Here is a 50977-nt window from a genome sequence, read left to right on the forward strand (position 1 = left end):
TGCCCTGCGCTGGAAACCAGAACGACTGGTGACCTTTCTGGAGGCGATCATCAGCCCTTTTTCAGCGTCAGGAGCAGTAAAAAATGAAGTTGTCATCTACTAAGAACGCAGATCACTGCGCCTGGCTGGAAGTCACCCCGCCCTGGCTGCGTGATGAGGGGCAGGGCGGATTCATTGCCCGTTTCGAGGCGGCTTACACGACGCTGACCGCCCTGGTCCAGCCCTCTCTGCCGCTTCTGCCTGTGCTGGGGGCTTCAGGTGGTGCTGGGGAACAGGTCAGGGACGACACACCGGAGCGATTGAGCGTGCAAGACGCGGCGAAGGCGTTCCAGGACTGGGCGCGAGCGCACGCGGCGGCCGAGCAGGTGGCGGGGCTGAGCGAGGAGACGCCGGCGGCGGTGCGGCTGGCAGTCCAGGAGGCCTATGAAGAGGCGGCGCAGGTAATGGACGGGTACTCGGCGGGGAGGTTGCGGGGGTTGGTGAGGGTGGTGGAAGGGTTGGGGTGAGGACTAACTCGTCTTAGTCACCCACAAGAGAAGGCCCCCCGGCACATGCCGGGGGGCCTCTCACTTCACCTCTTAGGCAACGCGGCGCTGTGCCATTCCGACCACCTGGCGCACGCTGCCCGCGAGCACGAGCGGCCGCCCGTTGCTCAGCGTCAGCCCCGGCACCCGCACCGCGTACACGTCCTGTGCGGTCTGGGTGGCCTCGAAGCCCTCGAAGCCCAGGCTTGACAGCTCGCGTGTGATCTGCTCGATGTCCGCCCGGATCGGCGCGTCACGCAGCTCGCGCGCCGTCTCCAGTTCGGCATAGACGATCTCCTGCGCCACCACGTCGGCGCGGGGCGCGTCCGGGTACGCCGTGCCTTCACGCAGCGCCTGCTGGGCGATGCTGTACGCGCTCCAGGGGTCATACTGCTGCGCCTCGGTGCTCACGATGTAGGCGTAGCTGCCGTCGCTGGCGTGCCGGATGCTCAGCTTGTCGGGGTCGGCGTCCACATGGTTTGCGGCGCGGGCGGCAGCGATGGCGCGCTCACAGGCTGCCGCGCTGTAGTCGCGGTCCACGCTCACGCTGCACCCGGCCCGGACCAGCTCGCCCCGGTACAGGGCAGCCTCAGCGGTCCAGCGCAGGTCCTGCGAGCTGTCGAAACGCGAGAAGCTCAGGGCGCCCGTGATGTGCTCGACCTGCTGCACGCTGGGGCCGTCCACCCAACGCACCGACACCGAGCTGCCCATGCTGTAGCGGCTGATGCGCACCGAGAACTTCGTGCCGGGGAAGGCCTTTTTCAGGTCCTCGCGGTAGTAGGCGGCGACTTCTTTCGTGTCCATGCTGCGGTAGTCGGGCATGTTCGGCTCCTTCGGTAGATCGGGGATTTCAGGAGCGCCCTCTTTCGACGGGGAAGCGCTCTCTGATGCCCTTATAGTATCAGACTCCTGATATATGTCAATAGGTTGATACTACAGCGTGGATACAGTGAGGTCACGCGGATCGCTCCAACCGGATCTCGGCCACCTGGTAGCCGAGCCTACCGATGGCCTCTTCGATAGCTTCCGGCGCGGCCGTGCGGTCGCCGCTCTTGAGCTGGTGTAGACGTTGGCGGCTGTAGCCCAGATCGCGGGCCGTCTGGGCGAGGGGCTGGCCCCGCTCGTCGAGAAGCCGTGCAAGCTGTTCAGCGAGCTGCCGCTTGAGCGGGCCGGGCGTCGCTTCTGGCTTCTGGCGCGTGGGCGGATGAGCGGCCTTTTCCCTGACCAGGGTGCCAAGGTCCTGAAGCTGTTTGGGGTCCAGGCTGAACCATTCCCCATGCCGGCGATGCTCTAGCAGAGCCAGGTGCACGGCCTGTTCGGAGGCGTAAGCATCGGCGGACGGCTCGGCGATAAGCAGCTGCAGCTCTGCCCCAGTCTGGTTCCTTAGGGTCTGTACGCGGCCCTGCACGTCAATGGAATGGCCGATTTTCACGCGGCCGTTGTCGGGGTTCAGGATCACGTAAACGAAACCGGTCATTCCCCAATTTCCAGCGTCAGCACATCCGTAAGCGTGATCGGCTGGCCGGTCATCCGCCGGAGTGCGCCAATGATGCTGCCCAGCACGTCGAGGTCTGGACGCCGGGTGGTGCCGTCGTACATGCCGCGCAGGGTATTCATGGCGATCTTGGCTTCTTTCTGGACGGCGTACCGCGTCACGCCGTGCGCGTCCATCGTTTCCTTCAGTTTCCAGACCACTGTCACCGTCTCAGGTATGTCCATAGGTTGATAGTAGCAGACACTTGACATGTGTCAATACTCTGATACTATAGAGGCATCAGAGAAGGCGCTTCCCCGTCGAAAGAGAGCGCCTTAACTGAAATCCCCCGATCTACCGAAGGAGTCGAGATGAATCTTACCACCACCCGCACCTGGAACCTGACGCTCCTCGTCCGCGAGTGCGGCGTGGTGACCGGCACCGCCGAGTACACCGTCACCCTGTACCGCGTGGGCGCCGACCTGGCCGGCATCGTGAACGGCGAGCCCGACACGGCCACCCGCGTGATCCTGCTGCTGGAAGCGGCTGAGCACCTGGAACCCGTCGCCGAGGAACAGGTCGAGGTCATCGGCAACGCGGTCGCCTGCGAGCTGCACAAGACATTGGGCCGCCTGAAGTTCAAGGACCACTACGCGACCGCCGCCGAGGCTCTGGGCCGCAGCGTGCGCTCGCTGGCCCGCCTGACCGCCGATGAGGCCGCCACCGTGCGCAGCTACGCCTACGGGCAGTGGGGGATGGTCGGCTGACCCGACCGGGGGCAACGTGCCCCCACCGCCCCCGGCCTCTCGCCTCTCGCCCCCTGGAGTGACCCCATGCTGACCCTGAACCCCCTGCCCGATGATTTCTCCTACATCACCCTCACCCTGAAACGCCACCTGACGTTTCTCGAAAGCATCTCGGCGGCGGCCGCGTTGGGGTATGCCCTGCGCCGTATGAACGGCGAGAGCCTGGGCGATCCGCAGACCATCGTCCGCCCTGACGGGATTACGGTGATCACGTTCTTTTTCGACTCGACGAAATGCTTTAGGAACAGCTACAGCTTTGAGGAAGCCTTCCAGGATGCGGCGACCTTCATTCAGGACGGGTCGCCCATCCGGAGCAGCAACCGGGCAGGGCCGAACACGCGGGGCACCCGGCTCGTCTCGGGAATTGGGCCGGTAGACATAGAGATCACGGTGAGTGACCAGGAACCCCTGCCGGAGCCCCAGCCGGAGCCGGACAACGCCTACAGCCGGTGGTTTGGTGGGGCACTGTAGGCCGGAGCGGGGCGGGCAGCGGGGCTAGGGGGTGACCTCTGGCCCCTATCCTTGCGCTATGTCCCGGATCTACGCCACGGCCACCCACCTCCCCAGCGGCGAGGTGACGCGCACCCTCGGCCCCTTCGAGACCCTGCACGCTGCCCGTGCGGCCGTGATCGAGTCGGTCGGTCAGGTCCTGATCTGGGAACGGCAGAGTACGGGCGCGTTCGTCGCCGAGAAGTATCCGCTGCTGTGGGTGGTCGAGGCGCGGTCGGAGTCGGGGCCGCCGGGTGGGTGCGCGATCTGCTGAAACGACGAAAGGCCCCACCCTGCCCAGGCGCGAAGCCGAAGCAGGGTGGGGCTCTTTAGGAGGTTAGAAGGTGACGCGCCCGGCCAGCGCGGCCGACTTGCTCAGGCGCGGCTTCACCCACATCGTGTACGCGAACTCCAGCCCCTTGACGAGACTGCGCAGCGTCTCGGCCGTGAGCCACCCGCGCAGCGGCAGCGGCAGGCGCGGCGCGAGGTACTGCTGCAGCAGCTGGGCCAGCACCAGGATCACCAGCTCGCGGGCCGAGGTGCCCTTGATCTCCGGCAGGAGCTTGCCTACCACCTCAGAGACGATGTTGCGGATCTCCGGCGCCAGCGTCAGCGCCTCGACCATCGTCAGACCGCCGTCGCTCCGGGCCGCCACAAGCAGTTTCCCGATCAGGCGGTCGCACTCCCGGAGCACGTTGGCGAGCGGCTCGACGAGCTCGCTATTGCTCAGCGGGACCGTCGTGGTGGCCGGCGTATCCAGGGCGGGCACCTGGGGCAGCGGCGCCGTGCCGAATGTGCCGCCGGACGTGCCGGCGCTCTGGCCAGTGGGCAGCGGTACAGGGCGCGTGGTCGGCACCGGGCCGGTCGGCAGGGGCACCGGACGAGTCTGCACCTGGACCGTCTTCTCGATCACGACCCCTTTGGCGGCGCGGTCGCGGAGGATGGCGGCGATCCGCGGGTCGATGTTCTGGGGCAGTGCGGGGATGTTCGTCATGGTCAGCTCCTGAAACGGGCGCGGCCCCGCCACGTGGGCAGGGCCGGGAGAGGGCGGATTGTCAGCACCCGGAGGTGCGGCGGGCCTATTTGCTGCGCTTAAGCACGAGGTCGCCCGAGCGCCGGCGCCACACCGTCAGCCCCTGGTACGTCCACGGTCCACCGGGCTCCGGGTACACCAGGCGCAGCTGCTCAACGAGCGCCGCATCAAGCAGCACGCCGTCGTATTTCGCCGGCTTACCGTCCCAGGCCACCGGCTCCGGGTCGCCCTCCCCCTTCGGTACCAGGAGCACCTGCGGAGGCGTGGCGCTCAGGACGGCCCAGGCCTGCCGGAAGCGCGCCAGCCGGTCGGGCAGGCCGTTGGGCTTGTTCGTGAAGCGGTTGCGCCCATTGATCGCCGCGCTGATGGTCTCGACCTGCGAGTCGCCCCCCAGATCCGCCCGGCTGTTCAGGCCGTGCGAGGCCCAGTAGTCGCCGGCGATCAGGGCGCCGATGGTCGGCTGCTCGGCGAGCTGCGGGTTCCCTTCCAGGTCGTAGCCCAGGCGGCGGCCGTAGGTGCGGTAGTTGGCCCGGCCCGTCACCTGAATGGGTCCTCTGCCCATGTAGCGCTTGCCGTCGCCGGGCTGCGTGTTGCCGAGGTTGGCGCGGCCCTCGTAGCCCAACTGGGCGGGCGTGGGTCCCCAGATCTCGCGCGTGAACTTCAGGCCCACGCTCTCGTGCATGAGTTGCGAGAGCCAGTGCGCCAGGCGCAGCGGGGTGTCGATCTCGAAGCGCACGGCCGCCGCGTTCAGGGCTGCAGCCCACTCCTGGGCGACGGCGAGCGGCATTCCGGGATAGCCCAACTTCTGGAGGAGTTGCGGCGTGATCTTCATAGGGCTCCTTTCAGGCGCAGGATCTCGACGTGCGCCTGGGCGAGGGCGGTGCGGGTGGTGTCCAGTTCGGCGTCACGCTGGGCGATCTGCTGCCCCTGGTCGGTGAGCTGGTGGCCCTGCTCCGTGAGCTGCAGGTCCTGTTGGGCGATCAGGGTGCGGGCCTCGACCAGCTCCTTGCTGAGCTTGACCTCGCGGCGGGTCGCGGCCATCAGGCGCCACGTGATGCCGACCAGGCCGAGATTCAGCAACAGGAACGAGAGGGTCAGGGGCGTGGCGCTGAAGTGGCCACGCGCGAGGTTGAAGGCGACCCCAACGGCCACGGCTGCCCAGAGGCAGCGCTGAGGGACGTTGAACTCATCCCAGCGCTGCCAGAGCGCCCGCCCGATGTGGACGGCCACGAATGCCCGCAAGGCCTCCTGGACCACGGGGGGGCCGATCACGGTATCGCCGAGGTCCGCGAGGAAGGAGCTGTACCCGTAGGCGCAGACGATCAGGCCGTAAATGGCCAGGACCACGAGCGGGCGCATGATCGGCGCGAGGAACGTCCAGACCTTACGCATGGTCGTCACCTCCGGGCGACGTGGGCGGGGGCGGTGGTGCGGGTGGATCGGTTGGATCGGTTGGAGGAGGGGTGCTTGACGAGCCGCCGCCGTCGAAGCTGACCTTCATGCCCTTCAGCCGCCCCACGAACTCGCCGGCCGACTTGACCATGCTCCAGGCCCACTGGAGCGCGTCTCGGCCGATGTACGCCCCGAGAATGCTGAGGCCCACGCTGGCCCGCCAGTCGGTGGTGGTTTTAGTCAGATGCTCGAAGGCCCAGGTGATGAGCAGCGGGATGCACATGCCGGCCATCACGCCCAGGCCCACGTCGCCCAGGAAGCGCATGAGCACGAACGTCTCGCCCTCGCGGCGCTTGGAGGCCTCGTTGCTGAGGCTGGTGAACAGGGCGGCCAGGAACACGAACAGCAGCTGCCACAGCTCGCTGTTGGACAGGGGGAAGTCTCCGGTGACAGCGGCCTCCTTGGCCGTGAAGGTCAGGGCCAACATGATGAATAGGCTCTTGGTCATGGCACCCTCCGGGGCTCAATGAAGCGGACCCAGCGCAGGCCCTTGTCCCGCCACTCGACCCACCAGTCGGCGGGGACGCGGCGGGTCACGCGCTCGCCGGGCCGCAGGGTGAAGAGGCCGGGAGGGGCGTCGGGTTGGGTGCCGGTGCGGCTGGCGAAGCGCACGTAGGCCGCGCCCTGGCAGCCCTCGGCCGGCTGGACGGTAACGAGGCGGCCGGGGACGTAGCGGCTCGTGCTGCTGCTGACGCGAATGGTGCAGGTGGGGGTGAAGGTCGGGGCCGGGGCAGCCGCCAGGGCGGCGCTGGCCAGCAGCAGGGTGAGCGTCAGGCGCACATGGGTCCTCGTCGGCCCGGCAGGAATGAGGACCGCCCCAGGCCGGGCGCTGGGGCGGAAGGGAAGCTGTCTCTTTGGTGGCTTAGATGTACGGGTAGGCGCTCAGGTCCCAGGTCTGGTATCGCAACTCGCGCAGGGCCTGGCGCTTCTCGTCCGGCGTCCGGGCACTCAGGGCCGCCGCGTAGGCCGCATGAGCTTCTTGCGGGATCTCGTCATACTCCGTGATCTCACAAGCCTCGTTGTACCGGCGCAGGGCGCGGTCTAAACGGGCGTCCAGCGAGAACCAGTTCAACATCCAGTCATCATGTCTTGAGACATGTGACATAGATGTCACGTCATCCGTTCCCATTCCAGGCCCGGCGCTGGGTCGGGAAGAGGGGAGCGAGCTTGTCTCTTTGGGGAGGTCAGAACGTCCGGGACTGCTCCAACCAATTAAAGCCGTCGAACGCAAAACTGATCCGTGCGCCGGCCGGCGGCGTCACGTCTTGGTAGCCCGCCAATCTCCAGTTCCCCACTGGGTACGTCCCGCCCAACTCCTGTGCCAGGGTCGCCAGATTGTTCTCGAAGAACAGCGTCACCACATCATCCGGCGCGCCCTTCGTCATCCCCCGGAAGGTTGTCGCCTCCTCCGGGTTGATCTTGACCAGCGTCGCCGTCACCGGGATATGCGCCGCATACCCCGCTGTCGTCACCGCCGCTTTCACAGTCGGCACGAAGCTGTTCTGCGCCATCGACGTGTAGCCCACGTTGTGCAGGCTGGCCGGCACCGACGTGTTGTAGCTCCCGATCTCCCCCTTCGCATTGCCTCCGAAATAGCACCCCCGGATGTCCAGATTCCCGACCATCAGTGCTGCTGTGGTCGGGTTTCCTGCCGCGTCCGGCACGCTGATGCCCAGGCCGTACTGCTGCGTCTTCCCACTTCCCCGCGTGTCCGTGCTCCGCACCTCACGCAGCTTGATCCCCGTTGCCCCTCCCGACGTGGCCAGCGTCAGCCCGTTCACCTGCCGCGTGGGACTGACGTTGCCGTAGTTGTTGTCCTCCAGCACCGCCTTATCCACGGTCACTCCCGCCACGTAGTCCAGTTGCAGCCCCGACGACCTGTTCCGCCGCGCCTGAATGTTCTCGAACAGCACATCGCGGATGTACTCGGCCAGATTTGGCCCGGTATCGAACCCGTTCGCGGCATTGTCCTCGGCGATGGCGTTGCGCACAGTCAGGTTGTGCGCCAGTCGGTAGAAGTAGAAGCCCGCTGCCCCCACACCGTCCTCGTCGAACCCATTGCGCCGGGTGCGGATGCCGTCCACCAGGGCATTCGGGGTGCCGATGGCCGCCCCGTCCAGGCCGCAGTCCTCAAAGAATCCGCCGATGAGGCGCCCGTCGCGCCCGTCCCAGCCCGCCGCGATCTGCGCGGCGCTCAAGCCCAGGTCGGTCGTCGCCTCGAAGCCGGGGAACCCCCCGGACTCCCCAGGCTTCTTGCGGCCACAGCGAGAGATTCGGGCATTCTCGACCTGCCAGGCCAAACAGCCCGAGAGGTAAGCGCCCATGTCACCGAAGTCCTGGATGGTGGCGTCATGGAGCCCGAAGCGCGCAGCCCGGACGGCGGCCACTGCCTTGAACCGGCGGGTCTGATTCGTGTAGTCCCCGGAGATATTCAGGCCGTACAGGGCCACGTCTGCTGCGCCCTGGGCGCAGAAAATGGCGTCTTGAGCGGGAATGGTGGTCGAGGGGTCGATGATGATGCGGGCGCGTCCGTTGCTGAAATCGTGCACCGATCCGGCTGGGATGTTCATCTGATACTGCGGGGCGAGCCTGAAGAGGGCGTCCGGCCACAGCGCCCGTCGCGCCGCCGCGATTTCGAGCATGAAGCGGTAGTAGGCGTTGTTGTCCTCCAGCTGCCCGTTGCCGCGCAGGTAGTTCAGGACGTTCACCACAATCCGGGTCTGAATGTTGATGCTGCCGATGCGCTCGCGTTCCGTAATGTCGGCGGCGCGCAGCATCGCGTCCTCCAGTGCCGAGGCTCGCGCACCCGAGGCCAGGGCCACGGTGCGCCCTGTCTCGGCCGTGCCGGACCACGCGATGTCCAGCACGTCTCCTTGCGGCGACACCCAGCGGTAGAGCCCAGCCGGGTCGCCCGCGTGCGGCTCCCGGCCTAGGCTGCGCAGCGCCGCGCTCGTGCGGGCCTGCTCGGTCACGTCGGCCGCCTGAACCACAGCCGCCGCCACCTGCTCCTGCTGCACCTGGGTCTGCGCCAGGGCCTCGACGACATTCAGGCGCTGCTCCTCGGAGATCAGCGTCTCGCCTGGCACCAAGCCGAATGCCGACAGGTCCCAGCCGCCCCCACCCGTATCGCGCGGGTGGCCCTTGATCACGATGGGCAGCGCCCGCACGCCCGGTCCTTCCGGCGTGACCGTCACTGTGACCAGGCTGGTCAGCGGGTCGCCCAGCTCCGGCGCGAAGGCCTTCAGAAAGGGCGTATCGGCGGTCTTGCCCTCGTGGATCTCGGCCCACTGACCGTCCACCCGCACGGCCCAGCCGTCGTAGCGTCCCCCGGCCATCTGGGCGGCCACGCGGTAGGGCGCTGCGTGTTCGAGTTTGACTGGACCACCCGTGCTGCCCGGCGGCAGCAGCACGCGGCCCGTGATCGGAATGAGTTTCGCCATGAAGCTCCTAAAAGTCGTGCCCATCCTCGCTGTCGGGGTCGGGCACCTCGGCGAGGATCAGGGTGAGGGTGAGATTCGCCATCCAGCTGAAGCGCTCCTCGGTGGGCACGCCCACGAGGTCGGCGCCCAGCAGCGGGGTCTCGCGGCGGCCGTCGCGGTCGTAAGAGGTCGCCCGACGCAGATCCTGCCGCAGCTCCCGCAACCACAGGCTCAGGGCCGCCTCGCTCTCGGCATAGACCTTCCCGGTCAGGGTCATGGCTTCTGGATCGGGCAGGCCGTCCGAAAGGTCGAAGGTCTGCCGGAACCCGTGTGCGCGCACGAGGTTGCGGGTGGTCGTAAAGGGCGCGAGCTTCTCGGGCTTGAGGGTACCCGGCAGTGCCCGGCGCTTCTCGGGGGTGGTGATCCAATACTGCTCGTCGCTCACGCCGCCCCCCGTTTCTGCCCTGCATAGGGCAGCGCGGCGGTCAGGATCTTCGTGCTGGCCTCCCCCCGGCTCCAGGTCACCACTGCGCCCGCCGCGTGCTGAGTGACCCCGCCGACGATGCCGCACAGTGCCTCGGGAACCGTGATCAGGAAGGGCGGGACATGCACGCCCGGCAGGCTGAACTCGTAGGTCGGCCCGATGGCGAAAGGCGCAGCCCAGCCGTAGGGCATGACGATGCCCGCGACGTTCTCAATCCCCAGGGTGGAGGTCGCCGCGAAACGCTGAAGGGTGAAGTACCCGCTCGTGCCCAGGGCCTGGATGCTGGCCGAGAGCTGCGGGGTCATCGCCACTTCCAGCGGCACCTGCCAGCGCTGCTGGTACACGCCGCTGGCCTTGTAGGTGACCGGCGCCGAGATCATAGGCATCCCAGGTGCTGAGAGCAGCAGCGTGACCTCGATGGGGGCGCTGTCCACCTCGACGTTCATCGTGATCTCAACGAACACCTCCTGCACCCGTCCCTGCTGGGTGAGGATGTCGAACTGCGGGTTAATAATCCAGCGCCGCCCAGCGCCGGTCATCGGGTAGCGGAGGTCCAGACCTGACTCGTAGGGCGGCGGCATGAAGACGTGCGGCACGCTCAGCGTGCGCGGCTCCACGGTCGCCTCCCCCAGTCGCCGGGGCGCGAAGGGCGGTACGTCGCTCCGCGAGAAGGTGCGCGCGGGCCAGCCGTCGTCAGCGGACAGCCGAGCGTCCGACACGTAATCGGTCACTGACCATCCGAGATTCCGGAACCCGTAGGCCCGGTGGTCTACGGTGTAGAGCGCTGGGGTGGCCCCCTCGGGCCGCCCGATGATGCCTGCGAGGTCCGCACTCACGCCGGCCTCGCTGTTGGGGTAGGGCTCCAGCGCCGTGTTCACGGCCTCCTCGCGGGTCTGCTCGGCCGTTGCGGTAGGCATAGCCACCCCGAAGGCCCGCGTGCCGCCAGGGGTCAGGCCTGCTCCGTCGAGCGCGGCCCCAGCGCCGGTCCCCGGGCGGCCCAGGAAGGCGCTCTCGATTCCGGTGAGGGGCACGCCACTCAGTTCGCCGCGCTGCCGAATAGCGGCCTCGGCGATGGCCCCAGCGATATACCCGGTGCCGTGCTCACTCTCCAACCGTGCGCGGATCATGCGTGGCCAGGCCCGCGTCTCCCACACGGCAGGAAGGGTGGCAAGCCCCAAGTTGCCCGAGCGCAGGGTACCCAGCGGCCCGAACGACAGGCTCACCTCGATGGCGGTCGCATCGAACTTCTCGTCAGGCACCCCGAAGGAAGGCGCGTCATGGGCCTCGAAGTACAGGCGACGCGGCCGCCACGCCGAGCCGCCCTGTCCGGCAGTGATATTCACGTCAGCTCCTCAGTTGAGTCCAGTCGGTGTTGCCGCCCCGCTGGTCCGTCCAGCGCATGAAGCGGTCGAGAATCGCGCCGAAGAGCCCCACACCCTGGGTGAAGGCGTTGGCCGCCGTCAGGAACTGCGGCGCGCTGGTCTGTACGGCGCTGGCCAGGGTGCTCAGCACGTCGAAGTTGATGGTGCTCGTCAGGGTCGGGGCTTCCACCTTGATCTGGGTGGTCCCGCTGTCGAGCGTGGTGCTGCCGCTGGCCACGTCCTTCGCGTCCACCCCGAAGACGCCCAGCTCCTGCGCGGCCGGCACGAGCACGTTCTGGTAGAGGTCGCTCAGGCCGCTGCTCAGGTCGGAGATGGCCCCCTGGATCTCTTTGGCGATGCCCACCCGGTCGGTCGCGCTGGCCGCCATGTACTTGTCGATCAGCGGCTGGAGCCGCGCCTTGAAGGCTTCCCCGTTCACGAACGCGGTGATGATGCCCTGGAGGATCTGGTCGGCGAGGATGGCCTTCACGTCCACGCCGAGGTCCGCGAACCCCTTCTTGCCGGCGCGCAGCCCGGAGATCATGCCACTGCTGATGCCGGAGGTGATGCTGTCGCGCAGGGTCGCGGTCAGTTCATCGGCCGCCGACCGTGCCGCGTCCGGGTCGATCAGGCGGTCGGTGATCGGCTTGATGCCCTGTGCGAACTGTTCGACCTGAGACTCGAAGGCCCCCATCGAAGCATCCAGCCCGGCCAGGGCGTCGGCCATGCCCTGCCGGTTCCCGTCCTTGAAGGCCTTCAGGTAGGCATCCAGGAAGGGCTGGAGGATGGTCTGAATCCCGGCCGACTGGAGGAACCCGTCAATGAGGCCCTGCACCACGTACTCGGTGAGGCTCGTCTTCAGGGCCTGCGACACGTCCTTGACGCCCAGCTTCCCGGCCTTGAAGCCGTTCATCAGGGCGCCGCTGACGCTGCCGTAGATGGCGTCGCCCAGGCTCGTGGCGATGTCCAGAGCGGCCTGGTCGATCTCGGTGGTCTTGAACCCGAAGAAGCCGAGGATGCCGCCGCGCGAGACGACCTTCGCGTACTGGGACGTGTCGAAGATCTTGACGCCCTTTGTCGCGTCGGCCACAGCCTGTGCGGCCTTCTTCGCGCTGTTCGCGCCGCCCCGGAACAGGTCCACGATGGTGCTGATCAGGGTGGTGATCCCAGCGATCAGGGCGCCCACCCAGTCCCCCTTGGCGAGCGACCCGAGGACCGCCTGCACGCCGGAGACGAAGGTCGAGAGGGCCTGGTCAATGTCCTCGTCTCCAGTCTTGAAGACCTCGCCCAGCGCGCCGATCAGGGCCGAGGCCCCAGCGATGATCGAGCCCTTCCCGCCCTTGCTGCCGCCCTTCTGGAAGTAGGCGGTCAGGCCGTCCAGTCCGGCGCTGATGATCCCCTGAAGTGCCCCGCCCTTGCCCACAGCCTTCGCCACGGTCTGGAGGCGGTCCACGATGGGGCTGGTGCTGGTGTTCCGGATCTTGTTGTCGAGGTCAGCGACAGTCCTGGCGATCTTCGCGTACTCGTCGGTTTCCTCCTTTCCACCATCCTTCAGGCCCTGGAGCCGCCCGCGCCAGTAGGCCAGCGCCGACTTCAGACCCGCGATGTAGGCCGGGCTGCCGTCCTTGCCCTCGCTCTCGGCGATCTGGTAGTTCAGTTCGGTCAGGGCGAGCTTGCTTTCCTGCGCCTGGTCTCGCTGCCCCAGCGTGAAGGCTGCGGCGGCCGCGTCCCCTGCCCCACCGGCCGCGATGATGACGCGGTCGATAAAGTCCTGAAACAGCTGCATGTTGGCTTCCAGACCATCGCGGGTCTGGCGCTCGTCGGGGGCGAGCTCGTCGTCGGTCTTGTTCTCGAAGTCGGCGTAGGCGAGTTTTGCCTTGTCGAGAAAGCCCTGATAGGTATCGAGCAGCCCCTTGTATTTCGCCTCTGCACTGGCGCGCGCGCTCCCCTCGTCATCGGGCTTGCCGATGGCGTCGAGGTCACGCTCGAAGCTCGTGGTCAGCCCATCGGTGTTCTGCATGACGACCTTGCTGGCCGCCGCGCGGGCCGCCTCCCCGGCCAGCTTGATCTTGCGAATGCCCTCGTTGACGGCTGCCAGAGCCGCCTCTCCAGCCTTGCCCATTCCGGCGTAGACCCCCTGCCAGAACTCCAGCGCAGAGAGGGCGAGCTGCCGCTGACGTTCCTCCATGTTCCCCAGACCGTCGAGCTGCTGGTCTATCCGGGTCCGGGCCGCGTCGAGCAGCTCGTCGGATGTCGCCTTCGCGGCGGCGGCCAGGGCCTTGTCCGATGCGAGGATGGCCTGCCCCACTGCCCGCTTGGTGCTGAGCTGGTAGTCCCGCACGCTGTCCGCGCCCCGGCGCTCGATGGCCCCCATGTTCGAGGTGTGCTCGGCCAGGAGCTTGGCCTGCACCTGGTTGAGCGTCCCGTTCTTACGGGCGGCCTCCACAGCGTCGGCGTAGCGGTCGCGCTCGGCCTGTTCCTCGATCTCGCGTGAGGCCGCCACCTCGCGCCGCTTCTGTTCGACGAGCTGCGGCTGGTAGCGCTTACGGATGTCGAGGATCTCCTGTTGGGTCAGTCCCTCCAGACTGAGTGCCTCTTCCTGCGCAGCCTCCAGATCGGCGGTCTGGCGGGTCAGTAGGTCGAGACTGTTCTTGCGGATGGTGTCGCGGGTCTGGCGGTCCACGGTCTTGAGCGCATCGTCGAGCTGGGTTTTAGCGCTCAGCTCGGCCGCGTTGCGGTCGCTCAGGTTCTTCGCCAGGGCGTTGGTCAGGCGCTGCGCGCTCGCGGCGAGGTCGCGGTCCCGAGTGGCTTGTGCCCTACGCAGCTGCTCGTCGGTCACCCCCTGAAGTTTGCTGCGCGCCGTGTAAGTGTCCTGGATCTCCTGACTCTCCCGAACGTTCTCCGCACGGGCGCGGGCGTCGCGGGCGGCTTGGATGCGGGCCCCGTACTGGAGTTCGAGCTGGTACAGGGCCGCGTAGTTGCCCTGCGCAGCGGCCTGATCGTTCGCGTACTGACCCTCCAGATTCTCAGTGGCTGCCGAGGCCTGCGATACCCGGCTCTCCGCGTCCGCCTGATCGAGCTGCTGGGTGGTCAGGGTCTTGCGCTTGGCGATCTCCGCGTCGAGGATGGCCAGCTTCTTCGCGTCGCCGCCGTTGGCGATCACGCGGGCGCGGGCGGCCACGAGTTCGGCGTAGGCCCACTCACCCACCGACTTGCTGAGCTTGTCGATTTCGGAGCGGTAGTCCGCGACCTTCTGCCCCGAGGTCGTCAGGGCCTGCCCCTGGGTCAGGAGGGTGTTGATCCCCCCCTGAAGGGCCACGGGCAGCTCGGCAGCCTTCGCGCGAGCATTTTCCAGCGCCTGCCGGTAGCGCAGCAGGGTGTCGGCGGTGACCTTCCCCGTCTGGACCTGTTGACTGAAGCGCTCATTGAGCTGGCGCAGGTCGCGCTCCAGATTCTGGGCAGCTTTCTGCCGCTCCCCAGCCTGCGACACCTCGGTCGCCGTCGCCTTCTTGGCCTCCTGTACCACGCCGTCGCGGGCGATCTGGGCCTGACGCAGGGTGTTCTCGTAGGCCTGGGCCGAGCGGCGTAGGGCCGCGTCCCGCAGGGCAGGGGTCGTCAGTGCCTTAGCCGCGGCGTCGTCAATGGCCTTCTGAGCGAGGGCCACCTTCGTCTTCGCGGCCAGTTCCGAGTCTGCCTGCCGGCGGATGACCTTCTCGCGCTCGGCGGCCGTCCCCACGAAGCGCTGCAGCTCCTGTTGGTTCAGGAGGTCAATGCGCTCCAGCGTGAGCCGGGCGTCGGCCACCCGACCTTCACGCAGCTGCCCGTCGAGCTTGGCCTGTTCGTCTTTCAGGGTCTTGCCCGATTCCTGAATGGACCGTAGCCGGTCGGTCTCGATCTCGCGCAGGCTGTTCTGGTAGGTCGCCCGGGCAGTGGCCAGGGCCTGCTTCTGGTTGCTGGGGTCCAGCTTGCGGGCCGCCGCCTCGTCGATCTTGAGCTGCGCCTGGGCGATCTGCTTCTGAGCAGCTGCGACCTCGTTCGCATTCGAGCGGACCAGCTTCGCACGGGCGACCTCATTGGTCCCGGCCTGCAAGAGGGCGCGGGCCTGGATGGTCTGGAGCCGCTCAAGCGCCGAGCGTGCCTCGCTCAGGCGGCCCTGTTCAGCCTCGCGGGCGATGGTGGCCCGCTCGGTGTTCGTCTTCTTCTCGAACTCGGTGCGGGACTTCAGGGCGGTGCGCTCGTAGTCCAGGACCTTCTGGGCCGCGTCCCCGTTGAGCTTGACCCACTTGGCGATTTCGCGGTCGGCGTTGGCCTGAACGGTCCCGCCCACACGGGTACGGGCCTCCAGACCGGCGAGGTCTTTGGCGCGGGTCTGGTACTTGCGGTACTCGGCTTCGGTGACACCCGCGAGGTCGTCGTTGCCCTTCTTGTTGCGGGTCTCGATGGTCTTCCAGACGTCGGCATTTTTGGTCTTGAAGGCCGCGATGCTCTGGTTCACCTTCGTCAGCCACACGTCGTTGCCAGACTTCAGCGCGAGCTGGTACTGGTTGAACAGGCGCTGGCCTTCCGCGAGGGCCTTCTGGAGCTTCGCGTTCGGGGTGTCGCCCGTCAGGGGCGTGCCACTGAAGCCCGTGGCTGCCCCGTACAGGTCATCGCCTCGGATGTAGCCCGAGACCTTGCCCAGCCGGTTTACATCCACGTCGTCCACCGGGTTCCTGCCCTTGGTGGCCGCGTTGCTGACCCGGTTGTTCCCCCGGACCTTGCCGTTCCCGATGTAGATGCCGACGTGCCCGGCACCGCCGTCCTGGTAGAAGACGGTATCGCCGGGCTTCAGGTCGTTCACGCCTGTAAAGGTCCGCAGGAGGCCTGCGGCCTGGGCGTTGCGCTGCGCGTCGGATGCCTCGACCACGCCGTTCCTGTTGCTGTCTTTCTGGAACAGGGTGTTGACGTAGTTGGCAATCTTCGGCTCAGCCTTGCCCAGGGTCATGCGGACCCAGCGGGCGCAGTAATCCACCACGCGGTCGGCCTCACGGTTCCCGGTGGCGCGCAGGGTCTGCTCAGCGATGCGCAGACCCACCTCGGTCGCGGCGCCAGCACGCACCTGCCCCGGCAACAGTGGCCCCTGACCGGTAAGGGTGTTGGGATTCCTGGCCTGATTCTGAGCGCGAGCCGCTTCCAGTTCCTTTTTCGCAGCTTCCAGTCGGGTCTCTGCGAGCTTGATGGCCTGCGGATCGACTTTCACTGTGCGGTTGCCGAAGATGTCCGCGCCGGTGATGCTCCCAGCCTGTGCATCGCTGAGCATCTGGTTTGCCAGCAACACCTTTGCCGTGGCGAGGCTGAGTTTGTCGCCTGCCGCCCGGAGCTGGGCCACCCGCTTCAGTAGAGCCTCTTGTGACCTGTTGGCGTTCTGATCGATGGTGTCGTAGATGTTCTGGGTGTCGTTGATGATGCTGTTGGCATACCCCGCGATCCCGGCGGCTACGGTGGCGATCAGGCCGATGGGGTTGCTGGCGACGAAAGCCTTGAGGGCTAGACCAACCCCCGCGATCATGCCGGGCAGGGCCACGAGGATGCCACTCAGGGTCGCCCAGGCGCTGACCGTCGCGGTGGCGACCACGTTCGCGCGGAACGCCAGGAAGGCGACGCCGGCAGGCACGAGGTAGCCGGTCAGCTCATCGAGGTGGCTACCCAGGTTTCCGGCCTGGTCCACGAGGCTGCTCATGGCCGAGACCAGAGCCAGGGCCGCAGGGGCAAGCTGTTCGCCGAGCTGCTGCTTGAGCACAAGCACCTTGTTCGACAGCTCGGCCTGCACCGCGGCCAGGGCGGCCGTGCGTTCCTTCGCGGCGAGGTCGGCCGTGCCCTGACGGGTCAGCGCCTCGGTACGCTCATCAAGAAGGCGAGTGCCTTGGCTGTTGGTGGTGTTGTAGGCATCGAGAAGGGTGGTCGCGGTGCGTACGCCGTCGGACCCGAAGATGGTCTCCAGCGTGGCCAGCTTCTGCTCGTCGGTGTAGCCCTTCAGGCCACCCGCGAGCTGCTCGACGATCTCGCGCAGGCCCTTCATCTTGCCGGTGCTGTCGAACGCGCTGAACCCGATGGCGCGCATGGCCGCCGCCGCCCCCTCGGTGTTGGGGGTAAATGCCGCCGTGAACGCCTTGAAGCTGGTCCCAGCGTCGGATGCACTGATCAGGCGGTCGCGCATCAGGCTCATGACGGCCGTGAAATCGGTGACGTTGATTCCTGCCGTCCGGGCTGCACTGCCGCCTGCCGCGATGGCGAGACGGAAGTCTTCAAGCTTCAGTGCCGAGACGTTCGCGGCGTTCGCCAGGAGGTCCGGAACCTTCGCCGCCTCGGCACCTTCGATGCCAAAAGCCTTCATGGTCCCGACCAGGATCTCGCTGGCGACGCTCAGGTCCTTGACGCCCGAGGCAGCGGCCAGGGTCGCGGCCGTCTGGAGGCCTCCATTCAGGATCTCCGCCGTGTCCAGACCACGCGAGCCGAGTTCCTCAATGGCCTGGGCGGCCTGGTTGCTGTTGAACCCCAGTTTGGTGAGGGACGGGTCCTGGGCCAGACTGGCGAGCTGCTGCCCGAGGCCCCGGCCTTCCTGCCCGAACAGGCCCAGGGTGGCCTTCGCGTTCTGGATGTTCTGCTGGAAGGTAGCGAACTCGCTCACCGCGCTGCTGAAGATGCCCCCCAGCGCGAACACGGCCGCGCCGATCCCGGCGATGGCGATCCCGACTGGCCCGGCGATGGCCCCGATGCCCCCCAGCCCGGAGGCGAAGGTGGTCGCCTGCGCAGCGGCCGCGCCGAGGCTGCCCCCGGCTGCCGCTGCGAACTGCGGCAGGGACTTCAGGGCGTTGGCGACGTTCCCGGCCAGGCTGACCTGGGTGAAGACCCCGTTGAGCGCATTCTGCTGGCTGGCCAGCTGGGAGCTGAGCTGGTTCAGGCCCTTGAGCTGGGTCTGGGTGGCCGTGCCACGCTCACCGACCGACCGAATGCGGGTCTCCAGACCCTTGAGGGCGGCCTCGTAGGCCTGGGTGGCCTGCCGCTGCCCGGAGAAGTTGAAGCGCCCAGCGGCAGCGGTCGCGCGCTCAAACTCGGCACGCGCTGCAGCCACGTCGCTGCGCAGCTTCGTGATGCTCTGGTCGTTGATCCGGCTCGACCCTTTCGACAGGCCGGACATGACCCGTTCCAGGGCCTGGGCTTCCTTGCTGCCTGCCGCCAGTCCCGCCGCCATGCCCTGGCCGGCGGTGCGGATGCGCTCCATCTCGCGCAGGTAGCCCTTGAGTCCGGTGGCTCCGCGCTCGTACTGGCTCTGGGCGGTCTGGAGGTCGCGGGCAAGCTGGGAGACGGCCTGAGTCTGGACCTGGGCCGCCTGCCGGGTGGCGGCTGCCTGTTGCTGGGCCGCTTCCCGAGCGAGACGGGTGTTGAGAGCGAGGGTGGCGCGGTAGGCCTGGGCCGCCTGTTGGTCGGCCGTGGCCTGAGCCTGAGCGGCCTGTCTCGCGGTTGCCGCCTGTTGCTGTGCGGCTTCACGGGCCAGCCGGAGGTTCAGCGCCAGGGTGGCGCGGTAATTCTGGGCGGCCTGTTGGTCGGCTGAGGGGGCACGTCCACCTGAAGGGGGACTGCCGCCGCCAGTCCCGCCCCCGTTGCCCCCACTGCGGGCTTCTTTGAGCTGCCGGGCGGCGTCTTTCAGTTCGGCAGCCACGGTCTTCAGACTGGCAGTCACGGTAGCGACCTTCGTGGCCAGGAGATCGAGTCTCAGCGCGGCCCGCAGATCCCGCTGGATCTGGTCACGAGCGGCGCGCGCGTCGGCTATGGCCTTCGACACGTCGAGGCGCAGGGCGAGCTTCGTGTTCCCCACACGTTCCAGGTCGCGGGCCATCTGAGTGACGGCCTGCCGCACGCCGGTAATGGCAGCGGCCGTGATGACCCGCAGGTCGAGAGTGGCGGAACCGAGTGATGTCATGACGCCTCCTAAAGGGCAAGAAAAGACCGTCTGCTGTGACAGTCGCATTTACATTGGTCGTATGACACGAAAACCAGGTGAGGATGCTCCGCAAATGGAGCTGGGTTCATTGCGCGAAGGACTGCGCTTTCTCGCTTTGTTTCTCGTCGGAATTCTTCTTGTAATCGCTGGTATCTGGTGGTTCTACTCCAGACCGGCGACCCCGCCGGTCAGTGACAACAACTTCAGTCGCGCAGACTTGGGAGAAGCGTGGCCCTTCACGGCAGAAGCAGGTGTGCTCGCGTGCGAAGGGAGCGCCGGGTCAGGCGCCGTGACCTTCCGTACTGAGGGAACGGTCTACGCCGTGAATGGTGTGGCGGCAGCACTAGCGCCGGCGCGCGGCTGGCAGACAGACCTACAGCCTGTCGTCCGGTCCGGAGTCACTGGATACGCGACCGTGGCTCCGGTCGTAGAGCGTGGTCTTACTCTGTGTCGGGACTGAATTCCTGCGCTATTCGGCACTGAGCAACTGCTCGAACCCGTCCCGCTCTTCTCCTGCCTTCCCACTGCGGGTTCCACCCAGGCGCATGATCTGCGCGAGCGGCATAACAGTCGCCAGGTGCTGTACGGCCCAACTGGGCAGCTCGCGGTCGGCAATGGCGTCCATGACAGCCACACATTGTGCTGGCGTGAGGGGTAAGCCGCGATACAGCGCCTCGGGCCGCGCATAGGAGGGCAGCAGCTCGTGGGGGTCGAAGCGCTTGTGCTCCGGCATCGCCTTGCCCTCGCCTTCGCCCTTGCCGCCCAGGGCGTTCAGCAGCGCTGCGAGAGTGTTCGCGGTGGGCAGGTGGCGCCGGTACTCACCGAGCGACAACCGGCTGTGGATGATGCCGAACTGCACGCTCGGCATGGCCTCCAGGTCCGCGTGGGTGTACTGGGGGTGCCACTGTGCGACCTCGCACATCCAGTCCAGCCAGTCGTCGTCGGTTACAGGTCGACGTTTGGGTCTTCACCCAGGTCCGTGCCGAGGACCTCGTCCAGATCCGCTTCGGTGGGCTGCTGGTGCCCGTTGCGCAGGAAGTACATCAGGGGCGCGAAGTCCTGGGAGACCATGTTGTCCACGACCCACTCGCGGGTGATGTCGTCCTTGGTGCCCGGCTCCTGCACGCGGCGGCCCAGGAGGTCCACAAGCATGTCGGCCATGCTGTCCACAGTCGCTTCCTGCTGCTCGGACGTCAGCTCGCCCTTGCTGCCGTCAGGGTTCTTCTCGGCCTCGGGCAGCGCCGCCTGGCGCTTGGTCAGGCCACGGTCTTCGCCCATCGTGATCAGGCGGGTCTCGAAGGTGTGCTCGCCGAGCTGGAAGGTAGGGTGGTCCTCGCTGACGCGCACGCCGAAGGTCACGAGTTTGAGGTTGGCAGGTTTGTTGGTTCCAGTCATGAGGTCCTCTTGGGCTGCGCGGTGCGCAGGATGCAGTTGGTTTCGAGAAGGCCGCCCTCGACGTTCAACAGGTCAGGGGGCAGGGTGAAAGTGACGCGCTGGCCCAGGCTGTTCGCCACGGTGACCAGCGCCTCGGTCTGGGCGTCATTGAGGATGACGATGGCCTGCCGCAGCACGCCGCCCCTGGGTGCTCCCGGCGCGACGACGATGACCTGCGGATCGCCGTCCCAGTCATCGCGCCAGGTGGGCATCAGGCGGTGACGGTGGCGGCTTCTACGTTGTCGGCCAAGTGGGGGAAGCCGAAGGGAGTGGGCAGACCCACGGGCGTGATGCTGTAGGCCACGGTGTTCAGGCCGTCGCTCGGGCTGGTCATGTCCCACTCGCCCACGTTGAACTTGCCGTAGTAGCCCTTACCGGCCGCTACGCCCTTGGGGTAGTAGACGTACCAGACCTCCACCCCCTCACGGGCGGCCTTTTCCATGAGCTGAGCGGTGAGGTCGTCGTCGGTCCACTGGGTCTCGCCCAGCTCCATGCGGGGCGTCTGGCCGGTGGGGATGGTGACGGTGCTGCCGCCAGAAGCGAAGTTCTGGAAGTCCACAGTGGTGGTGCCGAAGCCGATCTTGATGCTGTTGGTGCTCAGCAGCTTCTTGCGACTGGCAGCGGCCACGAGCACGTCGGGGCTGGCGGCGACCACAAGCGCGATTTCGAGTACGGCCAGCTTGCCACGGGTGTATTTCGCCATGATGCGTTCCCTCCTGGGGAGTGAGTGGGGCTTATTCGGGGTCGTCGGGGATGCTGAAGAGCATCTGCTCGGCGATATCGCCTGCTTCGGGGATGAGCTGGGGCGTGGGCATGTTGTCGAAGGCGTCGCCCATCGCGTCCATCGCGCCGTCGAGGTCGCCGTCGTCGTGGTTGACGATCCGCACCTGCCAGCTCTTGAGGTTGATGCCCCCGCCGAAGGTGCTGATGATCCGGGGCTTGGGCGTTGGGTAGATCAGGACTTCGAGCCCGCTCGCGGTGGTGCCCTTGGGGGGGTCGCCCACGTAGAGGGCAGGCGCGGTCTGCCCACCAGGGAAGCGGTACTCGCCCAGCTGCACCCCGGTCAGCGCCGCCTCGACGCGCGCCCGGAGTTCGGCGACGTTCACGATGTGGGTGGGTCGTTGGCCGGGGTGACCTGCTCGCTGGCCTCGGTGTCTTCGGCGTCGGCCGAGCGGTCCACGACCTGGCCTTCGAGGATCAGGTCGATCTCTTCCTGAGCCTTCTCGGGGCTCAGCTCGCCCTTCTGGTGCCGGGCGTTGATCTTGGCCACCTCCTGGTGCTTCTGGGCGTCGGTGAGGGGCTTGGTGGGGGCGGCGGTCTTCTTGGTGGGGGCCATGAGGGGTCCTCCAGGGGTCAGCCCGCCCACGCCTGAGCGAAGGCGGCGGGGAAGTCGAAGTCACGCAGGACGTTGATGGGGACGTTGCGGGCCGGCATGGTGTAGGACCGGCGCTTGAACACGGCGCCCAGGAAGACGGCGGCGGCGTAGTCGGTGTCCCAAGTCAGTTCGTAGTGGCCACTGCCAACCCGCATCGGGGGGCTCTGGCTATCGCGCAGGGTGCCCAGATCCACCACGTCGCGCACCGTGCCCGCCAGCTCGCCACTGCGCCGCTTCGTCACGCCCGGCCAGGCGTAGGCCACGTCACCGAAGCCTTCCTGGATGACGTCCCCGAGTTGGCGGGTCGCCTTGCGCGCGGCCACGTCCACCTCGCGGTGCAGGCCGCTGAAGTCGAGGTCGAGGCGGGTGGGCATTAGTGCAGGCTGCCCCAGTCACCGCTCTCCTGAGCCGGGGCTACCTCCTGCGGGATGAAGTAGAGGATCTTCACCAGACTGCCGTCATCGAGTCGGAGTGATCCGAGTCCGATCTGCCGGTGCTGCCCCTGGGCCGCTTCCTCGGCCAGTGCCTGGATCTCGGTGGCCAGGGTGGCCGGCGTCGGCCGGGGCGGGAGAGGGGCGCCCCCGAGGCCTTTGGGCAGCAGGCTCTTGATGAACGTCACCTCGGCCTCGCCGCTGGCGGTGCCCTGGATAAAGGTCTGGGTAACGACCAATTGAGTCACCCCATCAGCGGGGACGCTCAGCTCGGCGCGGTTGACGTTTTGCACAGACTGGCCGTCAACCGTGAGTGCGGAACCCCGGCCGGTCTTGTTGGCGAGAAGATCGAATTTGCTCATGTGGCCCTCCAGCGGGCGAGGAAGCGGGCCCCGAACTGGGCTTCCTGGGCGAGGTCGCTGTCGGGGTAGGCCAGGGCGATGCTGAGCACGCCGGGCTGGCCGTCGAGCGTCAACGGGGAGGTGCTGCCCCAGCTCACGCCGGGGGGGCGGGCCTGGGGAGCGGTGAGAGTGCCCCAGCGGCCCACGAGGACCACCTCAGCGCTGTCTGCTCCCACCTCGTCGCGCAGCTTGGGATCAGCGGTGGCGACGAGACGGGCACTGACCGGGAGGGGGACACCGGGGACGGGGATGGGGTTGCCGTGGCGATCCTGGGTCATGCCCTGCCCGGCGAGCGTGAAGGTCAGCAGGCTCACGCGGGTACGCTCGACGAGCGCCGCCATGCGGACCACCCACAGCAGATCCAGCCCGGCCGGGTTCAGGGCCACGGCCACCGGCACGAGCACTTGCCCATCGGCCAGGGTGACGATGAAGCCCACATCGGCGACCGGCGCGTCCGGCGGCAACACCACGGTGACGCTACGGCTACTGATGCCCGGCTCAACCACGCCAGGGGCATCGGTGCTCTGGTCCTCGACCTGTCCGATCAGTGCTCGGAAGGGCGCAGCCGCACCGCCGAAGCGCTGCAGGCTGACCTGCTGAGCGAAGGGACTGGCCAGGGCCTGCTGGATGTAGGGCGCAGCGGCCTGCACCTCAGCGTAGGCCGCCGTGAACAGGTCGGTCACCGCGACACCCCCACGAACAGCCGGCGCTGAGGCTGCTGCGGCGCTGCGAGCAGCACGAACTGCCCGGCCAGCGTGTCCCAGTCTGCGGCTGCGAGAACCGCCGTGCCGTGCGTATCGGTCGTCCCCACATTCAGGGTCAGCTCCAGTCCAGGCACCTTGATCCCCTTGAGGCCGCCCGTGCTGGCCTGCGTGGTCAGGCTGATGGTGCCACTCAGGCCCGTCTTATAGGCCAGAGCCTTCGCCGCCCATGCCGTGCGCGCGAAGGTTTCGGCGGTGCCGGTCAGCGTCGCCGGGTCAACCCGACGCAAGGCCAGCTCTCCCAGCAACCAGCCCTGTGCGAGGAGCAGGTGCGCCGGCTCCGGCGGCGGAGCACCAGGGATGAGGGCGGGCACGTCGGCGGGCAGAACCGCCTGCACGGCCTACTCCTCGACCAGTTCTTCGGTGCGCAGCTTCTCGCGCACGAACGCGGTGCGGGGCACGTCCACTGCCTTCTTCCCGATGACCTTCCGGTTCTCGGGGTCCACGAACTCGCCACCGAAGGCCGCGATGGTGTCGTTCACGCGCACCGAGATGGTCTTTTCCTTGGGTGCTTCGGCCTTTTTGCTCTCGCTTTCGGTGGTGCTGGTGGAGGCCGTCAGCTCGGTGAGGCGGCTCGTGAAGGCGTCGAGGTTGCCCGAGCCGTCCTTCTTCGCCAGAGTCAGCAGCTCGTCGAGTTCGGCCTGCTTCAGGCTGTCGGGCACGTCCTGACCGTTGGCGGTCTTGATGTCCTTGATCGTGTCGGCTTTTGCCATGTGCGTGCTCCTTGACCGGGCCGCTTAGGGCCCGGTCGGGGGTGGTACCAGGGGTGGCCGGAGCCGGGGGCTTACGAGTGGCTCTTGGTCCGGAAGGCCTGGCCGTCGGGCTTTGCCCAGCCCACGACCTCGCTGATGGCGATGTTCTCGAACTGGCTCGTGATCAGGCGCTCGCTCTCCACCAGCTCGCTGCCGTTCTCGTAGAACTCTTCCAGGCCGTTCGCCTGGTCAATGGCGAGCAGCTTCTTGCTGCCCTGGAGCGCACTGTCCGCGAGCGCCAGTTTCGGCGCCATGCCGAGGATGTTGGGCCAGCGGCCGGTGTCCCGGAAGTCCGCGCCCGCAGCGGTCGCCGCCGCGCCCGTGAACACGTCCAGGTTCAGGATGGCCGCGAGGTCGGCCGCGTCCGCCGTGATGATCCCGAACTGCACTCCGTTGACCAGGCCGTCCATCTGGAGGGCGATGATGTCCTGAAGCGTGAAGCTCGCGCCGGCGGCCGCCGTGCTGGCCGGGGCAGGGTTGCTGTTGCCGTCGCCGTTGAGCGCGGTGTTCAGGGCCTGCTTGGCCTTGCGGCGGTTCTGCGCGCGGCTGATCTTGGCGATGTACCGGCTCAGGATGGGCAGCTTCGCGCGGCGCACCGCGTCGTAGCTCATCTTCAGAACGCCGCCGTACTTCCCGGCATTCACGGCCTTCTCGCTGAGCTTGATGGTGTAGCTGGGCATCTCGCCCAGTTCGGCCACGCGCCCGAACTCCAGCTCCTTCTCCTGGCCCGCGTTGATCACGCCCGTGCGGTAAGCGTTGCCGTCAATGCCGATGCGCACGCTCACGAGGTCACTCGTCTGGAGCACGTTCACGGCGTCACGCTCGGCGTCGCGGTACTCGCGCGAGACGTATTCGGGGAACAGCACGCGGTTGTTCGGGTCGGACACGAAGGCGTCACCGGTCTGGGCGAACTCGCCCTTGGTGCGGATGCCGCCAGCGGCCAGCAGCTGCTGGAAGGCGTCCACCGATTCGCCCTGGCTGTTGCGGGCGTCAGGGCGGTACAGCTCCTCGGCGATGTCGCCCTTGCGGCCCAGTTCCGTGAGGTACTGGCTCAGGGTCATGCCCTCGCGCTTGGCGTCCTGGTAGAGGCCGAGTTCGAGGTTCTTCAGTTTTGCGATCTTGGTCATGGCACTCCCGAAATGCAGCCGGCCCGCGCACTGCGGGCCGGTGGAGAGGGTGAAGGGTGTGAGGCTGGCGCCTCAGCCCAGGTCAATGGCAGCGAGGTTGTTGGTGGTATCCACGCCGATCACGTCGCAGCCCCGGCCGGTCGCACTGACCTTCGCCTTGCCGGTGCCGTCCACGCCGATCTTCTGGTGGCCGAAGACGGCCGCACCGGTCCAGGGCACCACGATCACGCCGCGCTTGACGACCGCGCCGAGACCGTCGAACTCCTTGGTGCTGACCTTGCCGAGCAGAGCCGCGTCGGCCGTGCCGCGACCGGCGGTGCCCGCAGCGGTGGCGGTTACGGCGTCGCCGATCTGGGTGCCGTTGTCGAGCAGGTAGGTAATGGCCGTGTTGTGCTGGCCACCATAGTCAACAGTTCCGATACGCATGAAAACTCCTGTGATTCAAAGAGAGAGGGCGTGAGTCGCAGGTGGCTTACACCGCGTCGAAGTTGGGGGCGGTCTTCTTGGGGGGCGTCTCGGGGTCGTTGTCCTTGCTCATGCGGCCGTTGGGCACGTTCGCGTCCGCCTGGGCCTGAAGCCGCTGCACCTCGGCGCGGATGTCGGACAGCTCCAGGTTCCCGAACGCCTTCTTCGTGCGGTCGGCCGCTGCGCGCCCCGCCTCGTCGTTGCCGTTCACCGCGAGCGAGAGGCGGTGCAGGTCGCCCAGCAGGTCGTCGCGGTACTGGCGGCCGTCGCTGGCCTGCGCGGCCAGGGTGGTGAGCCGGGCAGGCGTGGCGTCCTTGGGCTCCAGGCCGAGCGCCGTCGCGTGGGCTTCGAGCTGGGTCTGGGCGCCGCGCTCGCGGGCATCGGCTACCTGCGCGTCGAGCAGGGCCTGGGCTTCAGTGGGGGTGGCGTCGATCTCTTTGACCGAGCCGTCGGGCAGCTTGAGGCGAAGTTTCAAGTTCTCCTCTCCTTTGTGTTCCGCCTGCGGCGGCTGAGGGGGCGTGCCCTCGCCAGCGGCGGGGGCCTTCTCGTACACGGCCTGCATGTCCTTGCTGGCCGCGAGCTGGAAGCGGGTTTGGGAAACGGGCCCGCCGATGGCGCTGGCACTGGCGGTGAGGAGGTTCGGACTGGCCGCGTCCCCGCCGACCTTCGTTCCGGGGTAAGCCCCGCGGTACACGAGGCTGCCCTCGCTGAACTGCACAGCGCCCGTGGTCCAGATGAAACACAGGCGCGTGGTGGTCGCCCCGGTCTCGGGGTCGGTCACGTCGTAGGTCTGCCCCGCGTAGTAGGGGCTGTCCCAGTACCGGCCTCCCGTGATCGAGCACAGCGCCTGGTCATACCAGTAGCCGATGCTCGCCTCGTTGATCACGCCGCCATCGATCAGGGCCATCAGGCGCTGACCCTCGGGGTCGTTCAGGACGTAGAACCACGTATCCAGCCACAGCTCCTGCTGCGGCTCGCCCAGAGGCGGGGTGGCCACGTAGTCGCCGTCCGTCACGGCCGCGAGGTAGAAGCTCCCGAGAGGCGTGTTGTCGGTGACATGGGCGCTCAGGACCGGCCCGCCCGCGTCGTTGATCTGGTCAGCCAGGAGGCGCAGGCCGCCGTCCGGCATCCGCGTGTAGTAGCTGGTGAGCTTGTTGCCGAACAGCCGCACGGGGCGGGCCAGCAGCTGCTCGGCAGTGAGGTCGGGTTTGCCCCGCTTGGCCTGGAGGGCGTTGATCTTCTCCAGGTGGCCGGCGGGAAGAGAAGCACTCGCCCCGGCCGCGAGGGTCAGGGCGAGCGTGAAAGCGGCGCGGTGCTGGGTCATGAGGGGGTCTCCTTGAGGCGCTGCACGAGCTGCCCGGCCGCGACCTTCACAGCCATCTCGTGCGCCATGAGGTCGCCGTCCCTGGCCGCCCGGTCGAAGAGGTCGCGCAGGGCGAGCAGTTCCTGGAAGAAGCCGGTCTGTCGGATGGGCGGAGTCAGACCCCGCATGTCCAGCACGTCGAGCAGGGCGCTCACGCCCCCGTAGAGGGTGCGGGTCTCATTCACCTGCCGCAACACGCGGCGCAGGTCCTCTTCGTTGACCCGCTGGGCGTCGCCGTAGTGTTCTCGCCACTGGGGCGCGAAGCGGGTGAACAGCTGCGGGAAGCAGTCCTTCAGCTCGGCGTGTGCCGCTTCGGCCGGGGCCAGGGGTTCCTGCTGGTCAGGCTGCTGGTCAGGTTGCATCATCGTTCTCCTTGGGAGCAGGGGTGCCGGTGCCCGGCGCCCACCAGGTCGGTGCCCGCTGGTCGTCGGCGGGGGCCACATCCCAGCGGGTCATGGCCTGGGGTGCCCAGGCGGGGCCGAACAGGCGGGCGAGGGCCTCGTCGGTCTGGGCGCGCAGCAGGGCGGCGCGGGCCTCGTCGAGAAGGAAGGGGCTGACGGGGGGCGTGAAGCGCACCCAGGCCTGAGCGGGGATGCCGCGCAGGCTGAGGTGGAGGTTCATGCCGAACTGGAGTTGCCGGGCGATGGTCTGCTGCATGGCGATGGCCTGGGCGTGGAGGATCGGAATGGTCACCTGCGCCAGGGCCTGCGTGGTGCTGTCCATCTCACCGCGCATGAAGGGGAGCGTCTTCAGGGCGCCCCAGACGCGCTTCTGATTCCCTTTCGTGATCTCCGGAGCGCCGCTCGCAGTCTGGGTGAGGGGCACCACCGTGATGTCGGTTTTGTCGGGCCCAATGTAGACCCCGCTCTCGCTGCCGCTCGTGATGGTGTCGGCAATCCCGGCGAAGAACTCGGCCACCGCGTCGGGGTAGCCGGGGTCCTCGGCACTCCTGAATCCCAGTTCCGCAGGCTGAGGCACCGGCACCTTGGCCTGCACGAGCGCGCTGCGGGCCATCAGGTTGATCACCCGCTGCTCGGACGCCAGCAACTGCCGCTTGCGGTCCAGCGAGAACAGCGAGGCCAGGAACAGCGGCAGGCCATAGGGCGACCGGCCCGCCGTGCGCGGCGCGGCGTAGAGGTAGGTGCGGGGGTTCAAGACCACCGCGTTCCCCGGCGCCGCCTGCTCGTGGATCAGGACCTGGGTGGCCGGGTCGCGCCGGATGCGGACCTCTTCGGCGACCACGACCGCGACCCCGGCCACGCCCCGACGGTTGCGCTCCGGGTACCACTCGCAGCTGCTTGCGCCGGCCAGGGCCAGCTCCCCCACCTGGTTGGCGATCAGGCCTTGCAGCCCGCCGCCCTCGGGAAACATGCGGGTGCCCCAGTCCTGCAATTCCAGCTCGGCCTGCTTCGCCGCGCGGGTGCCACCGCTGAAGTCCAGCGTGAAGCCCGCGCCGCACAGGGCCTGGAGATCGCCCAGGGAGCCGGATACGTCGTCGTCGCTCTCCGCGAGACCGCGCAGCACGCCGATGACGCGCCGCCGGCTGTCGTTGGGGTAGCCCGACAGGGTGTCCTCGAAGAAGGACAGGAGGCCGGTGAAGTCATTGGGGTCGCGGCTGACCCGGCTGTTCGGGTCGCGGGCGAGCTGCGCGCGCAGGCTGCGCACGGCGGCCTGCGCGACATTGCCCAGGGGGGCGGAGGTGCTGGGGGGCGGCTGGCCTCCGAAGAGGGCGCGGCGGACGGCTTGTAGGGGGTTCAACTGGTTTTCCTCCTCATCCCTCGGAAAGCGGCAGCGACCACGACGGCCTTGGCGGGCGCCTCTTCCTCTTCGCCCAGCATCAGCTCGGTCAGCGCCCACACCAGGGCGTCCATGCGGTCAGGCGATTTCTCGCCCGGCACCCACGTCGTCATCTGCCCTTCCAAGTCTGGGAACACCCCGACGTGGTGTACGCGGTTCTGCTCGTACAGAGCGCTGACCGGTTCGGCGCGGGTGTGCTTGCCCCGGCTCGCCCAGACCGGCGAGACGTTCACGTTCGGGTTGACGGTGCGGACGGTGGTGGCCACCATGTCGCCGCCGTTGTTCTTCTCAGGCACGATGGCGTCGGCCTTGTGGTAGGTGTAGGCGTCCACGGCGGTCGTGGCCCACTCGATGGGGCTGAAGTTGCCGGAGAGGTCGCCCAGGACGTAAGCGTGTCCCTCGGCGTCCTTGCCGGCCACGACGATGCCGCTCTCGGCGTTGTCGCCGCTCTGGCTGGCCTGCGGATCGATGGCGACCACGATGCGCACGAGGTCAGGCAGGTCCTCGAACTTCAGGCGGAAGCCTTCGCGGTTGAACATCGCGTACTTCCACAGTGCGCCGGGCGTGTCATCCAAGAGCTCGCCGTTCAGCTCCTGCCGACCCAGGCGGGTGCCCTCATATTTGGCGATGACGTTGCGCTGGAAGGTCTTAGACAGGTTGCCGATGTTCTCGTAGGTGCCGCCCTTGGTCAGGGCCGTGGTCGCTTCCTTCAGCAGCTCCCGCACCAGCCGCACGGGGCGCGGCGTGCCGGTCAGGACCACGCGCGGATCGTCACCGAGGCGCAGGCCGAACAGCAGGTTCGACCAGGTGGTGTCCTCGGCCGTGCCCTGGTCGGCATCGTCCCAGGTGGCCGGCTCATCGCCCCAGGCACCGTGGTGCTGGGGGCCGCGCAGCTTGCGGGGCGTCTCGCTCGAGTAGCACTTGAACCGCGCGCCGTTCCTCAGAAACAGCTCGCCCAGGCTGCGGTTCCAGGCCGTGTCCACGCTGCCGCCGCGCAGCTCGCTCTCATCGAGTACGGAGAGGAGACCCGACTCCCCCTCGACCATCGTGTCGCGGGCGTCGGCGAAGGTCTGGGCGACGAGCGCGAAGCGGCCGCGCGGGGTCTCTCGCGCCCACTGGGCGATGGACTCGGCCCCCGTGCGGGTCTTGCCGAAGCCGCGCCCGGCCAGGATGAGCCAGACGAACCAGTCGCCGAGTGGGGGGAGCTGGTTCGGGCGTGCCATGCTCAGCCAGCGTTGGCGGGCACTGGGGCCGCTGGCACGCTGGCGGGGCGGGGGCAGATGGCGGGTGAACGCCTTCATGCGGCGTTCGATCTTGGCGAGCATGGCGATAGGCGTTCACCTCCTGGAGGTCAGTTCACGGCGCGGGGTTGCTCGGCGGTGGCCGGTGGCTGGTCGGGGTCGCTGTCGCGCAGGCGGGCGGCCAGCATGTCGCGCGTCATGGCGATCTCGGCCAGCGACTGAATGGCGCCCGTCACCGCCTGGATGGTTTCGGGGCTGCTGCTCTGTGCACCGAGGATCAGCGCGCGCAGTTTCTGGGTGGCAGCACTGAGGGTTTCGTCGACTTCATCGGCCCAGCCACGGTTCCCGAGTTCGCGGTGTGCGTCTGCGAAAAGACGCGAAAGTTCCCGGTCTGTTTTGAGGGCGGCGCGCCAGTTCTGGAGCGTCCTGAGCGTGATTCCGTGGTCTTCGCAAACTTTCGCGTCGGTGGAGTAGGCCGCTTCTGCCAGCGCACGGGCGGCCTTGGTATTGTCCCGCTTCATCTTGTTCCTCACCTCCTTTTTGCTTGTGCTTGTGCCTGGGCTTTGGGTGGTGATGGTTGGATGTCTGTGGTTCTAGAACAGAAGCCTCTACAGACACGCCATACGCTGCAGGATGGCGACCTTTGAAGAAGCAGTAATGGCCCAGCGCACGCACATTCGAATGGCCAATGAAATTGATCGGCTCATTGACCTCCTGGAAGATGAGCCCTTATGGCAGGCCAGAAACTCTCTCCCCGCAGAAGCGCAAGCCCACATCGGGAACGTGGCTGAGCAGATCGAAATACTCAGGACTCTCACCACTCAGGCCAAAGCTTTATACGCAAGCTTTGAAGCCACCAAAACCGAATACCTCCTCAAACGCGATCAAGGGACACCCACCCGCGAAGAGTTCCCTGGGTTTCAAAAGATCGTTGACGGCGCCTTGGCGACCTCCGTGCCCTTTAACCTTCTTCAGCCCAACCTTCGCAATGTAGTCAACGTGTTCCGTAGGGCACGCGGAGCACTCCCGCTTGACGGTTCAGAACACACTTCAAATTGAGATCCAATAGAAAACTCCGGCTGTATGAGACACGCCCCTCCAGTCGAGTCCGCTGCTGTAAATCAAAGACCAGGTTCGTGGTGGTGTCGTACGTACGGATCTCGGTGGGGGTGACGGATGCTCATGGGGGTCTTGAGGTATGAAAAAGCCTCCACGCTCAGGCAGGGCCAGAGAGCGCGGGTGAGCCGTTCCAGTCTCATCAGCAGCTCAGAGCCTTTACCTTACGTTCAGCTAACCCGATCAACGCCCCACGAATAGAACAGCACTCTCCCCATCTGCACCTCACAGCGCATGAGCCCTCAAAAGCCTACGGTCAGAGGATGTATGAACAACAGCTCGGAACCTTCATTCACTTCCACGAAGGCACCGCCACCGTAACTCCTGATCTTCTCTCCACCGCCGACCGAGACCTCCTCTACGAGGCCCACCAGGCAGGGGCCTTCGTCCAGGCACAAACCAACATGGGCTCTGGCTACACTGTGATCGGCATTGTCGACGTTCCCTCCAATCCTGACCCTGCTGGCCAGAAAGCGCAGGCCTTCGTACTGATCTACAGCGGCGAGGCGGAAGTTCCTCTCCCTGAAGTGCAAACGTGAACGACTTCAGACTCGAAGCCTCCGTCCGATTCGATGCCCACGAGCGGGCCAGCACCAATGCCACCTTCTCAGAAGCCGACTTGACTACATTGCAGTTGGCCTATGCGAGCGGTAGGGAAATCACCGCCCGGACGAATCTAGGTCCGGGCTATGCGTACATCGGCCTTCAGAACGCCCAGGCGATCTTCCCGCCAGACGGTCGGTGCCGACATACCTTCACGCTGGTCTACAACGGCGAGATTGAGGCAGTGTGATCTGACGCAATCCCCCGGTGTTGATCCCGGTCGACGTGGTTCTGGAAACCTCGCCGTTCCCTGAAACGGTGTCATCAGCCGGTCGTAGGGTATTCTCGGGGATGACCCTTACTGTGCCAAAGCTCGAAAGCCGTATTCGATTCATTGGCATCACTGCCCTCCTGACCAGTAGTAACCTGCTCGGCCGGGATGTTCAGTTGCTGCGCGCTGCCCACACCGCCGGCAGCGGCCTACAGGGTCTGACCAACCTTGGGCTGGGTTACGGCGACTTGACAGTGAAGAGTATGGATACTGTCACCACAAAAGGCAGGATCATCCAGACCTTCACCATGACGTACAACGGCGAGGCGTAGGAGCCAGTTGCACGTCAGAGGCGAGTAGGGCATGTCGTTGCGGTACGCCATGAAAAAGCCTCCACCCGGAGGCGGAGGCAAAAGTCATCCCCGAAGGGAATCAATGGGGAACTCCAAAAATAGGAAGTGACCTGGGAGTACATTTCCTGACCCTTTTAGGCTATCAGAGCGCCAGATTGGTATCAACTACGCGGCACTGACAGTACACCTCCTGAAGCGCCTCTCGCAGATCCCCACTCCGGTGGCTCGCCATCTGCATTCCTCCCGAGGCGGCGTGCGGCGCGAACACGTCCCCCAGTCGGCTGCTGGTGACGTACCCGTGCCAGCTCAGGGCGAGGTTGGGATGCGCGGCCGAGGCGCAGGCGAGGTCGAACAGGGCGTCGAGATCGTCCGGCGCGCTACTCCCCCGCAGCTTGTCGCGCAGGCGGCGCGCACGGGCGGCGCGGTCGTAGCCCCACACGGCCAGCAGCGCCTCGTAGTCAGCCCGGTACAGCTCCAAGCGGCAGGGGTCGCCATAGGCGCTGGGCGGCACCTGCACCACGAGGTAGCTGGGTCCGGTCGGGCGGCCGGTCGTGGGCTCCCCACCAGGGGCCAGGGTGCTGTCCGAGTCCTTGACCGGCAGGGGCGTCCAGTCCCGCTCGCCCTGATGCACGGCCCACAGGGCATGGGCGAGGGCGTTGCTGCGCACGCGGTCGAGGTCGCGCTGCTGCTGCTCGCTGCGCAGCTGGGCGCGGCGGGGGTTGGTCTTCGCGCCGTGGGCCTGCAAGATTTCGCGCTGGTACTGGGCCTGGGGCTGTTTGCGGTTGCGCTGGCGGGTCTCGCGGATAGCGGCGGGGATGTCCCACTCGTGCTGGGCTTGCATCTCGCAGACCCAGAGGTAGGCGCGGTGGTAGGCGGCGCGCAGGTGGGACTTCTGTTCGGCGCGGGCGTACCACATGAGGCGCACCAGGCGGCGGCGGGTGCGGCGTAGGCCGGCTTCGGTGGGGTTGACCCATTGGGCATGGGCGAGGCGCTCGGCTTCGTCGCTGCTGGGCAGCCGTGGCGCGCGGCGCTGGGGTTTGGTGCTCTTGCTCGTGCTCATGCGGCGGGATGCCTCCGGGGGGCGGGTCGGGCTCAAGGTCACAGACGGCACCGGGCGGCGATCAGGGACAGGCGAGGGATTTCCAGGGTCCGCTCGTCACCCGTGCGGGGGTTGCGGACGATGACCTCGGTGAAGCCCTGTTTGGCCTGGGTCATGAAGGTGGCGTTGATCTGGAGGGACTCGCGCAGGGTGTCGGCGGGATCGGCGTAGTTGCCTTCGGTGGTCATCTGGCTGAGGGCGCCGAAGCTGCCGTCGTCGAACATGAACAGGACAGTGGTCATCCGCGTCTCCTGCTGGCTTGATTGCGGGTGGGGCGGCGGCAGGGCAGCGCAGCGTGGCGAGCGCGCAGGCAAGCGCGGGTCATGGGAACCTCCGGAAATTGCACTCCAGACAGACGAGGCGATCCGGTCGACACCCCGGGCGGTGCTGGCCTCCTGCACAGGGCGGCTTCCAGAACCCACCGCGCGGGACGACCTCATACGGCTCGCGCCAGAAGATCAGGACGCCCTCTTGCACGAGGCGGCGCAGGGTCTCCTGCTGCTCCGCACTGGCCGAGGCCACGCACTGACCGGGCGGTATGGCCCGCACGGCACGCTCGTACTCGGCCGAGTCATAGGGGCGCACGTGGGCGCACGGGTCATAGGTCTGCGACTGGGGCAGAACGGGTGCTGCTCCTTTGCGTGGACTCACAGCACGCCCCGCTGGCCCTGATCGAGCGCGTGTTCGTCCCCAGGGTTGGGCAGGACGCCCTGGTGCTCCCCGATGGGCAGGCGGGGCAGGGGGCGGCTACCGGTGAGGGTGTGCAGGGTCAGGCTCAGGTCGGACAGGTCCAGGGTGGCGAGCTGCCCGGACTTCCAGGCCAGCGTGTCCAGGTACACGGCCTGGGTGCCGTCCGCGAAGGTCATCAGGACAGGCAGGTCGGCGCGGTCGCTCCGGATGGTCCGCGTGGGCGTGTGGCCGTGTACCGCCAGGCGGCAGCCGTCGGGCAGGGAGGTGCGCTCGTCATCGGGGCGCATCCACAGGTGGGCGGGGTGGGCACCTGCGCCCCAGTTCCCGCTGTTCGGCACGTGCGGCGCGGCGTGGCTCAGGTACACGTGCCCATGCTTGTGCCAGTGCGCACAGGTGTCTTCCAACCATGCGGCGGCTTCTCGTGCGGCCTTCATGGTCTTGAACTGGGTCACCGTCATCGGGTCGTGGAGCTGCGTGCCGGCGAGCAAGGCGTGCATGAACATGTGGTCGTGGTTGCCCAGCAGCAGGGTCGCCCGGCCCCACTCCACCTGTTGCTGCAGCCGCGCGATCACGCCCGGCGCGTCCGGCCCCCGGTCCAGGTAGTCGCCCAGGAAGAGCAGCTGGCGGCCGGGGTAGGCAGCGAGCAGGACATCGAGCAGGTCGGAGCGGCCGTGCAAGTCGGGGACGACGATGGGGGCAGGTGCCTCAGTCATATATTCACCTGTAAATGAAATGGGTCTTGCTCCTGCTGCGGCTCTCCGCTTCCGGTGGTGTGGATGGCACGCCGCAAGAGGCCAGACAGGCGCTGCGCCTCCGCAATCAGGCCCCGCGCCTCATCCGCATCCCGAATGATCTGAGGGGACAGACCACAGGCCCGCAACTCGCCGTGGCACTTCACCTGTGAGGGCCGCAGCTCGCCCGTCTCTGTCTTGACCTCAATCAGCGCCGCTAAGGCCAGCGGTGACCCCGGCAACCGGCACAGCATCGTCAGGTCCGGGAAGCCGTTGGGCAGATGCCCCTTCCTCAGCCCGCGCTGCCCACGCGCCACCATCCCTGCCTCGGTCTTCAGCGCGTACCACCCTGCCCGCAGGAACAGCTCCCGAATGCTGTCCTCGATCTCCCGCTCCGTCTCTGGGCGCAGGTGCGGCGCAAGGCGACTCACCCCTGCCCCCAGGTGCGGCAGCCCTCGCCCGGATCACGCAGGCCGAGGTGGTAGGCGTAGCAGCCCCGCTCATCCCTCAGAAAAATGAACCCGTACTCGGCCCGCAAAGAGGCTGCGTGCGCCCGAGCGCGCTCCGGATCGTCGAGGAACGCCAGCGGCCGGACCACTTCGGCCTCCCGACGCTTGCGCTTCTGGCGCTGCTCGCGGGCCTGACGGACCTTCACCCCTCCCCGGCTCACCTCTCCCCTCCCCCGACGGTCTTCCCCAGGAAGGCGCGGCACCCGGCGTCCGGCGCGGTCAGCAGGAGACGCTTACGGCTGGCACTCTGGACGATCCCGCCCCACATGCCCGGCCGGGTGATCGACTGGCAGGGGCGGAAGTCCAGGTACTCGGTGGCCTCCCCTTTCGCCGGCGGCGCGGCTTTCTTCCACAGCGCGCAGTCCTGGCAGGCGTTCACGAGGTGCTCCGGATCGCCGTGAGGATGTGGCCACGCGGCACAGCGCCCCAGGTCGAGATGGCGGCCACGCCCTGGCGCTGGGCCTGGAGCACCCCGGCACGTTCGAGGCGGCGGCAGTCGTAGACGCGCTGCTGCGCGGAGCAGGTGCAGAGGGCGTCAGCGCCGCGGGCAACACCGCAGTACCCGCAGATCAGCGAGGCGGCGGGGGGCGGAGTATTCATGCTAAACCTCTTTTGTATACATGTATGGATACATGCCTACCTGAATGCGTACGGGTAGGTAACGGTGTACTCTTGTAAGCATGTCTGCAATGACGAATTTCCGAGTGGCCGTGGTCGGGCGCAAGGGCGGCGTGGGAAAGACCAGCAGCGCGATCCACCTCGCAGCCCACCTCGCCTACTCCGGTCGGCGCACCCTGCTCGTGGACGGCGACGACCGGGGCTACGCCACCACCTGGGCACGTGGCGGCACCATGCCCTTCGACGTGGACGGCGTGGGCGGCCTGATGGCGGTCAGCCAGTACGACGCGGCCGTGATCGACTCCCAGGCTGACCCCAGTGAGCAGGAGATCAGCACCCTGGGTCGCCACAGCAGCGTGCTCGTGCTGCCGGCCATTCCCGAGGCGCAGGCCGTCAGTGGCCTGATGCAAACCGTGGGCGTCCTTGACGGCGCGGGTGTGCCGCGCGAGCGCATCGCCGTGCTGCTGACGATGGACACCCGGCAGGGTCCGGCCACGGCCGAGGCCCGCGAGGCGCTGGAGGGCGCCGGCCTGCGCGTCCTGAAGCAAAGCATCCGCGACACCGTCGCCTTCCGCCACGCCTCGGGGCAGTCCACCCTGGTCCACCGTGTAGGCAATACCGGGGGCAAGATGGCCTGGCTCGACTACGAAGCCGCCCTGAAGGAACTGCTGAGCATTGGAGGTGCCCAGTGAGCAAGCCCAACAAGTTCGCCGCTCTGACGAGCCTGACGACCAGCCCGGTCGCTGCCCCTGAAGTCGCCCAGGTCCCGGAACCGGTCGCCGCCCCTGAACCGGTGGACACGCCTGCACCTGCATCCATCCCGCTGGGCACTGCACCGGAACTGACCCGGATGCTCGCCGGCCGAGTCCCTGACAGCATCTTCGACGAGTTTCAGGATCAGAAGCGCGGCGTCGGCCGGGCGATGGGCGTGCGCCGCTCCATAACGAATGAAGAGGGCCTCGAAGCGTTCGTGCGGATGCTCCGGCAGCCGGCAATGATGCAGGCCTGGCAGATGCAGCTGGCACAGGTGCGGCAGGAACGCCGGGACTGAGCCGGTAGGGAAGAGGGGTCACCTGCGCTGCCGGGCGTGGGCGGCCCCTCTTCGCAGTGCCCGGTGGACGTGCGCGGCCTGCTCGCGCGCGTGCCGGGGGTAGAGGTGCCGGAGGAGTACCCACAGCTTCACGACCCGAAGAAGGCATCGAGGAACACGCGGGCCTCGGGGTTCAGGAAGCGGCGCGGCGTGTCCGCGAGCACCTGCACGTAAGTCGCCAGTGCTTTTGCCTGGGCGGGCGAGACGGCGAGCACCGTCAGGGTCAGCTCGTCACCCACACGCTCTGGGGCGAGCTGCGAGGCGAGGCCCTCACGCACGGCTGCGTCCTGCTCCAGCAGCCGCTCGTCGGTGAGGTCGGTGGGCAGGTCCGCACAGGCCGTCACCAGGGGCAGGTCCAGGGCGCGGCGGGTCATGCCGGCGCCTGCCGGTAGTGCTCACGCAGAAGGGCCGCGACGGCGGCGCGGTGGTTCGGGGGCAGCGCGGCGAGTTGACCTTCCCACCACGCGCGCAGTTCGGCACTCAGTTCTCGCATGGTTCTATGCTGCCGAACTCATCATCTACTCATGTGACCATCTATAAGGGGACTACAGACGCTAAAGCCTTCTTATCGTAATCAGGGCCTAGAGGAATTGAGCGTTTATGCTGGGCTCTATGGCAACAGACGCCTCCGCCACTCAGACACTCGATTCAGAAGAAGCAAACATCTCCTCGAATACTCAGATCCAAGCACTTAAGCATCAGATTGAACAGCTTCAAGCGGCGTTGGATCAAGCAACTGCCCTCTTTCAGAAAAGTCCAGGCATAGCTTTTTTGCTGAACGCACATGGAAGAATCTTAGACTTGAATATGCAGGCAGTTTATCTTCTCCAGGCTTCTCCTCAAGAACTGATCGGCCGCAATCTGAGTTTAATTTTGGAACCTTCTTCACAAGCTTCTTTCACCTTTATGTTAAAAAAAGTATTTAGAGAGGGTATTCAACAGACAAGTGAGATTCGTCTACTCACTTTACAGGGTCGTACATTGGAAATGACCGCACAAGCGTCTTTGCACTCTAAAGATGGTGAAGCATCATATTGTCATTTAGTCTTGACGGATATTACTCAATTTACTTCATCTCATCGCGTCCTGCTTGACCGTCAAGTCTCTCAAGAAAACCATATTCAAGAACAAGGTCTTAAAATTAGACAGATTCACGAAGAATTTGAAAATGCCCTTAGGCTGTCTGCCAAGGCTTTAGGAGATTCTTTTAGCCAAGTAAAAGATTCGTTTAGTCTTTCACACATACATCCAGAAGTACCAGACTACATAAAAGATACGGAAAATGCCTTTCAGAAAACTCAAAATCTGTTGGAGTCTCTCGAAACATATATAAAAATACGTTTCATCAATTTCCAAATGCGTAGCGTGAACTTGAATGATGTTCTCAAAAAGATAATTAGAGATTTAAAACCCCAGCTAGAAGATCGAGATGTCCAAATTACAGCTGATTCTCTCCCCATCTTACAGGGTGACAATCAAGTGTTTTATATTATTCTAAATGAATACATTACAAATGCTCTAAAATTTACTCGGATACGCCAAACTACTCGAATTCATATCCTTGTCAAAGAAATGGAAACGGAATATTTCATTGGCGTAGAGGACAACGGCATAGGCTTCAGTCAGCGGCATAAAAATAAAATTTTCCAACTATTCGGCAGGATACATTCAGAACCACTTTATGAAGGAACAGGTCTAGGTCTTGCAGTCGTTCGCCGGCTCTGTGAAAGATTTAAAGGCAGAGCATGGGGCGAAGGTAAAATAGATGAAGGATCGACCTTCTGGTTTGCTTGGCCTAAATCGTCAACGAAGAGTGGTAATACTCGTATATGAACTATTAATATAAATACACCGCCTGGAGCAGTCTTCTGCTACGTTTAAATCAGATCGTTATTACTTATGGTGCAGATAACATAGATCAGATAGAATCTTTCAAATCCCATCCTGAGCATAGGACAGGTCGGCGAACATCACGAACTGGCTGTTGTAGCTCACCTTCACCGTCCCCACCGGCCCATTGCGCTGCTTCCCGATGATGATCTCCGCGACCCCCTGGTCGGCCGTATTCGGGTCGTAGTACTCATCGCGGTAGATGAACATCACGGTGTCCGCATCCTGCTCCACCGCGCCCGACTCACGCAGATCCGACAGCACGGGGCGGTGGTTCGGGCGCTGTTCGACCGCCCGCGAGAGCTGCGAGAGCACCACGATGGGAATGTTCAGCTCACGCGCCAGCTTCTTCAGGTTCCGGCTGATGGCACTGACTTCCAGCGTCCGGTTCATCCCCAATCGCCCGCTCGTGCTATCGGCCTCCACCAACTGCAGGTAGTCCAGGAACAGCACGTCGCACTTCCCCGCCGCGTGAAGCCGCCAGGCACGCCGGGCAATCCCCGTGCCGGTCTGATCACTGCTGTCGAAGTACTCGATGGGCAGTGCCGCGAGCGCTGGTGCCGCCTTGGCCAGGCTGCGAGGCGAGGCCCTCGCGCACGGCAGCGTCCTGCTCCAGCAGCCGCTCATCGGTGAGGTCGGTGGGCAGGGCGGCACAGGCCGTCATCAGGGGCAGGTCCAGGGCACGGCGGGTCATGCTGGCGCTTGGTCGCGGTAGTGCTCGCGCAGGAGGGCCGCGCCGCCGTCGCGGCGGGTCGGGTCGGGGAGAGCGCGGCGAGTTGACCCTCCCACCACGCGCGCAGTTCGGCACTCAGTCCTCGCATGGTTCCATGCTGCTGGAACCGTCATTTCCTCATGTTGCTCATGGAAAACCAACCGGAGGACAGGGCTAAGGCTACTGGGTGATGGGGATGAGTTCAGCAGTCGAGAAGTGCTGCAACGTCATCTGAGAGGGAGCACCAGTTCAACAGGCTCCATCCCCTGGTCTCGTCAGGAAAATATCTATTTGCGCTTTTCTTGGGTCAAGCCAGACTTGCATCAACTACTCGCTTCAGAGCGCGAAGGTCTCGTTGATTCTACGGGTGGAAATCTGCCGCTCAATGTCCCTGACTCGGCGAGAGACTCGGTACCCGAGGTCATACACGCCCATCAGGGTGATAAACATCTCCTGCACCCAGGCGTTATCTTTTCATGATGAATTTTGCTAAAACGAAAATATCACTTATAACTCTTTTGACATTCTCTTTTGCAAGTGGAGAATGTGTAGATAAGATGGATCCTAGTTATGACTGGATGGTCAATCAGTCAAGACTTCCGCCCGCATTGTCTATGCCTAAGAGTTTTACGATTGACTTTTTGGACAAAGGAACTATTCTAAAGAAAAGGGAGTTCTTTAAATTTAATAAAGACAAGATAGCTAAATACGTTTCTTACACTGGAAATGAAAAGATAAGCATTAATTACCAGCAAAATGGAAAAGACATGCTGGAAGGAAAGGGGCAGGTTACAAAAAGTAAAACTTCCTCTAGAGAAGTTACGCCACAATCAATGTCCAATTTAGATTCAAAAGAAAGAACAAATGCAGATTTCAGAAAAGTTTATATTAGACTAGAAGACGATGGATTTATCTTTAATGCAAATCTGTTAAATGAACAGTCTGTTGAGTGGAGATATAACACTCAAGGTCTGATGATAATGACTAAGGAGGGAAAGTGGCTAAATACTGTAATAGCTAAATTTGACGATAAATGTAGAATTGTAGGGATTTATGATAGCTCAGATGAAAGCGAAGCAAGAAACGTTTATAATTATAAATCTACAAGTACTGATAAAAGAATGGAGTATGTTGCTCCTCAACCCGGTGGCGACCAAGATGGGTTTTTTATTTTTAATGAAAGCGGTCTTCTAGAGAGAAACTTTTTTACTTTTTCAGAAGGAACTGCTGATTTTATGTACAAATACGATCAATATAATAATTGGACCGAACAAGTTTATAAGGAAAATGGAAAGTTAACCTTACGCATAGTTCGTACCTTAGAGTATTAGGTTAAAAAATATTTGATTACAAAATTTGACTCTGAAGAATCACTTCAAATCCCATCCTGGGCATAGGACAGATCGGCGAACATCACGAACTGGCTGTTGTAGCTCACCTTCACCGTGCCCACCGGCCCGTTGCGCTGCTTCCCGATGATGATCTCCGCGACCCCCTGGTCCGCCGTGTTCGGGTCGTAGTACTCATCGCGGTAGATGAACATCACGGTATCCGCATCCTGCTCCACCGCGCCCGATTCACGCAGGTCCGACAGCACGGGGCGGTGGTTCGGGCGCTGCTCGACCGCCCGCGAGAGCTGCGAGAGCACCACGATGGGAATGTTCAGCTCGCGCGCCAGCTTCTTCAGGTTCCGGCTGATGGCACTGACTTCCAGCGTCCGGTTCATCCCCGATCGCCCGCTCGTGCTGTCGACCTCCACCAGCTGCAGGTAGTCCAGGAACAGCACGTCGCACTTCCCCGCCGCGTGAAGCCGCCGGGCACGCCGGGCAATCCCCGTGCCGGTCTGATCACTGCTGTCGAAGTACTCAATGGGCAGTGCCGCGAGGGCCGGTGCGGCCTTCGCCAGGCGCAGGTGGTCCCGCTCGTTCAGGGCTCCCGTGCGGACCTTCTGCATGTCCACCCGCGCGGCCGTCGCCAGCGAGCGCAAGGCGAGCTGTTTGGCGTCCATCTCCAGGCTGCACACCACAGCCCGCTTCCCACTGCGGGCGGCGTTCTGCATCCACTGGTAACCCATCGCCGTCTTGCCCATCGCTGGGCGTGCCGCGAGCACGTACAGCGCGCCCGGCTCCAGGCCCACGATCTCCGCGTCGAGATCCCGCAGGCCCGTGCCGATGGCCTCGACCGGCCCGCGCCCGATGATCTCCAGGGCCTGGGCGATGGCCGTCTCCTGCGAGATGGACTCGGTGGATGCGCCCTGCGGCTCCAGGGGCAGCGCGATCTGCGAGGCCAGCGTGGCGAGGTCTTCGAGCGCCAGGTCGCCCTCGGTCGCGTGCCGGATCAGGTCGGTTGCTCGGCGGATGGCCTGCCGCCGCCCAAGCAGCTCGCCCAGGGTCAGCGCGTACTGGGGCGCGTAGGCCCCGGTCGCCTCCTGTGCGGCCACGCCGGTCAGGTAGTTCATGTTCACCCACGTCGAGAAGCCCAGCTCCTCGGCGCGGCCCAGGATCAGCCCGTAGTCGTCCACGGGCTTGCCCGTGGCATGGAGGTCGGCCATCGTGTCGCGCAGGTGCCGCCCGGCCTGGCTGTGGAAGGCCTCGCTGGGGAGGGCCAGCACTTCCGGCCAGGCCAACTCCGGGTCGATGAACACGCTGGAGAGCAGGCGTTCTTCGACCCCGACGTTACTGGGCAGGGGGCGGGCAGCGGTGTCGGGCAGGCTCACAGGATCACCTCGACGTGGGCATGGAACGAGGGCGGAATGAGCGGGGTGGCGTCGCTGTCGGTGACCAGGGTGCCGTTCGGGCTGACGCTGAGGATGATCATCTCCTGCCCGCCGTAACGCACCCGCTGGTCCTCAGCGAAGGCTGGCCCGCCCTCGCCGCCGGCCGCCGCGCCGCCGGGCCGGGCGGAACTTTTGGCCTTCGCCTCGATTCCGGTCTTCATGCGTGCCTGGAGCGCAGCCTGTGGGTGAGCGAAGCTGCCCAGGGTCAGGATGTTTTCTGCTGCCTCGCGCAGCAGGTCCGCGTGCCCTTCGCGGACCCACCGGGCCCACACGGCCTGCTGCCGAGCCTGGGTGACGGGGGCGGCTTTGGCTTCACTGGTCCAGTCGTTCCAAAGATTTCCAAGATCAGCACCAACAACAACATCTTCGTCGTGAGTGCCTTCGCTCAGGCCAGCGCTGATGGTGTTGATGTTGTTACGTATAGTCTTAGATAAGGAATAAATATCTTTTTCTTTATGGGTCGCATTTTGCGACCCCCCCTCTTCACGGGGCTCGGGGGTGGGGGTCGCAAAATGCGACGGCCCAAAACACGGCGTTTCTGCGGGGGGGTCGCATTTTGCGACGGCCTCAAACACGGTGTTTTCCTGGGGGGGGTCGCATTTTGCGACAGCGGCCGAATCGGCGTTTTCCTGGCGGCGGCGCATGGCCGGGGCGGCGTGTTTCGTGGGCCGTTCGGCCGGGCGGCCCCGGATCAGGAGGCGGGTCATGCTCACGAGCTGCATCCCGCCGGCCGTGTGCGCGTGGTCGCGGCTGATGAAGCCGTCCTCTTCCAAGTTCGCCAGCTGGCGGATCACGGTGCTCTTGTCCTTGTCGATCATCTCGGCGAGGACCTCGATGGGCGTCCGGGTCTGCCCCCGGTCGTCTGCGAGATCCGCCAACGCCAACAGGAGCAACTTGCCCTTGCCGACGCTCTGCTGCCAGGCCCAGCCGGTGGCGTAGCTGCTCATAGCGCCACGCTCGTCGAGAGGGCGTTCAGGGGGGTGCGGGTCAGGTTCAGGCACAGCATGAAGGGACTCCTTCGCGTCCCTGGGGTGTGCGAACCCCGTCCGGCACATTGACCGGACACGCACACCCGCGTAAAGTGTGCGTAAGGCGAACGCCTCCGCTTGGCAAAGCGGTGACAATCTCGGTAGATTCGGGTTTCTTTAGCCCCCAGACACGGTTTCGTAGACCAACTCTGGGGGTTTCCCGTTGGACGGATACACGTCGGCCAGCGGAAGTACCCTGAGCATAGCAGCCTGCATGACGTTTCGCGTTGGGGGCTGAGCGGGTCATCAGGCGGCCTGACCTACCGTGCGGGCCGCCTGCCGGAGCAGGTGGTTCAGGATGGGCGCGAGCTTGCTCACAGCCGGGCTTCTCGCTCTGCCTGCTGGCGTAGCTTCTTGGCCTTCTTGCCCATGTCGGCCGTCAGCGTGACGCTCTGGCCGCCGCTGGTCAGGGTGACGCTCTCCACACCCGGCAGGTCCGTCAGCTTCTCGACGAGGCTGCCTTCCGGCTCCTCTTCGTGCAGGGGGGCGGCGTCGCTCAGGGCGATCAGGATGCGGGCGACGTAGGGTTGCCCGACTTCCAGGAGCACGCGCTGGCCTTCCAGGCTGGTCAGTTCAAGCCCGGCTTCCTTCGTGGTGTGGGAGAACGCGCTGCGGATGGCGGACACGAACTTCAGGTCGAAGCTGAAGGTGCTCTCCTCGACCGCTGCGCCCTCGAAGGGGGCGTGCACGTCGGGCAGGGGCACCGTGTCGGGCGCCTCGCCCTCTTCGGTGTCGTACTCGAAGGCGGGTACCCGCACGAGGCCGTCCGGGCTGAGCAGGGTGCCGGTGGCCTGCTCGAGGAGGACGTACTTGCCCTTGACGTACTTGAACAGGGTCTTGATGTGTTCGGAGGGGTAGACGCGGTACTGGTCGCCGATCTTGGGCGGGAACAGGTCGCCCTCGCCTTCGAGCAGGGCAGGGGTGAGCATGGCGCTGTAGCCGTCGCTGGCGAACCAGTGGGGCTTGCCGTGCAGGTCGAAGAGGAACACGGCCGCGTTGCTCCAGGCCAGCTTGTCGCTGCTGTTCGTGAACTGGTACAGGGGCGGCTGGGCGGTCAGGGGCAGGCCGGTGGGGGGTTCTTTCCTGGGCATCGTGGGTCCTCCTGGGGGCTTCGTGTTCGAGGTCGTCGAGGTAGGTCTCTCCGGCGGGGGTGAGGGCGTACTGGTGGGCGCGGCCGGCGTGGCCGACGACCACCAGCCACCCGGCTTTGACGAGGCGGCCGAGGGCGGTGCTGCGGGCGCGGCGGCAACGGAGCCAGGGCCAGCGGGCCTGGACGCGGGCGAGGAGCTCGCCGGCGGTTTGTCCGGCGGCGCAGGCGGCGCGCAGGAGCAGGTGGGGCAGCTCGCCGGGGAGAAGGGCGACTTCGGTCATCTGAGGGCCTCCCCAGGGAAACGAACCTCTATGCTCTCCCCATGCGGTTGTCCGTGCCTGTGCAGGTCGTTCTGGCGTTGGTGCTGGTCGCCATTCTCATTGCTCTGGACGTCACCGTCTGGCCTCATGCCATGAGTACGGCCATAGGACTGGCCGTCGTCGGTCAGATGATCTGGGGCTGGCGTCAGGGGAAACGCAAAGAAGTCGGACAGGTGCTGTTGCTGATGCTGTTCGCGGCCGCGCTGTTCTTCGGTGCCGACTACATCGAGTCCACGCGCACGCCCTGAGTGCTCGTCTGGGCGCGTTTCCGTCTTGCTGGTCGGCATGCAGAAAAAGGCCCGACCCGCTAGCGTGATCTCCCAGGCCTGAGCTGCGTGGCCGCTCGCGTCGGTGCGGGTGACGGCCTGAGCCTGTCCGGCGCTCGCCACGTAGGTCAGGAAGGCGGCGGCGCGCTGGGGGGTGACGGCGAGCTGCCGGGCCAGCTCGTGGGTGGTCAGGGGGCCGTAGGCGGCCAGGGGTTCGAGGACCACGGCGTTGAGGGTGGCCACGCGCGCCTTGGGCTTCATGCCCCGGCGCAAGGGCGTGCGCTGGCGGGCGAGCTCGGCGCGGCCGGCGGTCGTGACGGTGAGGTGGTCGGGGTGCAGGTAGCCCAGGAGGATGAGTTGGCGCACGACGCGGTTGTGGCGCTCAGGCGAGTAGCGGACGCCGCCGGCCGCGCACACGGCCGCGTACAGCTCGGCTTCGGTCTGGGCTTGGGCGTGTGCGGTCGCCAGGACCAGGGCGGGCAGGTCGCCGCGCTTGAGCTCTCCGGGGTGGCAGCTCACAGCGCGCCTGCCTTCAGGACGGCCTTCAGGGCGCGTTTGCCGGCGCAGGTGCGCTCGTAGGCCACGTCGCCGCCGCGCAGGGTCGAGACGAGGTGCCCGGCGCTGAGGGCGGCCAGGACACTGCCACCAGACATGGGCGTGTTAGGAATACTGGTGTGTTGGACTGCGATTACCGGCAGATCGTTGCTGAAGCAGAGGCTGCTTGGGCGGCTTACCGGATGAGGGTGCAGCAGGACATCACTTGTGGGGCATTGACGCTGGCGGCAGGGGCGGCGTTGCAGAGTGAGCGGAATAAGGCGGCTTGGTTGCGCCAATATCTGGCTCAACGCCAGGTCCTGAAGTTGTAGACGCAGCGGCATTAGCGCACCACCTGGAAGCGGTAGGCGCAGGGGGCGCCGTGGCCGGTGGGGATGGCCTGGGCGCGGCCGGTGTCGACCAGGTGCCAGAGCACGGTGCTGCCGGTCTGCCAGCGGCTGCCGCTGCGGGCGCAGGCTTCGGGGTGCGTAAGGCCGTCCGGCGTGGCCTGGAGGGCGAGGAGCACAAGCTCAGGCGTGCACTTCTTGGTGCCGTCAGCGCGAGGCATCAGCGGGCCGCCTGGGGTAAGGAGGAAGGACGCGGCGAGGTCGAGCATGATGTTGCCCTCTGGGGCGGGATACTGAAGGGAGGTGAAATATGAAAGTTCAAGTTCAAGCGAAGCAGTTGCTCTACACGGGGGAACTGGTGAATGGTGGGGAGGATGGACAACTCGGCGAAACCCTGCGTCTGGAGGCGGGGTTTAGTCGAGTGGTCGTCCTGAAGAACGCAGTAGCTGTGGGGTTGGGAGGAACACGGCGGCACACCCTGCTGGTGATTGACGGTGCCGAAGTTCTGTCCATTGGGATTCCTGACGAGGAAGCGGATTCGGCGGCCGAGGCGACAGATGCGGAGAGCAGGCGACAGGAGGCGCAACGGCGGGAGTCCAATCGGCCCCGCTCGTAAACCTGAGCCGTGATGCGCTCCCGGAGGGCATCCACTCAATGCAAAAGAGGCGATGTGGCGCTCGTGGACCTGCTGGCGCTTGTGCAGGTTCTGCGCCGACCCCATGTAGATCCGGCCGGTGCTCCGACTCTGGACCGCGTAGACCACAGCGGTAGGGATACGTCTACTCCAGAGCCAAAGAGATGGAACACGGGTGGCCGGGTGAGTGGGCAGGGCCTTCTGGGCGTAGGGTGACCCATGGTGACGCAGAAACCGCAAGTGATTCAGCAGCAGAGTCTCGCCCGAAAAGGTAATGCTGAGTTGACCGCTTCGTTCCTGGACAAGGACCGTTACCGCTACAGACAGGGAGCAGCGCTGACCGTCGAGTTGCACAACAGAGGTGCGCTGGCCTTTAAGGTCCGGGGCGTCGATGTGGCCTGGAGAGACCGTGCCGGGGTGCCGCGACAGCTGCACCTGTTGTGGACGGGAGGGCTTGCCTCTGGAGAGAGATGGACCTTGCTGGACCCGCGCAGCTATGTGCAGTGGCGTGCGTTTGCCCGGCAAGGAGATGGGCATGAGTTTGGGCGTGGCCAGGTGGTCCACGACGTAACCGTGCGGTTGGATGACGGCGGACGGGTGCTCTTGCCATTTCAGGTGTGTTGGGGATTTGCGACGCCCGCACGTGAGTTTGGGTTTTTTCTGCCTGCACTGGCCGGAGTGACCCACAGGTGACGGGACTTGGACGGGCTCAGCACCAGGAGTGGAGTTAAGGTTTGGGTTTGTCAGGTTGCCGAATAAGCGTTTCGTAAAGATTGCGGTATGCAACTGAACCAGCCCGTCTTGTTCGATGCCGCCACCGCCACTGCTTGGACGGCCTACCAGGCGTTCGTCGGTCGGCTGGTCGAAACGCAGCAGGTGACGCGTGAAGTCGGCGAGCGGCTGTGCAGCGCCGTGGGGCAGGCCCGGTGGCACCGGGGCTACCAGCGGGAGCGCACTGGGGCACTGACTGCTCCCGCCCGCGTGGCTGTCTAAGGGGCACCCCGGCACCTTGCGAGGGGCGAAAACGCCCTGCAGGAGACAAACGCCATGACGCAGATCGCGAGCCACTACACCCCACTGAGCACCGCAGCGCCCAACCTGCACCTGGAATCGACAGCCATGGAGATGCTGCTTCTGCGGCTGCGGCTCGGGCTGGCGTCCAAAGAACCCCGCAGCCTCTCCCTGCTGGGGCTGCGCCAGCTGCTGGCGGGGTTCGGGGACAGTTCGATGCCGCAGACTGAGTTCGACGACCTGGAACGCTGGGTCGAGTACCAGTTCAGCGATCTGGTGGACTGAAGGACGCCATCCCCGGAACTCGGAGAGTGACCGCAGTTCCGCACAGGTGGACAGCAGGCGGGCGGCGGAGCGGCCGGGCGTGAGATGTTTGCTTTGGGCGGCCGGCATCATCGCCACCGCTCCGTACAGTTCGCCAGGGCACTGCCGCAGTCCGCGCGGTGGCAGATGGGGCAGACCTCCGGGGCAACCGGGCGGCGCAGCTCGGGCACCGGCCCCATCAGGAAGCGCATGTCCTCGACCTGCTCCTCACGCCAGACTACCAACAGCCCAGCCGGGGCGGGCGGCGTGTCCGGTAATGGGACAGTTACGGCCGGGCCGCCCCGGTCACCCCCTTCGCGCATGGCCGGGGCGAGGAGGCACAGCAGCGCCAGCAGGGAGGCCAGCACCAGCAACACCCACACCAGGATCATCGGCGCTCTCCCAGCACAGCCCAGGCGCTGACCAGCGACCCGATGACGGTCAGGATCAGGTCGCGGCAGGTGACCCCCAGGGCCATACCCACCACCAGCACCACCAACAGCAGCAGCACCTGCCGCCCGGTGCCGGGACGGGGCGTGGGAACGCTCACGCTGCCCCCCAGTACGCGCGCTGCCCCGCCATGTCGCGGTCCCAGGTGTCCCCGGAGGTTCCGGCGTGGGCTGCCTCAGCGCGGTAGGCCTGCGCCACCCGGTCGGCGCGTACGCCCCGCGCCGCGCGCTGCGGCGTGCAGGGATCGGCCTGCACTTCGCTGACCACGCACAGGAAGTGCAGGCGCGAGAGCCGTTCCAGCCGGGTCACGCTGCCCCTCCTTCGGCGGCTTGGGCTGCCTCCGTCAGATGCATGGCGAGGGTGCGGGCTTCCAGGAACGTCAGGTTCAGCGTGACCTCGGCCTCATCGTCGCTGTCACGCAGTTCCAGCAGCATGGCGTGGGGCAGATGGAGAATGACCGGCATGTGCTGTGGGTCGGCTTCCTGCCGTTCGTTGACTTCTAGCCGGGCATAGATGTCGGTGACCTTCTCGCCGTGTAGGTCGGCTTCGTAGAGACTCACGCGGCACCACCCAGGCGTGCGGGTGCGGCCACCGGCACCAGCGTCTCGCGGAAGGCGTTGACGAAGGCCAGCGTCTCGAATGCGCCGTTGATGCGGGGGCGCAGGGCGGCGGGGAGGGTCACCGGATCGTGTTGAATGCTCACGCCGTGCTCCCGGCCCAGGCGGTCGAGGGTACGGAAGAGCTCGCCCTGAGCGCAGGAGGTCACGCTCAGCTCCGCGCGGCTGCCGTGCAGGGCAGGCAGAGGCGGGAAGAAGGCGATGGCCGTCTCACCAAAGCTGGGCCAGGCGTGGGCACGCACGGGGAAGTGGGCGCGGGCGGTACGGTGGGTGGTCTTGTGGCGTATCATCTTCGTACTCCTTTGCCCCCCGCAGATGCCCTCAGAAAGCAGCGGGGGGCGGGCTTTTGGTTACTTGCGAGGCGTGGGCTGGAGCGTAGGGGTGGGTGGGACTCCGCAAGCAGGACCGATTACGTTTTTACTGGTAAATAACGTTGAACATAATTGCTCTATAGGTACCTCCAATACGGCAGCGAGAGGACCAGCAATACTTAGTGAGGCGTCTTTCTGCACACCTTGCTCTTGTTTCTGGATGGTCTGGACTGCCACGCCCGATAGGGTGGAAAGCTGTTGCTGGGTCAGCTTTTTCTCCTCCCGGATAGTTTTGAGGCGGTCAAGATTGAACATCGTACAGGTACTTTACGTTTCTATGGGTATCCTGTCAATACTATAACCAGTAAAAACTTTGAATACCCTGGAACCACTGAACTACCCTTCCCGTACTAGTACGGAAATGACAGGGGCGTATTTCATGACCAGAGGTAGATCTACAACTAAGCTCGCACCGCCTTGGTCCATCGCGCTGAAGGTGCGGCGTGTCCAGCTCGGGCTCTCGCAAGAGGCTATCGCTGACGCGACTCAAGGTGTCGTTTCGCAGAGCACCATGTCATCTCTTGAAGTTGGCCGGCAAGAGTTGACCGATTTGGCATATGTACGGGTCGTTGCTCTTGCCCGTGCACTGAACTGGTCGCTGGCCGAGATGCAACAGGCTACTGGGGTAGACCTGGGCCTGACTGAAGCCGCTCCCCTTCCTGCTGTCGCTGAGCCAACGCCCGTCTACAGTCTCAAGGCCTTGGGCGCCCCTGAGCCACAGCCGGACGGCGTGAACATGACGCCCAACCCTGGCCCGCACCCGGCCCACTGGCGCCAGACGTTCATGGATGGCACCGACATGGACCCGCGCATTCGCGACGGCGAGAGCATCTACTACGACACCGACAAGGTCAAGCCGGACAAGGGCGTCTACGTGGTACGTCACGACGGCCGCGCCCTGGTGCGCCGCTTTTCCCAGTTGCCGACCGGTCCTGCATGGACAGCCGACAACCCGGCGTTCGCCCACCAGTTCATTCCCGACAGCCCTGCTGTCACTGTCCTCGGCAAGATTTACCGCGTGGTTGGCATCCGCGATGGTAAGGCCCTCAACTAAGGAGTCGATACGCGATGCCCGCCAGCCTCTTTCTCCCCCGCAGCCCTCTGCAAACCCACTACACCCTCCAACTGTCTGGCATCGTGCAGGCCAGCATCCCTTTCGCCCCGGCGGATGATGACGATTTCGACCTGATGCACAGTGTGGAGATCATGTTGCGTGGCACGCAGTATCAGCCGCACGCGCGGGCCTTCCAAGTGACGGGTAGCAGTATGGACGATGGTACGGCGCGGGCGATCCGGCATGGAGACATCGTGCTGGTGAACAGCCGGGACGCGTTCAACACCTCGCGACCCTGCCTCTTCGAGACGCCGAACGGGTACATCATCAAGAGCCGTTCGCTGCTGCGCGGGAAGCATGTGCTGGTGAGTAAGAACCCGGAGG

General features: G+C 65.6%; 74 protein-coding genes (1 of these 74 cut by a window edge). 19 read left to right on the forward strand and 55 right to left on the reverse strand.

Going from position 1 to position 50977, the window contains the following annotated elements; all coding sequences use genetic code 11:
- The first annotated feature begins 83 nt into the window (after positions 1-83).
- Entirely contained in the window at positions 84-506 is a 423-nt protein-coding gene (locus ASF71_RS05850) for a hypothetical protein (protein ID WP_056296507.1), read from the forward strand.
- A gap of 72 nt (positions 507-578) precedes the next feature.
- On the opposite strand, the gene ASF71_RS05855 is transcribed toward ASF71_RS05850, so the two are convergent.
- The 3 genes from ASF71_RS05855 to ASF71_RS05865 form a co-directional block, all read right to left on the reverse strand.
- Positions 579-1346 carry an LPD29 domain-containing protein gene (locus tag ASF71_RS05855; protein ID WP_056296509.1) on the reverse strand — a complete coding sequence of 256 codons (768 nt, stop codon included), beginning with the start codon at positions 1344-1346 and terminating at the stop codon, positions 579-581.
- A 133-nt stretch (positions 1347-1479) separates the two neighbouring features.
- Positions 1480-2001: a GIY-YIG nuclease family protein gene (locus tag ASF71_RS05860; protein WP_056296513.1), complete on the reverse strand. Its 522-nt coding sequence runs from the start codon at positions 1999-2001 to the stop codon at positions 1480-1482.
- Positions 1998-2243 carry a helix-turn-helix transcriptional regulator gene (locus ASF71_RS05865; protein ID WP_162243085.1) on the reverse strand — a complete coding sequence of 82 codons (246 nt, stop codon included), beginning with the start codon at positions 2241-2243 and terminating at the stop codon, positions 1998-2000. Before ASF71_RS05865 ends, ASF71_RS05860 begins: the two co-directional genes overlap by 4 nt.
- A gap of 126 nt (positions 2244-2369) precedes the next feature.
- Between ASF71_RS05865 and ASF71_RS05870 the strand changes: the two genes are divergently transcribed.
- From ASF71_RS05870 to ASF71_RS05880, 3 genes are all read left to right on the forward strand, one after another.
- Positions 2370-2765 (forward strand): hypothetical protein, encoded by a 396-nt coding sequence (locus tag ASF71_RS05870; RefSeq protein ID WP_056296519.1) that lies wholly within the window; start codon positions 2370-2372, stop codon positions 2763-2765.
- 66 nt (positions 2766-2831) lie between these two features.
- Positions 2832-3275 (forward strand): hypothetical protein, encoded by a 444-nt coding sequence (locus tag ASF71_RS05875; RefSeq protein WP_056296522.1) that lies wholly within the window; start codon positions 2832-2834, stop codon positions 3273-3275.
- A 58-nt stretch (positions 3276-3333) separates the two neighbouring features.
- Positions 3334-3567: a hypothetical protein gene (locus ASF71_RS05880; protein ID WP_056296525.1), complete on the forward strand. Its 234-nt coding sequence runs from the start codon at positions 3334-3336 to the stop codon at positions 3565-3567.
- Between the two features lie 63 nt (positions 3568-3630).
- On the opposite strand, the gene ASF71_RS05885 is transcribed toward ASF71_RS05880, so the two are convergent.
- From ASF71_RS05885 to ASF71_RS05930, 10 genes are all read right to left on the reverse strand, one after another.
- Positions 3631-4287 (reverse strand): hypothetical protein, encoded by a 657-nt coding sequence (locus tag ASF71_RS05885; RefSeq protein ID WP_056296529.1) that lies wholly within the window; start codon positions 4285-4287, stop codon positions 3631-3633.
- 85 nt (positions 4288-4372) lie between these two features.
- Complete coding sequence (locus ASF71_RS05890) at positions 4373-5158, reverse strand: glycoside hydrolase family 19 protein (protein WP_082505615.1); 786 nt, start codon at positions 5156-5158, stop codon at positions 4373-4375.
- Complete coding sequence (locus ASF71_RS05895; RefSeq protein ID WP_056296532.1) at positions 5155-5718, reverse strand: hypothetical protein; 564 nt, start codon at positions 5716-5718, stop codon at positions 5155-5157. The genes ASF71_RS05890 and ASF71_RS05895 overlap by 4 nt, the downstream gene beginning before the upstream one ends.
- Positions 5711-6226: a hypothetical protein gene (locus ASF71_RS05900; protein ID WP_056296534.1), complete on the reverse strand. Its 516-nt coding sequence runs from the start codon at positions 6224-6226 to the stop codon at positions 5711-5713. Before ASF71_RS05900 ends, ASF71_RS05895 begins: the two co-directional genes overlap by 8 nt.
- Positions 6223-6558 carry a hypothetical protein gene (locus ASF71_RS05905; protein ID WP_056296536.1) on the reverse strand — a complete coding sequence of 112 codons (336 nt, stop codon included), beginning with the start codon at positions 6556-6558 and terminating at the stop codon, positions 6223-6225. The genes ASF71_RS05900 and ASF71_RS05905 overlap by 4 nt, the downstream gene beginning before the upstream one ends.
- 82 nt (positions 6559-6640) lie before the next feature.
- Positions 6641-6853 carry a hypothetical protein gene (locus ASF71_RS05910; RefSeq protein ID WP_056296539.1) on the reverse strand — a complete coding sequence of 71 codons (213 nt, stop codon included), beginning with the start codon at positions 6851-6853 and terminating at the stop codon, positions 6641-6643.
- Positions 6854-6962: 109 nt separating this feature from the next.
- Complete coding sequence (locus ASF71_RS05915) at positions 6963-9218, reverse strand: hypothetical protein (protein ID WP_056296543.1); 2256 nt, start codon at positions 9216-9218, stop codon at positions 6963-6965.
- 7 nt (positions 9219-9225) lie between these two features.
- A complete protein-coding gene (locus ASF71_RS05920) occupies positions 9226-9642 on the reverse strand; it encodes a hypothetical protein (protein ID WP_056296547.1) in 417 nt (138 codons plus the stop codon).
- Positions 9639-11024, reverse strand: a complete 1386-nt coding sequence (locus ASF71_RS05925) for a hypothetical protein (RefSeq protein WP_056296549.1) — start codon at positions 11022-11024, stop codon at positions 9639-9641. Before ASF71_RS05925 ends, ASF71_RS05920 begins: the two co-directional genes overlap by 4 nt.
- A 1-nt stretch (position 11025) precedes the next feature.
- The gene (locus ASF71_RS05930; RefSeq protein WP_056296552.1) at positions 11026-19002 is read right to left on the reverse strand and encodes a phage tail tape measure protein; all 7977 of its coding nucleotides are present in this window, start codon (positions 19000-19002) and stop codon (positions 11026-11028) included.
- Positions 19003-19096: 94 nt separating this feature from the next.
- Here ASF71_RS05930 and ASF71_RS25655 point away from each other — a divergent pair, with 94 nt between their 5' ends.
- Positions 19097-19483 carry a DUF2511 domain-containing protein gene (locus tag ASF71_RS25655; protein ID WP_369814964.1) on the forward strand — a complete coding sequence of 129 codons (387 nt, stop codon included), beginning with the start codon at positions 19097-19099 and terminating at the stop codon, positions 19481-19483.
- Between the two features lie 9 nt (positions 19484-19492).
- Here ASF71_RS25655 and ASF71_RS05935 read toward each other — a convergent pair whose 3' ends face one another.
- From ASF71_RS05935 to ASF71_RS06020, 18 genes are all read right to left on the reverse strand, one after another.
- A complete protein-coding gene (locus ASF71_RS05935) occupies positions 19493-19945 on the reverse strand; it encodes a hypothetical protein (protein ID WP_056296555.1) in 453 nt (150 codons plus the stop codon).
- Positions 19946-19968: 23 nt separating this feature from the next.
- Positions 19969-20418 carry a hypothetical protein gene (locus ASF71_RS05940; RefSeq protein ID WP_056296558.1) on the reverse strand — a complete coding sequence of 150 codons (450 nt, stop codon included), beginning with the start codon at positions 20416-20418 and terminating at the stop codon, positions 19969-19971.
- Complete coding sequence (locus tag ASF71_RS05945) at positions 20415-20669, reverse strand: hypothetical protein (RefSeq protein ID WP_056296561.1); 255 nt, start codon at positions 20667-20669, stop codon at positions 20415-20417. The genes ASF71_RS05940 and ASF71_RS05945 overlap by 4 nt, the downstream gene beginning before the upstream one ends.
- On the reverse strand, positions 20669-21160 hold the full coding sequence (locus ASF71_RS05950; protein ID WP_056296563.1) for a hypothetical protein: 492 nt from the start codon (positions 21158-21160) through the stop codon (positions 20669-20671). Before ASF71_RS05950 ends, ASF71_RS05945 begins: the two co-directional genes overlap by 1 nt.
- 31 nt (positions 21161-21191) lie before the next feature.
- On the reverse strand, positions 21192-21563 hold the full coding sequence (locus ASF71_RS05955; RefSeq protein WP_056296565.1) for a hypothetical protein: 372 nt from the start codon (positions 21561-21563) through the stop codon (positions 21192-21194).
- Positions 21560-21793 carry a hypothetical protein gene (locus ASF71_RS05960; protein ID WP_056296568.1) on the reverse strand — a complete coding sequence of 78 codons (234 nt, stop codon included), beginning with the start codon at positions 21791-21793 and terminating at the stop codon, positions 21560-21562. The genes ASF71_RS05955 and ASF71_RS05960 overlap by 4 nt, the downstream gene beginning before the upstream one ends.
- 17 nt (positions 21794-21810) lie before the next feature.
- The gene (locus ASF71_RS05965) at positions 21811-22206 is read right to left on the reverse strand and encodes a hypothetical protein (RefSeq protein ID WP_056296571.1); all 396 of its coding nucleotides are present in this window, start codon (positions 22204-22206) and stop codon (positions 21811-21813) included.
- On the reverse strand, positions 22206-22625 hold the full coding sequence (locus tag ASF71_RS05970) for a hypothetical protein (protein ID WP_056296573.1): 420 nt from the start codon (positions 22623-22625) through the stop codon (positions 22206-22208). The genes ASF71_RS05965 and ASF71_RS05970 overlap by 1 nt, the downstream gene beginning before the upstream one ends.
- Positions 22622-23347 carry a hypothetical protein gene (locus ASF71_RS05975; protein WP_056296577.1) on the reverse strand — a complete coding sequence of 242 codons (726 nt, stop codon included), beginning with the start codon at positions 23345-23347 and terminating at the stop codon, positions 22622-22624. The genes ASF71_RS05970 and ASF71_RS05975 overlap by 4 nt, the downstream gene beginning before the upstream one ends.
- A complete protein-coding gene (locus tag ASF71_RS05980; RefSeq protein WP_056296580.1) occupies positions 23344-23763 on the reverse strand; it encodes a hypothetical protein in 420 nt (139 codons plus the stop codon). Before ASF71_RS05980 ends, ASF71_RS05975 begins: the two co-directional genes overlap by 4 nt.
- A 3-nt stretch (positions 23764-23766) precedes the next feature.
- Positions 23767-24138: a hypothetical protein gene (locus ASF71_RS05985; protein ID WP_056296583.1), complete on the reverse strand. Its 372-nt coding sequence runs from the start codon at positions 24136-24138 to the stop codon at positions 23767-23769.
- Positions 24139-24209: 71 nt separating this feature from the next.
- Positions 24210-25304 (reverse strand): hypothetical protein, encoded by a 1095-nt coding sequence (locus ASF71_RS05990; RefSeq protein WP_056296587.1) that lies wholly within the window; start codon positions 25302-25304, stop codon positions 24210-24212.
- Between the two features lie 72 nt (positions 25305-25376).
- A complete protein-coding gene (locus ASF71_RS05995; protein WP_056296589.1) occupies positions 25377-25730 on the reverse strand; it encodes a hypothetical protein in 354 nt (117 codons plus the stop codon).
- Positions 25731-25776: 46 nt separating this feature from the next.
- Entirely contained in the window at positions 25777-27093 is a 1317-nt protein-coding gene (locus ASF71_RS06000; protein ID WP_056296593.1) for a hypothetical protein, read from the reverse strand.
- Positions 27090-27497, reverse strand: a complete 408-nt coding sequence (locus tag ASF71_RS06005) for a hypothetical protein (protein WP_156372638.1) — start codon at positions 27495-27497, stop codon at positions 27090-27092. Before ASF71_RS06005 ends, ASF71_RS06000 begins: the two co-directional genes overlap by 4 nt.
- Positions 27484-28890 carry a hypothetical protein gene (locus tag ASF71_RS06010; RefSeq protein WP_056296600.1) on the reverse strand — a complete coding sequence of 469 codons (1407 nt, stop codon included), beginning with the start codon at positions 28888-28890 and terminating at the stop codon, positions 27484-27486. Before ASF71_RS06010 ends, ASF71_RS06005 begins: the two co-directional genes overlap by 14 nt.
- Positions 28887-30254 carry a terminase large subunit domain-containing protein gene (locus ASF71_RS06015; protein WP_200939667.1) on the reverse strand — a complete coding sequence of 456 codons (1368 nt, stop codon included), beginning with the start codon at positions 30252-30254 and terminating at the stop codon, positions 28887-28889. The genes ASF71_RS06010 and ASF71_RS06015 overlap by 4 nt, the downstream gene beginning before the upstream one ends.
- A gap of 26 nt (positions 30255-30280) precedes the next feature.
- Positions 30281-30691: a hypothetical protein gene (locus tag ASF71_RS06020; protein WP_056296605.1), complete on the reverse strand. Its 411-nt coding sequence runs from the start codon at positions 30689-30691 to the stop codon at positions 30281-30283.
- 112 nt (positions 30692-30803) lie between these two features.
- Between ASF71_RS06020 and ASF71_RS06025 the strand changes: the two genes are divergently transcribed.
- The 4 genes from ASF71_RS06025 (at position 30804) to ASF71_RS06040 (ending at position 32432) form a co-directional block, all read left to right on the forward strand.
- The gene (locus ASF71_RS06025) at positions 30804-31229 is read left to right on the forward strand and encodes a hypothetical protein (protein ID WP_156372639.1); all 426 of its coding nucleotides are present in this window, start codon (positions 30804-30806) and stop codon (positions 31227-31229) included.
- A gap of 320 nt (positions 31230-31549) precedes the next feature.
- The gene (locus ASF71_RS06030) at positions 31550-31825 is read left to right on the forward strand and encodes a hypothetical protein (protein ID WP_056296611.1); all 276 of its coding nucleotides are present in this window, start codon (positions 31550-31552) and stop codon (positions 31823-31825) included.
- The gene (locus ASF71_RS06035; RefSeq protein WP_056296617.1) at positions 31822-32079 is read left to right on the forward strand and encodes a hypothetical protein; all 258 of its coding nucleotides are present in this window, start codon (positions 31822-31824) and stop codon (positions 32077-32079) included. The genes ASF71_RS06030 and ASF71_RS06035 overlap by 4 nt, the downstream gene beginning before the upstream one ends.
- A 101-nt stretch (positions 32080-32180) precedes the next feature.
- Positions 32181-32432 (forward strand): hypothetical protein, encoded by a 252-nt coding sequence (locus tag ASF71_RS06040; RefSeq protein WP_156372640.1) that lies wholly within the window; start codon positions 32181-32183, stop codon positions 32430-32432.
- 163 nt (positions 32433-32595) lie between these two features.
- On the opposite strand, the gene ASF71_RS06045 is transcribed toward ASF71_RS06040, so the two are convergent.
- The 8 genes from ASF71_RS06045 to ASF71_RS06075 all read right to left on the reverse strand — a co-directional run bounded on the left by ASF71_RS06045 (position 32596) and on the right by ASF71_RS06075 (position 36082).
- Positions 32596-33513: a hypothetical protein gene (locus ASF71_RS06045; protein WP_056296624.1), complete on the reverse strand. Its 918-nt coding sequence runs from the start codon at positions 33511-33513 to the stop codon at positions 32596-32598.
- 38 nt (positions 33514-33551) lie between these two features.
- On the reverse strand, positions 33552-33794 hold the full coding sequence (locus ASF71_RS06050) for a hypothetical protein (RefSeq protein WP_056296626.1): 243 nt from the start codon (positions 33792-33794) through the stop codon (positions 33552-33554).
- Positions 33795-33873: 79 nt separating this feature from the next.
- Complete coding sequence (locus ASF71_RS23520) at positions 33874-34203, reverse strand: hypothetical protein (protein WP_156372641.1); 330 nt, start codon at positions 34201-34203, stop codon at positions 33874-33876.
- Positions 34200-34955 (reverse strand): metallophosphoesterase, encoded by a 756-nt coding sequence (locus ASF71_RS06055; RefSeq protein WP_056296629.1) that lies wholly within the window; start codon positions 34953-34955, stop codon positions 34200-34202. The genes ASF71_RS23520 and ASF71_RS06055 overlap by 4 nt, the downstream gene beginning before the upstream one ends.
- The gene (locus tag ASF71_RS06060; RefSeq protein ID WP_056296631.1) at positions 34952-35404 is read right to left on the reverse strand and encodes a VRR-NUC domain-containing protein; all 453 of its coding nucleotides are present in this window, start codon (positions 35402-35404) and stop codon (positions 34952-34954) included. Before ASF71_RS06060 ends, ASF71_RS06055 begins: the two co-directional genes overlap by 4 nt.
- On the reverse strand, positions 35401-35643 hold the full coding sequence (locus tag ASF71_RS06065; RefSeq protein WP_156372642.1) for a hypothetical protein: 243 nt from the start codon (positions 35641-35643) through the stop codon (positions 35401-35403). The genes ASF71_RS06060 and ASF71_RS06065 overlap by 4 nt, the downstream gene beginning before the upstream one ends.
- The gene (locus ASF71_RS06070; protein ID WP_056296635.1) at positions 35640-35861 is read right to left on the reverse strand and encodes a hypothetical protein; all 222 of its coding nucleotides are present in this window, start codon (positions 35859-35861) and stop codon (positions 35640-35642) included. Before ASF71_RS06070 ends, ASF71_RS06065 begins: the two co-directional genes overlap by 4 nt.
- A complete protein-coding gene (locus tag ASF71_RS06075; RefSeq protein WP_056296638.1) occupies positions 35858-36082 on the reverse strand; it encodes a hypothetical protein in 225 nt (74 codons plus the stop codon). The genes ASF71_RS06070 and ASF71_RS06075 overlap by 4 nt, the downstream gene beginning before the upstream one ends.
- Positions 36083-36162: 80 nt before the next feature.
- Between ASF71_RS06075 and ASF71_RS06080 the strand changes: the two genes are divergently transcribed.
- Positions 36163-36792, forward strand: coding sequence for a ParA family protein (locus tag ASF71_RS06080; protein ID WP_082505617.1), 630 nt, complete (start codon positions 36163-36165; stop codon positions 36790-36792).
- Positions 36789-37151 carry a hypothetical protein gene (locus ASF71_RS06085; protein WP_056296643.1) on the forward strand — a complete coding sequence of 121 codons (363 nt, stop codon included), beginning with the start codon at positions 36789-36791 and terminating at the stop codon, positions 37149-37151. The genes ASF71_RS06080 and ASF71_RS06085 overlap by 4 nt, the downstream gene beginning before the upstream one ends.
- Before the next feature lie 128 nt (positions 37152-37279).
- On the opposite strand, the gene ASF71_RS06090 is transcribed toward ASF71_RS06085, so the two are convergent.
- Both ASF71_RS06090 and ASF71_RS25530 read right to left on the reverse strand, forming a co-directional pair.
- On the reverse strand, positions 37280-37564 hold the full coding sequence (locus tag ASF71_RS06090) for a hypothetical protein (RefSeq protein WP_056296646.1): 285 nt from the start codon (positions 37562-37564) through the stop codon (positions 37280-37282).
- The gene (locus ASF71_RS25530) at positions 37561-37683 is read right to left on the reverse strand and encodes a hypothetical protein (RefSeq protein ID WP_255354714.1); all 123 of its coding nucleotides are present in this window, start codon (positions 37681-37683) and stop codon (positions 37561-37563) included. The genes ASF71_RS06090 and ASF71_RS25530 overlap by 4 nt, the downstream gene beginning before the upstream one ends.
- 119 nt (positions 37684-37802) lie before the next feature.
- Between ASF71_RS25530 and ASF71_RS22365 the strand changes: the two genes are divergently transcribed.
- The gene (locus ASF71_RS22365) at positions 37803-39023 is read left to right on the forward strand and encodes an ATP-binding protein (protein ID WP_162243087.1); all 1221 of its coding nucleotides are present in this window, start codon (positions 37803-37805) and stop codon (positions 39021-39023) included.
- 99 nt (positions 39024-39122) lie between these two features.
- Here the strand turns inward: ASF71_RS22365 and ASF71_RS06095 are convergent, their stop codons facing one another.
- Positions 39123-39653: a DnaB-like helicase C-terminal domain-containing protein gene (locus tag ASF71_RS06095; protein WP_235514172.1), complete on the reverse strand. Its 531-nt coding sequence runs from the start codon at positions 39651-39653 to the stop codon at positions 39123-39125.
- Entirely contained in the window at positions 39595-39774 is a 180-nt protein-coding gene (locus tag ASF71_RS24935; protein WP_056296652.1) for a hypothetical protein, read from the reverse strand. The genes ASF71_RS06095 and ASF71_RS24935 overlap by 59 nt, the downstream gene beginning before the upstream one ends.
- Positions 39775-40271: 497 nt before the next feature.
- On the opposite strand from ASF71_RS24935, the gene ASF71_RS23525 reads away from it, so the two are divergent.
- Positions 40272-41123 carry a hypothetical protein gene (locus ASF71_RS23525; RefSeq protein WP_156372643.1) on the forward strand — a complete coding sequence of 284 codons (852 nt, stop codon included), beginning with the start codon at positions 40272-40274 and terminating at the stop codon, positions 41121-41123.
- A gap of 44 nt (positions 41124-41167) precedes the next feature.
- Here ASF71_RS23525 and ASF71_RS06105 read toward each other — a convergent pair whose 3' ends face one another.
- The 6 genes from ASF71_RS06105 to ASF71_RS06130 all read right to left on the reverse strand — a co-directional run bounded on the left by ASF71_RS06105 (position 41168) and on the right by ASF71_RS06130 (position 46374).
- Entirely contained in the window at positions 41168-42508 is a 1341-nt protein-coding gene (locus tag ASF71_RS06105) for a DnaB-like helicase C-terminal domain-containing protein (protein WP_056296655.1), read from the reverse strand.
- On the reverse strand, positions 42505-43569 hold the full coding sequence (locus ASF71_RS06110) for an Lrp/AsnC family transcriptional regulator (RefSeq protein WP_156372644.1): 1065 nt from the start codon (positions 43567-43569) through the stop codon (positions 42505-42507). The genes ASF71_RS06105 and ASF71_RS06110 overlap by 4 nt, the downstream gene beginning before the upstream one ends.
- A 341-nt stretch (positions 43570-43910) precedes the next feature.
- Entirely contained in the window at positions 43911-44687 is a 777-nt protein-coding gene (locus ASF71_RS06115; RefSeq protein ID WP_056296661.1) for a hypothetical protein, read from the reverse strand.
- A gap of 276 nt (positions 44688-44963) precedes the next feature.
- A complete protein-coding gene (locus ASF71_RS06120; protein WP_056296664.1) occupies positions 44964-45791 on the reverse strand; it encodes a hypothetical protein in 828 nt (275 codons plus the stop codon).
- Positions 45788-45925, reverse strand: coding sequence for a hypothetical protein (locus ASF71_RS23530; RefSeq protein ID WP_156372645.1), 138 nt, complete (start codon positions 45923-45925; stop codon positions 45788-45790). Before ASF71_RS23530 ends, ASF71_RS06120 begins: the two co-directional genes overlap by 4 nt.
- A gap of 224 nt (positions 45926-46149) precedes the next feature.
- Complete coding sequence (locus ASF71_RS06130; protein ID WP_156372646.1) at positions 46150-46374, reverse strand: hypothetical protein; 225 nt, start codon at positions 46372-46374, stop codon at positions 46150-46152.
- 89 nt (positions 46375-46463) lie between these two features.
- On the opposite strand from ASF71_RS06130, the gene ASF71_RS06135 reads away from it, so the two are divergent.
- The 4 genes from ASF71_RS06135 (at position 46464) to ASF71_RS06150 (ending at position 48083) form a co-directional block, all read left to right on the forward strand.
- Positions 46464-46769 (forward strand): hypothetical protein, encoded by a 306-nt coding sequence (locus tag ASF71_RS06135; protein ID WP_056296675.1) that lies wholly within the window; start codon positions 46464-46466, stop codon positions 46767-46769.
- Between the two features lie 237 nt (positions 46770-47006).
- Complete coding sequence (locus ASF71_RS06140) at positions 47007-47480, forward strand: hypothetical protein (RefSeq protein ID WP_056296677.1); 474 nt, start codon at positions 47007-47009, stop codon at positions 47478-47480.
- 87 nt (positions 47481-47567) lie between these two features.
- Entirely contained in the window at positions 47568-47780 is a 213-nt protein-coding gene (locus ASF71_RS06145) for a hypothetical protein (RefSeq protein WP_056296681.1), read from the forward strand.
- A 54-nt stretch (positions 47781-47834) separates the two neighbouring features.
- Positions 47835-48083 carry a hypothetical protein gene (locus ASF71_RS06150; RefSeq protein ID WP_056296684.1) on the forward strand — a complete coding sequence of 83 codons (249 nt, stop codon included), beginning with the start codon at positions 47835-47837 and terminating at the stop codon, positions 48081-48083.
- 107 nt (positions 48084-48190) lie between these two features.
- Here the strand turns inward: ASF71_RS06150 and ASF71_RS06155 are convergent, their stop codons facing one another.
- The 6 genes from ASF71_RS06155 to ASF71_RS25660 are packed head-to-tail and all read right to left on the reverse strand — an operon-like array spanning position 48191 to position 49794.
- Positions 48191-48493 carry a hypothetical protein gene (locus ASF71_RS06155; protein WP_056296687.1) on the reverse strand — a complete coding sequence of 101 codons (303 nt, stop codon included), beginning with the start codon at positions 48491-48493 and terminating at the stop codon, positions 48191-48193.
- A complete protein-coding gene (locus ASF71_RS24670) occupies positions 48490-48651 on the reverse strand; it encodes a hypothetical protein (RefSeq protein WP_200939668.1) in 162 nt (53 codons plus the stop codon). The genes ASF71_RS06155 and ASF71_RS24670 overlap by 4 nt, the downstream gene beginning before the upstream one ends.
- The gene (locus ASF71_RS06160) at positions 48648-48860 is read right to left on the reverse strand and encodes a hypothetical protein (RefSeq protein WP_056296691.1); all 213 of its coding nucleotides are present in this window, start codon (positions 48858-48860) and stop codon (positions 48648-48650) included. The genes ASF71_RS24670 and ASF71_RS06160 overlap by 4 nt, the downstream gene beginning before the upstream one ends.
- Positions 48857-49111 (reverse strand): hypothetical protein, encoded by a 255-nt coding sequence (locus ASF71_RS06165; RefSeq protein WP_056296692.1) that lies wholly within the window; start codon positions 49109-49111, stop codon positions 48857-48859. The genes ASF71_RS06160 and ASF71_RS06165 overlap by 4 nt, the downstream gene beginning before the upstream one ends.
- Positions 49108-49458, reverse strand: a complete 351-nt coding sequence (locus tag ASF71_RS06170) for a hypothetical protein (protein ID WP_056296695.1) — start codon at positions 49456-49458, stop codon at positions 49108-49110. Before ASF71_RS06170 ends, ASF71_RS06165 begins: the two co-directional genes overlap by 4 nt.
- 60 nt (positions 49459-49518) lie before the next feature.
- Positions 49519-49794, reverse strand: coding sequence for a helix-turn-helix transcriptional regulator (locus tag ASF71_RS25660; protein WP_082505622.1), 276 nt, complete (start codon positions 49792-49794; stop codon positions 49519-49521).
- Positions 49795-50239: 445 nt separating this feature from the next.
- Between ASF71_RS25660 and ASF71_RS24940 the strand changes: the two genes are divergently transcribed.
- Together ASF71_RS24940 and ASF71_RS06180 are read left to right on the forward strand one after the other, a co-directional pair.
- Complete coding sequence (locus ASF71_RS24940) at positions 50240-50593, forward strand: S24 family peptidase (RefSeq protein WP_235514161.1); 354 nt, start codon at positions 50240-50242, stop codon at positions 50591-50593.
- Positions 50594-50607: 14 nt separating this feature from the next.
- Positions 50608-50977, forward strand: the 5' portion of a protein-coding gene (locus ASF71_RS06180) for a S24 family peptidase (RefSeq protein ID WP_056296701.1). Its footprint extends 89 nt past the window's final position; only the first 370 of its 459 coding nucleotides appear in the window; it begins with the start codon at positions 50608-50610; its stop codon lies beyond the right edge, outside the window.

The organism is Deinococcus sp. Leaf326, assembly GCF_001424185.1.
GTDB lineage: Bacteria > Deinococcota > Deinococci > Deinococcales > Deinococcaceae > Deinococcus.

Excerpts from the sequence above, each read along its gene's own strand:
- ASF71_RS05850 (WP_056296507.1), top strand. The coding sequence starts at position 84 with ATGAAGTTGTCATCTACTAAGAACGCAGATCACTGCGCCTGGCTGGAA.
- ASF71_RS05855 (WP_056296509.1), bottom strand. The coding sequence starts at position 1,346 with ATGCCCGACTACCGCAGCATGGACACGAAAGAAGTCGCCGCCTACTAC.
- ASF71_RS05860 (WP_056296513.1), bottom strand. The coding sequence starts at position 2,001 with ATGACCGGTTTCGTTTACGTGATCCTGAACCCCGACAACGGCCGCGTG.
- ASF71_RS05865 (WP_162243085.1), bottom strand. The coding sequence starts at position 2,243 with ATGGACATACCTGAGACGGTGACAGTGGTCTGGAAACTGAAGGAAACG.
- ASF71_RS05870 (WP_056296519.1), top strand. The coding sequence starts at position 2,370 with ATGAATCTTACCACCACCCGCACCTGGAACCTGACGCTCCTCGTCCGC.
- ASF71_RS05875 (WP_056296522.1), top strand. The coding sequence starts at position 2,832 with ATGCTGACCCTGAACCCCCTGCCCGATGATTTCTCCTACATCACCCTC.
- ASF71_RS05880 (WP_056296525.1), top strand. The coding sequence starts at position 3,334 with ATGTCCCGGATCTACGCCACGGCCACCCACCTCCCCAGCGGCGAGGTG.
- ASF71_RS05885 (WP_056296529.1), bottom strand. The coding sequence starts at position 4,287 with ATGACGAACATCCCCGCACTGCCCCAGAACATCGACCCGCGGATCGCC.
- ASF71_RS05890 (WP_082505615.1), bottom strand. The coding sequence starts at position 5,158 with ATGAAGATCACGCCGCAACTCCTCCAGAAGTTGGGCTATCCCGGAATG.
- ASF71_RS05895 (WP_056296532.1), bottom strand. The coding sequence starts at position 5,718 with ATGCGTAAGGTCTGGACGTTCCTCGCGCCGATCATGCGCCCGCTCGTG.
- ASF71_RS05900 (WP_056296534.1), bottom strand. The coding sequence starts at position 6,226 with ATGACCAAGAGCCTATTCATCATGTTGGCCCTGACCTTCACGGCCAAG.
- ASF71_RS05910 (WP_056296539.1), bottom strand. The coding sequence starts at position 6,853 with ATGTTGAACTGGTTCTCGCTGGACGCCCGTTTAGACCGCGCCCTGCGC.
- ASF71_RS05915 (WP_056296543.1), bottom strand. The coding sequence starts at position 9,218 with ATGGCGAAACTCATTCCGATCACGGGCCGCGTGCTGCTGCCGCCGGGC.
- ASF71_RS05930 (WP_056296552.1), bottom strand. The coding sequence starts at position 19,002 with ATGACATCACTCGGTTCCGCCACTCTCGACCTGCGGGTCATCACGGCC.
- ASF71_RS25655 (WP_369814964.1), top strand. The coding sequence starts at position 19,097 with ATGGAGCTGGGTTCATTGCGCGAAGGACTGCGCTTTCTCGCTTTGTTT.
- ASF71_RS05935 (WP_056296555.1), bottom strand. The coding sequence starts at position 19,945 with ATGTGCGAGGTCGCACAGTGGCACCCCCAGTACACCCACGCGGACCTG.
- ASF71_RS05940 (WP_056296558.1), bottom strand. The coding sequence starts at position 20,418 with ATGACTGGAACCAACAAACCTGCCAACCTCAAACTCGTGACCTTCGGC.
- ASF71_RS05945 (WP_056296561.1), bottom strand. The coding sequence starts at position 20,669 with ATGCCCACCTGGCGCGATGACTGGGACGGCGATCCGCAGGTCATCGTC.
- ASF71_RS05950 (WP_056296563.1), bottom strand. The coding sequence starts at position 21,160 with ATGGCGAAATACACCCGTGGCAAGCTGGCCGTACTCGAAATCGCGCTT.
- ASF71_RS05960 (WP_056296568.1), bottom strand. The coding sequence starts at position 21,793 with ATGGCCCCCACCAAGAAGACCGCCGCCCCCACCAAGCCCCTCACCGAC.
- ASF71_RS05965 (WP_056296571.1), bottom strand. The coding sequence starts at position 22,206 with ATGCCCACCCGCCTCGACCTCGACTTCAGCGGCCTGCACCGCGAGGTG.
- ASF71_RS05970 (WP_056296573.1), bottom strand. The coding sequence starts at position 22,625 with ATGAGCAAATTCGATCTTCTCGCCAACAAGACCGGCCGGGGTTCCGCA.
- ASF71_RS05985 (WP_056296583.1), bottom strand. The coding sequence starts at position 24,138 with ATGGCAAAAGCCGACACGATCAAGGACATCAAGACCGCCAACGGTCAG.
- ASF71_RS05990 (WP_056296587.1), bottom strand. The coding sequence starts at position 25,304 with ATGACCAAGATCGCAAAACTGAAGAACCTCGAACTCGGCCTCTACCAG.
- ASF71_RS05995 (WP_056296589.1), bottom strand. The coding sequence starts at position 25,730 with ATGCGTATCGGAACTGTTGACTATGGTGGCCAGCACAACACGGCCATT.
- ASF71_RS06000 (WP_056296593.1), bottom strand. The coding sequence starts at position 27,093 with ATGACCCAGCACCGCGCCGCTTTCACGCTCGCCCTGACCCTCGCGGCC.
- ASF71_RS06005 (WP_156372638.1), bottom strand. The coding sequence starts at position 27,497 with ATGATGCAACCTGACCAGCAGCCTGACCAGCAGGAACCCCTGGCCCCG.
- ASF71_RS06015 (WP_200939667.1), bottom strand. The coding sequence starts at position 30,254 with ATGCTCGCCAAGATCGAACGCCGCATGAAGGCGTTCACCCGCCATCTG.
- ASF71_RS06020 (WP_056296605.1), bottom strand. The coding sequence starts at position 30,691 with ATGAAGCGGGACAATACCAAGGCCGCCCGTGCGCTGGCAGAAGCGGCC.
- ASF71_RS06025 (WP_156372639.1), top strand. The coding sequence starts at position 30,804 with ATGGCGACCTTTGAAGAAGCAGTAATGGCCCAGCGCACGCACATTCGA.
- ASF71_RS06030 (WP_056296611.1), top strand. The coding sequence starts at position 31,550 with ATGTATGAACAACAGCTCGGAACCTTCATTCACTTCCACGAAGGCACC.
- ASF71_RS06040 (WP_156372640.1), top strand. The coding sequence starts at position 32,181 with ATGACCCTTACTGTGCCAAAGCTCGAAAGCCGTATTCGATTCATTGGC.
- ASF71_RS06045 (WP_056296624.1), bottom strand. The coding sequence starts at position 33,513 with ATGAGCACGAGCAAGAGCACCAAACCCCAGCGCCGCGCGCCACGGCTG.
- ASF71_RS06050 (WP_056296626.1), bottom strand. The coding sequence starts at position 33,794 with ATGACCACTGTCCTGTTCATGTTCGACGACGGCAGCTTCGGCGCCCTC.
- ASF71_RS06055 (WP_056296629.1), bottom strand. The coding sequence starts at position 34,955 with ATGACTGAGGCACCTGCCCCCATCGTCGTCCCCGACTTGCACGGCCGC.
- ASF71_RS06075 (WP_056296638.1), bottom strand. The coding sequence starts at position 36,082 with ATGAATACTCCGCCCCCCGCCGCCTCGCTGATCTGCGGGTACTGCGGT.
- ASF71_RS06080 (WP_082505617.1), top strand. The coding sequence starts at position 36,163 with ATGTCTGCAATGACGAATTTCCGAGTGGCCGTGGTCGGGCGCAAGGGC.
- ASF71_RS06090 (WP_056296646.1), bottom strand. The coding sequence starts at position 37,564 with ATGACCCGCCGCGCCCTGGACCTGCCCCTGGTGACGGCCTGTGCGGAC.
- ASF71_RS25530 (WP_255354714.1), bottom strand. The coding sequence starts at position 37,683 with ATGCGAGAACTGAGTGCCGAACTGCGCGCGTGGTGGGAAGGTCAACTC.
- ASF71_RS22365 (WP_162243087.1), top strand. The coding sequence starts at position 37,803 with ATGGCAACAGACGCCTCCGCCACTCAGACACTCGATTCAGAAGAAGCA.
- ASF71_RS24935 (WP_056296652.1), bottom strand. The coding sequence starts at position 39,774 with ATGACCCGCCGTGCCCTGGACCTGCCCCTGATGACGGCCTGTGCCGCC.
- ASF71_RS23525 (WP_156372643.1), top strand. The coding sequence starts at position 40,272 with ATGAATTTTGCTAAAACGAAAATATCACTTATAACTCTTTTGACATTC.
- ASF71_RS06115 (WP_056296661.1), bottom strand. The coding sequence starts at position 44,687 with ATGCCCAGGAAAGAACCCCCCACCGGCCTGCCCCTGACCGCCCAGCCG.
- ASF71_RS23530 (WP_156372645.1), bottom strand. The coding sequence starts at position 45,925 with ATGTCTGGTGGCAGTGTCCTGGCCGCCCTCAGCGCCGGGCACCTCGTC.
- ASF71_RS06130 (WP_156372646.1), bottom strand. The coding sequence starts at position 46,374 with ATGCCTCGCGCTGACGGCACCAAGAAGTGCACGCCTGAGCTTGTGCTC.
- ASF71_RS06135 (WP_056296675.1), top strand. The coding sequence starts at position 46,464 with ATGAAAGTTCAAGTTCAAGCGAAGCAGTTGCTCTACACGGGGGAACTG.
- ASF71_RS06140 (WP_056296677.1), top strand. The coding sequence starts at position 47,007 with ATGGTGACGCAGAAACCGCAAGTGATTCAGCAGCAGAGTCTCGCCCGA.
- ASF71_RS06145 (WP_056296681.1), top strand. The coding sequence starts at position 47,568 with ATGCAACTGAACCAGCCCGTCTTGTTCGATGCCGCCACCGCCACTGCT.
- ASF71_RS06150 (WP_056296684.1), top strand. The coding sequence starts at position 47,835 with ATGACGCAGATCGCGAGCCACTACACCCCACTGAGCACCGCAGCGCCC.
- ASF71_RS06155 (WP_056296687.1), bottom strand. The coding sequence starts at position 48,493 with ATGATCCTGGTGTGGGTGTTGCTGGTGCTGGCCTCCCTGCTGGCGCTG.
- ASF71_RS06170 (WP_056296695.1), bottom strand. The coding sequence starts at position 49,458 with ATGATACGCCACAAGACCACCCACCGTACCGCCCGCGCCCACTTCCCC.
- ASF71_RS25660 (WP_082505622.1), bottom strand. The coding sequence starts at position 49,794 with ATGTTCAATCTTGACCGCCTCAAAACTATCCGGGAGGAGAAAAAGCTG.